At 73.5% G+C, this 55,519-nt stretch carries 53 protein-coding genes and 1 pseudogene; 31 read left to right on the top strand and 23 right to left on the bottom strand.

The window, feature by feature from the left end; genetic code table 11:
* Positions 1 to 190 precede the first annotated feature (190 nt).
* On the top strand, positions 191 to 853 hold the full coding sequence (locus GCU69_RS10995; protein WP_156205798.1) for a class I SAM-dependent methyltransferase: 663 nt from the start codon (positions 191 to 193) through the stop codon (positions 851 to 853).
* Between the two features lie 245 nt (positions 854 to 1,098).
* On the opposite strand, the gene GCU69_RS10990 is transcribed toward GCU69_RS10995, so the two are convergent.
* The 3 genes from GCU69_RS10990 to GCU69_RS10980 all read right to left on the bottom strand — a co-directional run bounded on the left by GCU69_RS10990 (position 1,099) and on the right by GCU69_RS10980 (position 3,363).
* Entirely contained in the window at positions 1,099 to 1,848 is a 750-nt protein-coding gene (locus tag GCU69_RS10990; RefSeq protein WP_156205797.1) for a DinB family protein, read from the bottom strand.
* 200 nt (positions 1,849 to 2,048) lie between these two features.
* On the bottom strand, positions 2,049 to 2,231 hold the full coding sequence (locus tag GCU69_RS34710) for a DUF664 domain-containing protein (RefSeq protein WP_098750210.1): 183 nt from the start codon (positions 2,229 to 2,231) through the stop codon (positions 2,049 to 2,051).
* Positions 2,232 to 2,358: 127 nt separating this feature from the next.
* Positions 2,359 to 3,363: a dipeptidase gene (locus tag GCU69_RS10980; RefSeq protein ID WP_156205824.1), complete on the bottom strand. Its 1,005-nt coding sequence runs from the start codon at positions 3,361 to 3,363 to the stop codon at positions 2,359 to 2,361.
* A gap of 450 nt (positions 3,364 to 3,813) precedes the next feature.
* Between GCU69_RS10980 and GCU69_RS10975 the strand changes: the two genes are divergently transcribed.
* Complete coding sequence (locus GCU69_RS10975; RefSeq protein ID WP_098750208.1) at positions 3,814 to 5,031, top strand: MFS transporter; 1,218 nt, start codon at positions 3,814 to 3,816, stop codon at positions 5,029 to 5,031.
* Here the strand turns inward: GCU69_RS10975 and GCU69_RS10970 are convergent.
* A complete protein-coding gene (locus tag GCU69_RS10970; protein WP_098750207.1) occupies positions 5,018 to 5,635 on the bottom strand; it encodes a TOPRIM nucleotidyl transferase/hydrolase domain-containing protein in 618 nt (205 codons plus the stop codon). The two genes, GCU69_RS10975 and GCU69_RS10970, sit on opposite strands and share 14 nt — an antisense overlap.
* A gap of 502 nt (positions 5,636 to 6,137) precedes the next feature.
* On the bottom strand, positions 6,138 to 7,154 hold the full coding sequence (locus tag GCU69_RS10965) for an NAD(P)/FAD-dependent oxidoreductase (protein ID WP_098750206.1): 1,017 nt from the start codon (positions 7,152 to 7,154) through the stop codon (positions 6,138 to 6,140).
* An 85-nt stretch (positions 7,155 to 7,239) separates the two neighbouring features.
* On the opposite strand from GCU69_RS10965, the gene GCU69_RS10960 reads away from it, so the two are divergent.
* Together GCU69_RS10960 and GCU69_RS10955 are read left to right on the top strand one after the other, a co-directional pair.
* A complete protein-coding gene (locus GCU69_RS10960) occupies positions 7,240 to 7,842 on the top strand; it encodes a helix-turn-helix domain-containing protein (RefSeq protein ID WP_098750205.1) in 603 nt (200 codons plus the stop codon).
* A gap of 156 nt (positions 7,843 to 7,998) precedes the next feature.
* Positions 7,999 to 8,877, top strand: coding sequence for a class I SAM-dependent methyltransferase (locus GCU69_RS10955; protein WP_156205796.1), 879 nt, complete (start codon positions 7,999 to 8,001; stop codon positions 8,875 to 8,877).
* Between the two features lie 142 nt (positions 8,878 to 9,019).
* Here GCU69_RS10955 and GCU69_RS10950 read toward each other — a convergent pair whose 3' ends face one another.
* Positions 9,020 to 10,123: a fatty acid desaturase family protein gene (locus GCU69_RS10950; protein WP_218037911.1), complete on the bottom strand. Its 1,104-nt coding sequence runs from the start codon at positions 10,121 to 10,123 to the stop codon at positions 9,020 to 9,022.
* Between the two features lie 593 nt (positions 10,124 to 10,716).
* Between GCU69_RS10950 and GCU69_RS10945 the strand changes: the two genes are divergently transcribed.
* A complete protein-coding gene (locus GCU69_RS10945) occupies positions 10,717 to 10,989 on the top strand; it encodes a hypothetical protein (protein WP_098750204.1) in 273 nt (90 codons plus the stop codon).
* 126 nt (positions 10,990 to 11,115) lie between these two features.
* On the opposite strand, the gene GCU69_RS10940 is transcribed toward GCU69_RS10945, so the two are convergent.
* Both GCU69_RS10940 and GCU69_RS10935 read right to left on the bottom strand, forming a co-directional pair.
* The gene (locus GCU69_RS10940) at positions 11,116 to 11,319 is read right to left on the bottom strand and encodes a cold-shock protein (protein ID WP_098750203.1); all 204 of its coding nucleotides are present in this window, start codon (positions 11,317 to 11,319) and stop codon (positions 11,116 to 11,118) included.
* 303 nt (positions 11,320 to 11,622) lie between these two features.
* A complete protein-coding gene (locus GCU69_RS10935; protein ID WP_098750202.1) occupies positions 11,623 to 12,135 on the bottom strand; it encodes a MarR family winged helix-turn-helix transcriptional regulator in 513 nt (170 codons plus the stop codon).
* Positions 12,136 to 12,305: 170 nt separating this feature from the next.
* Here GCU69_RS10935 and GCU69_RS10930 point away from each other — a divergent pair, with 170 nt between their 5' ends.
* The 5 genes and pseudogenes from GCU69_RS10930 to GCU69_RS10915 all read left to right on the top strand — a co-directional run bounded on the left by GCU69_RS10930 (position 12,306) and on the right by GCU69_RS10915 (position 17,245).
* On the top strand, positions 12,306 to 13,529 hold the full coding sequence (locus tag GCU69_RS10930) for an FAD-dependent monooxygenase (RefSeq protein ID WP_098750201.1): 1,224 nt from the start codon (positions 12,306 to 12,308) through the stop codon (positions 13,527 to 13,529).
* Positions 13,530 to 13,774: 245 nt separating this feature from the next.
* Positions 13,775 to 14,716: an ABC transporter ATP-binding protein gene (locus GCU69_RS10925; protein ID WP_156205795.1), complete on the top strand. Its 942-nt coding sequence runs from the start codon at positions 13,775 to 13,777 to the stop codon at positions 14,714 to 14,716.
* Positions 14,717 to 15,009: 293 nt separating this feature from the next.
* On the top strand, positions 15,010 to 15,822 hold the full coding sequence (locus GCU69_RS10920; RefSeq protein ID WP_156205822.1) for an ABC transporter permease: 813 nt from the start codon (positions 15,010 to 15,012) through the stop codon (positions 15,820 to 15,822).
* Between the two features lie 39 nt (positions 15,823 to 15,861).
* Positions 15,862 to 16,202: pseudogene (locus GCU69_RS33570) on the top strand (hypothetical protein); the annotation flags it as partial.
* Between the two features lie 137 nt (positions 16,203 to 16,339).
* A complete protein-coding gene (locus GCU69_RS10915) occupies positions 16,340 to 17,245 on the top strand; it encodes a MerR family transcriptional regulator (RefSeq protein WP_156205794.1) in 906 nt (301 codons plus the stop codon).
* A gap of 220 nt (positions 17,246 to 17,465) precedes the next feature.
* Here GCU69_RS10915 and GCU69_RS10910 read toward each other — a convergent pair whose 3' ends face one another.
* Complete coding sequence (locus tag GCU69_RS10910; protein ID WP_098750198.1) at positions 17,466 to 18,251, bottom strand: DUF5995 family protein; 786 nt, start codon at positions 18,249 to 18,251, stop codon at positions 17,466 to 17,468.
* A 553-nt stretch (positions 18,252 to 18,804) separates the two neighbouring features.
* On the opposite strand from GCU69_RS10910, the gene GCU69_RS10905 reads away from it, so the two are divergent.
* Together GCU69_RS10905 and GCU69_RS10900 are read left to right on the top strand one after the other, a co-directional pair.
* Positions 18,805 to 19,140, top strand: coding sequence for a hypothetical protein (locus GCU69_RS10905; RefSeq protein ID WP_156205793.1), 336 nt, complete (start codon positions 18,805 to 18,807; stop codon positions 19,138 to 19,140).
* 445 nt (positions 19,141 to 19,585) lie between these two features.
* A complete protein-coding gene (locus tag GCU69_RS10900; RefSeq protein ID WP_235978394.1) occupies positions 19,586 to 21,217 on the top strand; it encodes a GMC family oxidoreductase N-terminal domain-containing protein in 1,632 nt (543 codons plus the stop codon).
* Between the two features lie 317 nt (positions 21,218 to 21,534).
* Here the strand turns inward: GCU69_RS10900 and GCU69_RS10895 are convergent, their stop codons facing one another.
* The gene (locus GCU69_RS10895) at positions 21,535 to 22,191 is read right to left on the bottom strand and encodes a TetR/AcrR family transcriptional regulator (protein WP_235978393.1); all 657 of its coding nucleotides are present in this window, start codon (positions 22,189 to 22,191) and stop codon (positions 21,535 to 21,537) included.
* Between the two features lie 47 nt (positions 22,192 to 22,238).
* On the opposite strand from GCU69_RS10895, the gene GCU69_RS10890 reads away from it, so the two are divergent.
* A complete protein-coding gene (locus GCU69_RS10890) occupies positions 22,239 to 22,700 on the top strand; it encodes an SRPBCC family protein (protein WP_156205791.1) in 462 nt (153 codons plus the stop codon).
* A gap of 332 nt (positions 22,701 to 23,032) precedes the next feature.
* Here the strand turns inward: GCU69_RS10890 and GCU69_RS10885 are convergent, their stop codons facing one another.
* Positions 23,033 to 23,764 carry an SDR family NAD(P)-dependent oxidoreductase gene (locus GCU69_RS10885; protein ID WP_156205790.1) on the bottom strand — a complete coding sequence of 244 codons (732 nt, stop codon included), beginning with the start codon at positions 23,762 to 23,764 and terminating at the stop codon, positions 23,033 to 23,035.
* Between the two features lie 456 nt (positions 23,765 to 24,220).
* Between GCU69_RS10885 and GCU69_RS10880 the strand changes: the two genes are divergently transcribed.
* On the top strand, positions 24,221 to 24,571 hold the full coding sequence (locus GCU69_RS10880; protein WP_170315820.1) for a thioredoxin family protein: 351 nt from the start codon (positions 24,221 to 24,223) through the stop codon (positions 24,569 to 24,571).
* Positions 24,572 to 24,581: 10 nt separating this feature from the next.
* On the opposite strand, the gene GCU69_RS10875 is transcribed toward GCU69_RS10880, so the two are convergent.
* Positions 24,582 to 24,917, bottom strand: a complete 336-nt coding sequence (locus tag GCU69_RS10875) for a peptidoglycan-binding domain-containing protein (RefSeq protein ID WP_098750194.1) — start codon at positions 24,915 to 24,917, stop codon at positions 24,582 to 24,584.
* Between the two features lie 70 nt (positions 24,918 to 24,987).
* On the opposite strand from GCU69_RS10875, the gene GCU69_RS10870 reads away from it, so the two are divergent.
* On the top strand, positions 24,988 to 25,344 hold the full coding sequence (locus GCU69_RS10870) for a YbbN family protein (protein WP_098750193.1): 357 nt from the start codon (positions 24,988 to 24,990) through the stop codon (positions 25,342 to 25,344).
* Between the two features lie 8 nt (positions 25,345 to 25,352).
* Here GCU69_RS10870 and GCU69_RS10865 read toward each other — a convergent pair whose 3' ends face one another.
* Genes GCU69_RS10865 through GCU69_RS10855 form a run of 3 tightly spaced genes read right to left on the bottom strand, consistent with a single transcriptional unit; the run spans position 25,353 to position 29,611 of the window.
* A complete protein-coding gene (locus GCU69_RS10865) occupies positions 25,353 to 26,387 on the bottom strand; it encodes a hypothetical protein (protein WP_143671078.1) in 1,035 nt (344 codons plus the stop codon).
* Positions 26,384 to 26,719, bottom strand: a complete 336-nt coding sequence (locus tag GCU69_RS10860; protein ID WP_143671077.1) for a protease inhibitor I42 family protein — start codon at positions 26,717 to 26,719, stop codon at positions 26,384 to 26,386. Before GCU69_RS10860 ends, GCU69_RS10865 begins: the two co-directional genes overlap by 4 nt.
* Before the next feature lie 36 nt (positions 26,720 to 26,755).
* Positions 26,756 to 29,611 carry a C1 family peptidase gene (locus GCU69_RS10855; RefSeq protein ID WP_143671076.1) on the bottom strand — a complete coding sequence of 952 codons (2,856 nt, stop codon included), beginning with the start codon at positions 29,609 to 29,611 and terminating at the stop codon, positions 26,756 to 26,758.
* A gap of 521 nt (positions 29,612 to 30,132) precedes the next feature.
* On the opposite strand from GCU69_RS10855, the gene GCU69_RS10850 reads away from it, so the two are divergent.
* From GCU69_RS10850 to GCU69_RS10795, 12 genes are all read left to right on the top strand, one after another.
* Complete coding sequence (locus tag GCU69_RS10850; protein ID WP_156205787.1) at positions 30,133 to 30,681, top strand: GNAT family N-acetyltransferase; 549 nt, start codon at positions 30,133 to 30,135, stop codon at positions 30,679 to 30,681.
* 236 nt (positions 30,682 to 30,917) lie between these two features.
* A complete protein-coding gene (locus GCU69_RS10845; RefSeq protein ID WP_156205786.1) occupies positions 30,918 to 32,399 on the top strand; it encodes an aldehyde dehydrogenase in 1,482 nt (493 codons plus the stop codon).
* 46 nt (positions 32,400 to 32,445) lie between these two features.
* Positions 32,446 to 33,546, top strand: coding sequence for a VOC family protein (locus tag GCU69_RS10840; RefSeq protein WP_156205785.1), 1,101 nt, complete (start codon positions 32,446 to 32,448; stop codon positions 33,544 to 33,546).
* Positions 33,543 to 34,337, top strand: a complete 795-nt coding sequence (locus GCU69_RS10835) for an aspartate dehydrogenase domain-containing protein (protein ID WP_235978392.1) — start codon at positions 33,543 to 33,545, stop codon at positions 34,335 to 34,337. The genes GCU69_RS10840 and GCU69_RS10835 overlap by 4 nt, the downstream gene beginning before the upstream one ends.
* A complete protein-coding gene (locus tag GCU69_RS10830; protein WP_156205784.1) occupies positions 34,334 to 35,143 on the top strand; it encodes an alpha/beta fold hydrolase in 810 nt (269 codons plus the stop codon). Before GCU69_RS10835 ends, GCU69_RS10830 begins: the two co-directional genes overlap by 4 nt.
* A gap of 53 nt (positions 35,144 to 35,196) precedes the next feature.
* Positions 35,197 to 35,718, top strand: coding sequence for a cupin domain-containing protein (locus tag GCU69_RS10825; protein ID WP_156205783.1), 522 nt, complete (start codon positions 35,197 to 35,199; stop codon positions 35,716 to 35,718).
* The gene (locus tag GCU69_RS10820) at positions 35,711 to 36,463 is read left to right on the top strand and encodes a 3-oxoacyl-ACP reductase family protein (protein ID WP_098750185.1); all 753 of its coding nucleotides are present in this window, start codon (positions 35,711 to 35,713) and stop codon (positions 36,461 to 36,463) included. Before GCU69_RS10825 ends, GCU69_RS10820 begins: the two co-directional genes overlap by 8 nt.
* A 65-nt stretch (positions 36,464 to 36,528) precedes the next feature.
* Positions 36,529 to 37,302, top strand: coding sequence for an SDR family oxidoreductase (locus GCU69_RS10815; protein ID WP_098750184.1), 774 nt, complete (start codon positions 36,529 to 36,531; stop codon positions 37,300 to 37,302).
* 31 nt (positions 37,303 to 37,333) lie between these two features.
* Positions 37,334 to 38,986, top strand: coding sequence for a thiamine pyrophosphate-binding protein (locus GCU69_RS10810; protein ID WP_156205782.1), 1,653 nt, complete (start codon positions 37,334 to 37,336; stop codon positions 38,984 to 38,986).
* A gap of 58 nt (positions 38,987 to 39,044) precedes the next feature.
* Entirely contained in the window at positions 39,045 to 39,977 is a 933-nt protein-coding gene (locus GCU69_RS10805; protein WP_156205820.1) for a PDR/VanB family oxidoreductase, read from the top strand.
* A 56-nt stretch (positions 39,978 to 40,033) separates the two neighbouring features.
* On the top strand, positions 40,034 to 40,252 hold the full coding sequence (locus GCU69_RS10800) for a recombinase-like helix-turn-helix domain-containing protein (RefSeq protein WP_098750182.1): 219 nt from the start codon (positions 40,034 to 40,036) through the stop codon (positions 40,250 to 40,252).
* 4 nt (positions 40,253 to 40,256) lie between these two features.
* Positions 40,257 to 41,279 carry a Rieske 2Fe-2S domain-containing protein gene (locus GCU69_RS10795; RefSeq protein WP_156205781.1) on the top strand — a complete coding sequence of 341 codons (1,023 nt, stop codon included), beginning with the start codon at positions 40,257 to 40,259 and terminating at the stop codon, positions 41,277 to 41,279.
* Positions 41,280 to 41,439: 160 nt separating this feature from the next.
* On the opposite strand, the gene GCU69_RS10790 is transcribed toward GCU69_RS10795, so the two are convergent.
* From GCU69_RS10790 to GCU69_RS10775, 5 genes are all read right to left on the bottom strand, one after another.
* Positions 41,440 to 41,973, bottom strand: a complete 534-nt coding sequence (locus GCU69_RS10790; protein WP_098750180.1) for a MarR family winged helix-turn-helix transcriptional regulator — start codon at positions 41,971 to 41,973, stop codon at positions 41,440 to 41,442.
* A 165-nt stretch (positions 41,974 to 42,138) separates the two neighbouring features.
* A complete protein-coding gene (locus GCU69_RS10785; RefSeq protein WP_156205780.1) occupies positions 42,139 to 43,509 on the bottom strand; it encodes an MFS transporter in 1,371 nt (456 codons plus the stop codon).
* Between the two features lie 281 nt (positions 43,510 to 43,790).
* On the bottom strand, positions 43,791 to 46,103 hold the full coding sequence (locus GCU69_RS10780; protein ID WP_235978391.1) for a xanthine dehydrogenase family protein molybdopterin-binding subunit: 2,313 nt from the start codon (positions 46,101 to 46,103) through the stop codon (positions 43,791 to 43,793).
* Complete coding sequence (locus GCU69_RS33565; protein WP_170315819.1) at positions 46,100 to 46,597, bottom strand: (2Fe-2S)-binding protein; 498 nt, start codon at positions 46,595 to 46,597, stop codon at positions 46,100 to 46,102. Before GCU69_RS33565 ends, GCU69_RS10780 begins: the two co-directional genes overlap by 4 nt.
* Complete coding sequence (locus tag GCU69_RS10775) at positions 46,594 to 47,412, bottom strand: FAD binding domain-containing protein (RefSeq protein ID WP_098750177.1); 819 nt, start codon at positions 47,410 to 47,412, stop codon at positions 46,594 to 46,596. Before GCU69_RS10775 ends, GCU69_RS33565 begins: the two co-directional genes overlap by 4 nt.
* Before the next feature lie 454 nt (positions 47,413 to 47,866).
* Here GCU69_RS10775 and GCU69_RS10770 point away from each other — a divergent pair, with 454 nt between their 5' ends.
* The 4 genes from GCU69_RS10770 to GCU69_RS10755 all read left to right on the top strand — a co-directional run bounded on the left by GCU69_RS10770 (position 47,867) and on the right by GCU69_RS10755 (position 51,561).
* Positions 47,867 to 48,382: a type II toxin-antitoxin system HicB family antitoxin gene (locus GCU69_RS10770; protein ID WP_156205778.1), complete on the top strand. Its 516-nt coding sequence runs from the start codon at positions 47,867 to 47,869 to the stop codon at positions 48,380 to 48,382.
* A 176-nt stretch (positions 48,383 to 48,558) separates the two neighbouring features.
* Positions 48,559 to 49,449, top strand: a complete 891-nt coding sequence (locus GCU69_RS10765) for a DUF4097 family beta strand repeat-containing protein (RefSeq protein ID WP_156205777.1) — start codon at positions 48,559 to 48,561, stop codon at positions 49,447 to 49,449.
* 398 nt (positions 49,450 to 49,847) lie between these two features.
* On the top strand, positions 49,848 to 51,299 hold the full coding sequence (locus tag GCU69_RS10760; protein WP_235978390.1) for a cytochrome P450: 1,452 nt from the start codon (positions 49,848 to 49,850) through the stop codon (positions 51,297 to 51,299).
* Complete coding sequence (locus GCU69_RS10755) at positions 51,292 to 51,561, top strand: ferredoxin (protein ID WP_306474014.1); 270 nt, start codon at positions 51,292 to 51,294, stop codon at positions 51,559 to 51,561. Before GCU69_RS10760 ends, GCU69_RS10755 begins: the two co-directional genes overlap by 8 nt.
* A 467-nt stretch (positions 51,562 to 52,028) precedes the next feature.
* On the opposite strand, the gene GCU69_RS10750 is transcribed toward GCU69_RS10755, so the two are convergent.
* From GCU69_RS10750 to GCU69_RS10740, 3 genes are all read right to left on the bottom strand, one after another.
* The gene (locus tag GCU69_RS10750) at positions 52,029 to 53,204 is read right to left on the bottom strand and encodes an epoxide hydrolase family protein (protein ID WP_098750506.1); all 1,176 of its coding nucleotides are present in this window, start codon (positions 53,202 to 53,204) and stop codon (positions 52,029 to 52,031) included.
* A gap of 313 nt (positions 53,205 to 53,517) precedes the next feature.
* Positions 53,518 to 54,216: a response regulator gene (locus tag GCU69_RS10745; protein ID WP_098750505.1), complete on the bottom strand. Its 699-nt coding sequence runs from the start codon at positions 54,214 to 54,216 to the stop codon at positions 53,518 to 53,520.
* The gene (locus tag GCU69_RS10740; RefSeq protein ID WP_156205776.1) at positions 54,213 to 55,445 is read right to left on the bottom strand and encodes a sensor histidine kinase; all 1,233 of its coding nucleotides are present in this window, start codon (positions 55,443 to 55,445) and stop codon (positions 54,213 to 54,215) included. Before GCU69_RS10740 ends, GCU69_RS10745 begins: the two co-directional genes overlap by 4 nt.
* Positions 55,446 to 55,519 lie beyond the last annotated feature (74 nt).

The raw sequence follows: 55,519 nt of genomic DNA, 5'->3' as shown, positions 1-55,519 counted from the left end.
GTGGAGGCTCATGCCCACGGACATCCGTTCTCCCGGACCTTGGAAGGTCCAAGACTCGGTGCGCCGGGGAACCGGGTCAAGTCCCGGGCGGCGCGGCGGACTTCCGGCAGGCCTCGACCGGTGCGCCGTCGACGGCCGCGGCAGCGACGACAGCACACCCCGGGCGTGTCCGTACGGCTAGGGTCGGGGCATGGACAGCGACGACGATGCGCTCATGAGGGAGCAGATCGCCTACTACCGCGCCCACGCGGGCGAATACGACAGGCCCTATGCCGAGCGGGAGGAGCTGCGGCAGCTGCTCGCCGTGGCCGACGCCCTGCCGATCCTGGGGGACGTGCTGGAACTGGCCTGCGGAACGGGTCAGTGGACCGGGAAACTCGCCGCGCGGGCGCGCTCGGTGACCGCTCTCGACGCGGCGGACGAGACGCTGGCCGTCGCGCGTGCGCGGGTCACCGCCCCCAACGTCCGGTTCGTCCGGGCCGACCTGTTCACCTGGCAGCCGCCGCGCCGCTACGACACCGTGTTCTTCGCCTTCTGGCTCTCCCACATCCCGCCGTCCCGGCTGCCCGGCTTCTGGGACACCGTCGCCGCGGCGCTCGCGCCACACGGCAAGGCGGTCTTCGTCGACGACGGCCCGGGCGCGGCCGCGCGCGAGGAAGTCCTCGACCAGGAGCCCGTTCCCGCCGTGCTGCGCCAACTCGACGACGGCAGCCCGTACCGCGTCGTGAAGGTCTTCCACGACGCCGGTGAACTCGCCGGCCGGCTCGCCGCGCTGGGCTGGTCGGCCGACGTCAGGCCCATGGGCGAGAGCTTCATCGCCGGCGCCGCGGAGCCGCCGGCCGGCGCGGGCTGACACGCCGGGGCGGCAGCACCCGGAACCACGGTGTGCTCCGGCTCGTGGGCCGGCCGGCCCCGCCCGGCGCGCCGCCGACCGGTGATCAGCCGACGCCACGCCGCGCCCCGCCCCGCCGCGCCCCGTACCGTCGGCGCCCCGTACCGGCCCGGCCCCGGCCTCGTCCCGGGCCCCGCGGGCAGCGGCGGTTCCCGGGCCGGCCCATGCCCGTCCGTCAGGTCACCACGCCAAACGCACCGGGACCTTCACCCTTCACGGTCACCCGCGGTACGCACCCGGCCGGGAGCGTTGAAGCGGGTCCGCCACAGGTCGCGGAGCAGCGCGATCTCGGCCATGTGGTGGATGAATTCGAGATTCGCCCCCGCCAGCACGGCGACGTACGGGTCATCGGCGTCGGAGCCGTACGGGTACTGCGAGAAGCCGACCGTGTCGAGCTGCTCGTCGGTGACCGTGGCGACGCTGCCGCGCCAGCGGTCGATCAGCGCCCAGAACCGCTCGAGCGCCAGTGCCGCGGACGGCGTGAAGTCGACCAGCTGATGCGGGTCCTGCCGCCGTTCGCCGAAGGTCCACTCCCATTCGCCCGCGAAGCAGGAGTGCAGGTGCCCCAGCCGCCACGCGATGGTCGTGATCGGCGTGTCGTCGGGCTCCGGCGCACCGGTGTGGGCGAGGACCTCCTCGACCCGCGCGGTACTCACGCTCCAGTCCTCGGCGATCTTGGCGACGGTCATGCCGCCGGCGGCCTGCCGGGCGATCTCGGCGTACTCACTCGCCGGGATGTCCGGGGCTCCCTTGTCGAGCACCCACTCGCCCGGCCCGTACGCCCTGGGCGTCACCGCCTCGCCCCGGCGCCGGACCGACCAGGAACCGGGCACCGGCTCCCAGAGGTACTCCTCGTCGCCGAGCCCCGTCAGCCGTACCTCGGCCATCTCCCTGACCTGGTCGAACTGGTCGAGCAGCAAGCTCAGACGACCCGTCGTCGCACCCTTGGTTTCCATGTCCGGCTCCCCTCACGGCCGGGCCGTCCGCCCGGCTGCGCTCAGGCGGAAGCTAACGGTTCGCCTGGCCGGGCGCGACTGATTTCCCCGCGCGAGCGGCGCGGGGCGGCGCGATCCGGGCCGCGGCCATGAGGACCGGCGGCGCGGCTGCCGCCTCCACGGCACCGTCACCGGCACGTCACCCGGCTCGGGCTCCAGGCTCAGGCTCCGGCTTCGGATCCGACTTCGCCTCCGACTTCGGCTCCGGCTCCGCCCGTGGTGTCCGGCAGGATCGGGCGGCCGGTCGTGCCGTCGAGCATCTCGCGCAGGATGTCCAGGTGGCCGTTGTGGCGTGCCGTGGTGCGCTCGTCCCACGCGGGCGGCGTGTCATCGATTCGTGTCATCGCGCGAAGCGTTCCCGGTCACGCCACCGGTGTCGAGGCGTTTTGCGACGGGCCCGGCCTCGTCCGCCCGCCCCCTTGTCCGGTGGGTCGCCACAGCGGTGCAGCGCCGGTGAACCGCCCGGCACGATCAGCCGGACGGGCCCCGGCGCCACACCAGCGAGGCGACGTGGCGGAAGTTGCCGCCCAGGATCGCGGTGACCGCGTCGTCGGGGTATCCCCGGGCGGTGAGCGCGTCCTCCAGGCTCAGCAGCCCCTCCGGGGGCATGAAGCTGATCGGGCCCCAGCGGGTGTAGCAGTCGGGGAACAACTCCGGACTCTGCGCGAGCATCGCGTTGAAGTCCTCGTGGTCGAACGGATAGTCGGTCGACACACCGACGTGCTCCGGGCCGACGAGGTCCACGGCGTAATCGATGTGCCGCAGCAGAGCTTCGAGGCTCGCGTCGTTGGGGCCGAGGAAGATGCCGACGCCGGTGATCCCGATGACTCCGCCCGTGGCGGCACACGCCGTGGCCTGTTCGTCGCCGATGTTGCGGGGGTGGTCCCACACCGAGCGCATCGAGGAGTGGCTGTAGATCACCGGCTGCTCGGACACCTCGCACAGGTCCAGCCCGGTACGGGCACCGCAGTGCGATCCGTCCACCACCATGCCGACGGCGTTCATCTCCCGGACCAGCGCCCGGCCGTAGGCGGTGAGGCCCTCGTCGACCTCGTCCATGCAGCCGCCGCCGGCCTCGTTGCGGTTGTTGTAGCTCGGCAGCATCGTGCGGACACCGAGATCGTAGAAGTGGCGCACCCGGTCCAGCCGCCCCTCCAGCGGACCGGAATCCTCCAGATCGAAGGCCACGGCCACGTCACCGTCCCGTTCGGCGGCCTCGATGTCGGCGACGGTCACCGCCTGCCGCAAACGGCCGTCCGCGGCGATCCGCTCCCGCCAGCGTGTGACGAGCCCGGTGACGTCGTCGGCACTGTGCGGAACGTAGCCCGCGTTCACCGAGACGAAGCTGCCGCCCGGCCTGCGGTAGCGGGCCAGTTCGCCGACATCGGCTACCGGGTCCAGCGGCAGGCAGCAGTGCTGCTCCCAGAGCAGGGGCGGGCGGCGCGCTTCCGAGGATCCGTTCGACACGGCACGCATTATGCCCGCGCCCCGTCGCCCGCCGGGGGCGCGCACTTCGGCGGTGCGGCTCGCGCGGACGCGGTGCGGCGGGACATCCTCCAACGTGCCGTGATGCCGTGATGCCGTGATGCCGTGATGCCGTGATGCCGTGATGCCGTGGTGCCGTGGTGCTTCCGTGGTGTGGTGCCGCACCGTCGTGGCCGGGCCCGGCTGTTGCGCCGGTGGACCGGGGCCGCGTGCCCGCGTGCCGGGCCCGCGGATCCGCCGCCCGCCGTGGCGCCGTCCGCGGCCACGTGCCCGGTTCACGGACGCCGAACCAGCCCTCGGCTCCCCGACGGTCCCGACGACATCTCACGGAAAGCGGCGGCCCCGGGTAAGGTCCGGTGTGTCAGCTGCTGTCGCACCGCGACGGCAGGTCGTTGGGAGTCCGGCTCCCGGGTGGGTGGGCATGCCCGAAAGGCATGTCCCATGCGGGGCTATCTCGACGTCCTGAGCGTTTCCCGGCTGCGCGTTCCGCTGGCCGCCACGGTGATCGGCGCGTTTCCGGTCGGCATGCTGAGTCTCGGCCTGTTGCTGTACGCGCACGAGCTGACCGGCTCCCTCGCCGTCGGAGGTCTCGCGGCGGCCGGATTCGGACTGGGCAACGCCGCCGGTGTGGTGGTGCAGGGCCGACTCATCGACCGCTACGGGCAGGGCCGCGTCCTCGTGGTCGCGGGCACAACCTGCGCGCTCTGGGGCGTCCTGCTGGTGGCCGCCGCGCCCGTGGTGGCCTGGCCCGGATTCGCCGTCGTGGCCGCGGCCGGGATGGGGCTCGGCATTCCGGCGACCGTCGCCGGCATGAGGGTGCTGCTCGCCGAACTCGTCCCGACCCCCGGGGCCCGGACGGCCGGGTACGCGCTGCTGGCCGTGCTGTTCCATCTGGCGCTGCTGGCCGGGCCGCTGATCACGTCGCTGCTGCTGGTGCCGGCCGGGCCGGGCGGCGCCGTGGTGGCGGGCGGCTTTCTGGCCGGTGGTGCCGGGCTGCTCTTCTCCCGGACCCGGGCCTCCCGGAACTGGCGGCCCCGGGGCGCCTCCGCGAGAGGAGACGGCCTCCGGCGGAACGCGGGTCTGGCGGTCCTGCTGCTGATCGCGGCCACTACGGGCATCTCGGCCGGCGTGGTCGCCGTCGCCGTGCCGGCCTCGGCCCTGGACCTGGGTACCGCGGCCGACAGCGGGGTGCTCATCGCGGCCGTCTCGGCCGGTGAGATCACCGCCGGGCTGGCCTGGGGCGCCCGCCCGTGGCGCTGGTCGGCGGCCCGGCTGCTGCTGGCGGCGCTGGCGGCCTCGGTCGTGGCGGCCGGCATGACGGCGTGGGCCGCGAGCAGCCTCGTCCTCCTCCTCCCGGCCCTGTTCCTGGTCGGCATGTGCAGCGGTCCGTCCGCCATCGCTTCTTCCGCGCTGCTGGACACCCTGGTTTCCCGCTCCACGCTGACCAGGGCGTACACCCTGATGGTGAGCGTCTTCCTGGTCGGCGGAGCGCTGGGCAACGCGGCAGGCGGGGCGCTGACGGAGAGTCTCGGACACCGGCAGACCTTCGCGCTCAACGCCTGCTGGCTCGCTGTCCTGGTGGCCGCGGGAGCACTGCTGCGCCGCACGCTCGAACCCGGTTCCGGCGCGCCGGCCCGCCCAGCGGTCAGAGCCTCGTGAGCAGCTCGTCGAGCGGGGCGGGTATGCCGTCGGGGGTCAGCGCTTCGACGAGGACGCGGCCGTAGCGGATCTTGCGCCCCTTCTTCGTGCCGAGGAAGCGCCGCAGCTGCTGCTGTGAGGTGCGGCCCTGCTGCGCGGGCTGGCGCAGGAAGGTCTGCAGGGCGCGCAGGTCGCCCTCCGCCCGGACGAGTTCCTCCACCCGTGGCACGCCCAGCGCGCGGATGAGTTCGTCCTCCAGGTCGGCCGCGCAGACGAAGAACTCCTGCCCGGCCGCGCCGGCCCGCTCCCAGCCGCGGGCGTAGTAGCGGCGCTCCGCCTCGTCGCACAGCCCCGTGATGCGCAGGTCCAGGCCGGGCGGCCCGAGGAGGTGGGTGAAGCGGCCGACGCTCATCGCTCCGCCCATCGGCAGCACGCAGATTCCCTCCGCAGCCAGGTCCCGGCCGCGGCTCCCGGCCAGCGCGTCGACCGCCGCGGCGTCGCTGGGCCCTTCGAGCAGCACCACGGCCCGTACGGGCAGTCGCGCTGCCAGCTCGCGTGCGGGGCCGCCGGGACCCCCGGCGGCCCACGCGGTAACCGCATCCCGGAACGACGCCATATCAGCCATGGGACGAGTCTCCGTCCTCACCGGCCACCGCGGTAGGGATTTTCCGCCCGCGAGCCGGTCCGCGGCGAGCGGCCGTCACCGGCGGGCCCGGCGCGCCCGCCGGAAGGGAGCGGGCCGGTGCCGCGTGCGTCCCGACCTGCGCGACCGAAGTGAGGCCGCGCGCCGGGACGGACGCGCGCTCGCGGAGTCGGGCAGGAGGCGCGCCGCCCTCCGTTCCGTGCCGCGCGGCCGGGGAACGCCGGCGCGGGTGTGCTTGACGGGGCGCCCCGGCACCGGTCGCCCCGTCAGACGGCAGGGCGGGAACGGGAACGAGGGCGCAGGGAACTCCTCCGGGCGCCCCTGCGCGGGGCCGGCGGTGGTGTTCTCCGTCCGCCGCGGGACGTGCGTACGCCGGTCTCGCGTCGCCCCGGGCCGGGCGGCCGGTGAACCGGCCCCGCACGCGAGGTCCGGCCGGCGGCCGCCGGGCTCCGCGGCGGGGGCGCCGGGAGAGCGTACCCAGCGCCTATGCGCCGACCGTGGCGCGCTGTGCGGCGGCGAGCGCCGCGTCGGTGTCGGCGGCGGCCAGGTCGGCGTTCATGTGGGCACCGGCCAGGGCGCCGGCCGCGGCCGAGGCGCCGACCTGGGCCGACAGGTCGGCGGCGTTGCCCGCCACCCACACACCGGGCACCTCCGTGCTGCCGGCCGTACCGGCGGCGAAGTGGCGGCCCATGCCGCCCGGCAGGTCCCGCGTCGGCAGGTTGAGGCCGTCCAGGCCGTCGGAGCGGGCCTGCATGGTGGTCGCGACGGCGAGGACGCGGCGGGCCACGGTCCGACCGTCCTCCAGGCGCACACCGGCGACACCGCCGGCCGCGGTGGACTCGACCGAGGCCACCGGCCCGTCGACGACCCGGATGCCGCGGGCGGCGAACCGTGCCCGGGTCTCCTCGTCCAGGGCCGTCCCGCGGGCGAAGTAGACCAGGTCGTCGGTCAGCTGGCGGAACAGCAGCGCGTGGTGGACGGAGGCGGGGCCCACGGCCAGGACGCCGATGGGTTCGTCGCGCACCTCCCAGCCGTGGCAGTACGGGCAGTGGACCACGCCGTGTCCCCAGTGCCGGGCCAGGCCGGGGATGCCGGGCAGCTCGTCCCGCAGGCCGGTGGCGACCAGCAGCCGTCGCGCGTGCAGGCTGCCGCCGCCGGCCAGGGTGACGGTGAAGCGCGGATCCCCCTCGGCGGACGGGGCGGCAGCGACTGCGGCGACGACCTCGCCGGTCACCACCCTCCCTCCGTAGCGGCGTACTTCTTCGCGGCCGGTGCGCAGCAGTTCGGCCGGCGGTGTGCCGTCCAGACCGAGCAGCCCGTGCACGCCCTCGGCCGGGGCGTTGCGCGGGGTGCCGCTGTCGACCACGACGACGGAGCGGCGGGAGCGGGCGAGCATGAGGGCGCCGTTCAGCCCGGCGGCGCCGCCGCCGATCACCACGGCGTCGACCGTCTCGCCGGGCGCGGGCAGGGTGTCGACGGGTTCGGCAGTCGTCACAGTCATGGGATGGACCTCTCTACGCGGCGAGCGGGCCCGGCGGGCCCTTCCGTGCTTTCACCCTAGGCATGCTTTGCGTAGGTGGCATACGATGTTGCTCATGACGCAAGATGATGGCGAGATCGACAGCCTGGTACGCAAACGGATCCGCGCTCTGCGCGTGGCGCAGGGCTGGTCCCTGGACGAGCTGGCCACCCGCGCCAGGCTCAGCCCGTCCACTCTCAGCCGGATCGAGAACGGCCGGCGCCGCCTCGCCCTGGACCAGCTCGTCACCCTGGCGCGCGCCCTGGACACCTCGCTCGACCAGCTGGTCGAGACGGCCGCCGACGACGTCATCACCAGCCCGGTGATCGACGCCGCCCATGATCTGATGCGGTGGCCCGTCCGCGCGGACCCCGGCATGACGGTCGTACGCCAGCGCATGACGAACCCGCCGCCCGACAGCCCCGCGCGCATGCGCGCCCATCCCGGCCGTGAATGGCTCGTCGTGCTCTCCGGCACGGCGGTCCTGATGCTGGGCAACAGCCGCTTCCGGATGGAGGCCAACCAGGCCGCCGAGTTCCCCACGATGCTCCCGCACGCCATCGGCGCCGAAGGCGGGCCCTGCGAGATCCTGGGCATCTTCGACCGCGACGCCCGCCGCGGACACCAGCGGCGCGAGGGCACCGGGGAGGCGGGCCCGCCGTCGCCGTGACCGGGTCCGCGTGGGACCGCGCCGCCTCGCACGGGGCGGACCGCGGCGCGAGGCAGGAGCGAGCCGCTTGCGCCGTCGGCAGGCCGGACCGCCCATGACTTGCCTTTCGCGAAAGGGATCGTGCCGCAAGCGCATGATGCTCCTAGCGTGGGCGCCATGACACACACATCCCCGCACGCGCCCCACGACCACGGCGCGCACGCGGCCCACCGGCACGGACAGGGCCTGGACGCCGACGGCCAGGCCGAGATTCTCGAGCTGGACGCGGAAGTCCTCGCCGGGCACATCGCCTCCATCACCGCCTGGCTGCCCGTCGAAGCCGCGCCCCGGCACATCGTGGATCTCGGCTCGGGAACCGGGACGGGCACCTTCGCCCTGCTCGAGCGCTTCCCCGGGGCCGAGGTGACGGCGGTCGACACCTCGGCCGGCCACCTGCGACGGCTCCGCGAGAAGGCCGCGGCAGCGGGTCTCGCCGACCGGGTGCACACCGTCCTGGCCGACCTCGACACGGCATGGCCCGACCTCGGCACCCCGCAACTGGTGTGGGCCTCGGCCTCCATGCACCACATGGCCGATCCCGGCCACACGCTGCGGCAAGTCCACGACACCCTCGCCCCGGGCGGCCTGTTCGCCGTCGTCGAGCTGGCCGGCTTCCCGCGCTTCCTGCCCGAGGACGCGCCGGAGGACCGTCCCGGTCTCGAGGAGCGCTGCCACGCCGCTCTCGACCGGCACCTCGCCGAGCACATGCCGCACCGGGGCGCCGACTGGGGCCCTCAGCTGACCGCGGCCGGCTTCACCGTCGAGGACGAACGCACGGTGAGCGTGAACATCGGCCCGCCCCACACCGACGCGGTGGGCCGCTACGCGCTCGGCAGCCTGCGCCGGGTGCGCGACGGCGCCGCCCCGGCCCTGGCGGCCGAGGACCTGGCCGTCCTCGACCAGCTGCTCGACACCGACGGACCGCGGAGCATCCTGCGCCGCGGCGACCTGACGGTGCGCACCGAGCGCTCGGTCTGGGCCGCCCGGCGCACCTGACCGCGGCCGCCCCGCGGCGAGCGTGCCCCGCGGCGAGCGGGTCAGCGGGGGCCTCGGTGGGCGCTTCATCCCGGTACCGGGCCCGCCGCCCGGCCGGGGTTCGCGCCGGTCCTCCGGGACGGTGCCGGGAGCGGCGGTGCGGTCAGTACTCCAGCTCGGGGCGCAGGCGCAGCGGGCCGGCCACCGAGTGGAGGTGCCGCAGCACCTGGGCGTACGAGTCGAAGAGCCCGGTCTCGTGGTATGCGATGCCGTGCCGGGCGCAGTAGTCGCGCACGAGTTCCTGGGCATGGCGCAGGCTGGGCCGCGGCATCGACGGGAACAGGTGGTGCTCGATCTGGTAGTTGAGCCCGCCGAGCGCGAAGTCGGTGAGCCGGTGGCCGCGGATGTTGCGTGACGTCAGCACCTGCCGGCGCAGGAAGTCCACCTTGTCGTCCTTGCCGAACATCGCCATGCCCTTGTGGTTCGGGGCGAACGAGCAGCCCATGTACAGGCCGAACAGCCCCTGGTGCACGAGCAGGAACACGACGGCCTGAAGGGGAGTCAGGACCAGGAACAGCGCGGCGAGATAGCCGCCGATGTGCGCCGTGAGCAGGCCGGCCTCGGCCACCTTGGTCCTCCGCGAGGTCGCCGTGCCGGTGCGGTCGAGCAGGGCCCGGACACCGGCGACGTGCAGGGCGAGCCCTTCGAGCAGCAGCATCGGGAAGAACAGCCAGGCCTGGTGGCGGGCCAGCCACGCGTACGCCCCGCTGCGGACGCGGGCATGGTCCTCGGTGAAGGCGATGGCCCCGTCGGCGATGTCGGGGTCGCGGTCGATGTGGTTCGGGTGCGAGTGGTGCCGGTTGTGCTTGGTGATCCACCAGCCGTAGCTGAGGCCGATCAGCAGATCGGCGTGCACGCGGCCGAGCAGGTTGTTGACGCGCTTGGAACCGGCGATCTGGTGGTGTCCCGCGTCGTGCCCGATGAAGCCGGTCTGGGTGAACATCACGGCGAGGAAGGCGGCGGTGAGCAACTGCCACCAGGACTGCCCGATCAGTACGAACGCGGTCCACCCGGCGGCCAGCAGGAGGAGGTTCACGCCCACCTTGGCGGAGTAGTAGCCCGGCCGCCGCTTCAGCAGCCCGCTCCGCTTGACCTCACGGGAGAGCGCGGCGTAGTCGCTGCCCCGGGCCCTCGGAGGGGAGCTGTCGGCCTCCGGGGGCCGGGGCGGCGGCGGACCGGTGTCCAGGTTGACGGTGTCAGTGCTCACGGGTGTCCCTCCGGGATGTGCGGGCCGGCGTCACCGGCGCGAGGCGCCGGGCGCGGGCGGCCCGTACGGCAAAAGCGGATGCAGCACGAACAGGCCCGAAACGACAGAACGCCCGCGACAGAACTCCGCGGGCGCTTCCACGTCTGCAAACTCCAACTACAACCACCTGAACAACGTCCGGTGCGCCGGCATTGTTCCCACCCGGGCGGGAAGGGCGCCGACGGTGCTTCCGGCGGCGGTTCCGGAGGGCGCGCGTGGCACGTGCCGGGGGCCGGAGGGGAGTACGGTTGCGGCACGAGCGCACCCTGCACGCCGTTCCCGTTTCGGCGTCGCCCCCGCAGAACGGCACAGGCCGGCGCAGCGCGGAGAACCCGGCCGGAAAAGAGCCGCACCATGTCTCGTGGCTCGTACGGCCACGCCCCTCCCGTACCCGGTCCCGCTCGCGGCCCGAACGGATGTCCCGGCCGCCGGGATGCCTCCGGGACCCTTCGGCAGCCGGCGTCCGCCCCCGAGCCGATCAGCACGTCAGGCCCGGCCGGTGCGGCTCCGAACCGATGAGCACGGCCCAGAACCGATCAAGAGGATGCGGACGCATGTATTCACAGGAATCGATCTCCGGCCGCCGGCGAGGCCGCTCCGGGCCGACCCCGGAGATGCTCTCCGGGCTGGCCTGCCTCATCTGCGGAACCGACTACCGCGACGCTTCCGGTCAGGAGGTGGCGGTGGTCTCCCACCGCGACGACAAGCAGCTCCTCGCCTGCCACGGCACATGCGCGCGCATGGCGAGCGGCTCGGTCGGCGGTCTGGACGAGACGCCCCTGCCGCTGGCCGAGCGCGTGCGCAGGCACGGGGCCGGCGGCTCCTAGAACCGGGGCACCGGGCGGTTCCCGGCACGTACGGCGCGGCCGGGACGGCGCCCGCGGCGGGCCCCGGCCCGGAACGGACGGAGCCCGCCCGGCGAACTCGCCGGGCGGGCTCCGTACGGACGCGGATCAGGCGGGGGTGATGTTCTCCGCCTGCGGGCCCTTCTGGCCCTGGGTGACGTCGAAGTTCACCTTCTGGCCTTCCTGGAGCTCACGGAAGCCCTGCGCGGCGATGTTCGAGTAGTGGGCGAAGACGTCGGCGCCGCCGCCGTCCTGCTCGATGAAGCCGAAGCCCTTTTCCGAGTTGAACCACTTGACGGTTCCGCTGGCCATACTGTCCTCCAAAAGGACTCGAGGTCGGTTTCCCGCACGCGCGGGAAGCCGGAGGTGATCGCCCTGGTCCTCAGAGGCGCTGAACAGCGTAATCGCCCGTGAACTCGCGCTCACGGGCGACGGGTACTTCGGAACCATGACAGCTGCCCCTGACGCTACACCGGTCTTGCCGCCTTCACCACGGCGACGCCCGATCCGGGAGTGCGCCGGTCCCGCGCGGGCCCCGGCCGGAGGCCGTGGGCGCGACGTGTGGCGGGGGCCGCCGGGACGCGCGGGAGCCGGGTGCCGGGTGCGCCCGGAGTGTCAGTCATCCCCGTCCGCGTCCCCCCGTGTCAGCCGGGCCGTCACGTCGTCGGCGAGACGGGCGAGGAGGCGGGCGAGGTCGTCGCGGTCCTGCTGCGGCCAGTCGGCGAGCGTCTCGGCGAACCAGCCGAGCACGAAGGTCGCGTACCGGTTGGCCGCCTCCGTGCCCGCACCGGTCGGTTCGATGAGGCTCACCCGGCGGTCGTGCGGGTCGGCGACGCGTCGTACGAGCCCGCGTTTCTCCAGGATCTGGACCTGACGGGTGACGTGCGGGCCCACCACCTGCATGCGGTCGGCGATCTCACCGATGCGCAGCGGCGCGCCCGCCGTGCGAAGGGACACCAGCACCCCCATGGCGGGGCGCTCGCGGGCCAGCCCGGCGTGCTCGGTGGCGCGTTCGACCAGCCGGCCCTTGGTGATGGCCGCGCTGAGCTGGGTGATCCGGGGGAGCACGGCGAGCAGGCCGGAGTGGGGATCCTCCGGTACGGGCGCCCCGGGGGTCTCGGGCGGCATGACACCTCCGTTTGCATACCTGAGTGAGGTATCTATATCGTGGGAGCGGACGGACGGCGGCAGGGGTGCCGCACGGCCGCCATAAGGATACCTGAGGTACGCATCTTCATCTTGGGCCTGGTGCGTACCGCCTCCTGGCCGGGGCAGGCCCGGCGGAAAGGCGAGCAGCCATGAGGAACACGTCCCGTCCCGCCCGCCGCGTACTGATCTCCGGAGCGAGCATCGCGGGCCCGGCGCTCGCGTACTGGCTCGACCGGTACGGCTTCGAGGTGACCGTCGTCGAGAAGGCGGCCGCCGTGCGCGGTGGCGGATACGCGATCGACATACGCGGCACGGCCCGCGAAGTCGTCGCCCGCATGGGTTTGCTGCCGCGTCTGCGCGAGGCGCATGTCGGCACCCGGCGCATCACCTTCGTCGACCCGGCGGGGGAGACGGTCGGCTCGGTGCAGCCGGAGCAGTTGACCGGGGGAGCGGCTGGCCTCGACCTCGAAGTGCGGCGCGGGGACCTGGCCGACGCCCTGAGCGCGCCGCTGCGGGACCGGGTCGAGTTCCTCTTCGGCGACTCGATCGCGACGCTGGACGACGACGGGGAGGCCGTGCACGTCGTTTTCGGCAGCGGCGCACGCCGCACCTTCGACCTCGTGGTCGGCGCGGACGGACTGCACTCGAACACCCGTCGGCTGGTCTTCGGCCCCGAGGAGCCGTTCCACCGCTACCTGGGGCACGTCTTCGCGGGCTTCACGCTGCCGAACGAGTTCGGGCTCGCACACGAGGGCGTCGTCTGGAACGACCCGGGACGCGGTGCCGTCCTCTACGCCCACGAGCCGTCCGGCCGGGTGCACGGCTTCCTCACCTTCACCCGCGAAACCCCGCCCTTCGAAGCGTTCCGTGACCCGCGGGCGCAGCGCGACCTGGTCGCGGCGCGCTTCCCGGAACGCGTCTGGCACCTGCCGCGCCTGGTCGGCGCGATGCTGGAGGCCGACGATCTCTTCTGTGACATCGTCAGCCAGATCCGGCTGCCCACGTGGTCCCGCGGCCGCGTCGCGCTGGCGGGCGACGCGGCGCACGCGACGTCGTTCCTCTCCGGCCAGGGATCGAGCGTCTCCCTCGTCGGCGCTTACGTCCTGGCCGGTGAACTGGCCACGCACGCGGACCACCGGGACGCCTTCGCGGCGTACGAGCGCCGGGCGCGGCCCTTCGCGGAACGCAACCAGGCGCTGGCCACCGGCGGCGGCACGGTGGTCGCGCCGGCGACGCAGGAGGAACTGCAGGCCCGCAACGCGATGGTGCGCGACCCGCGGGCGGCGGCGAAGGCCATGGCGGCGGCGGGCGCGCGGGAAAGGAGCGCGGCGCACTCGGGACTGGTGCTGCCCGACTACGCCGAGGCCGTCTGAGCGGAACGGCCGGAGCGCGGCTGCCCGTCGGCGCAGATCACCCACCGGCGGGCAGTCGCCGGCTGTCGCCGCCGTCCGCCGCCTGCCCGTCCGCCCGTCCGCTGGACATCCGCCCTGGGTTCCGGCGATTGTCGAGTGCGCCGCGCCCGGCGACGACCCGTCCGGCAGGGGCGGCGGCGGACGGCGCCCCCGTGAACGGCCGCGGACGGGGCGGCACCACGACAGCGGCACGCGGAGGCAGGACGATGACGACGCTCAAGCGGACACCCGCACCACCCCCGCCACCGGCCCCCGCCGCCGGACCGGTCGTCCGGGCCCGCGGTGTGACCATGGCGTACGGCGACCTCGACGTCCTGCACGGCATCGACCTGGACATCCACCGCGGCGAGGTCTTCGCGCTCCTCGGGCCCAACGGCGCCGGGAAGACCACCACCGTCGAGATCCTGGAGGGCTTCCGGCGGCGCTCGGCCGGGGAGGTCGGCGTCCTCGGGGTGGACCCGGAGCGGGGCGACGACGCCTGGCGTGCCCGCATCGGACTGGTCCTGCAGTCCTGGCGCGACCACCGCCGCTGGCGGGTCGCCGAACTGCTGACGCACTTCGCGACGTACTATCCCGACCCGCGCGACCCGGACGAACTGCTGGCGCTGGTCGGCCTCGCCGACCAGGCCGGCCGGCAGGTGGAGCGGCTGTCCGGCGGCCGGCGGCGACGGCTGGACGTCGCACTCGGCATCGTCGGCCGCCCCGAACTCCTCTTCCTGGACGAGCCGACCACCGGCTTCGACCCGGAGGCGCGGCACGAATTCCACCTACTGGTCGAGCGGCTGGCCGAGGACGAGGGCGTCACCGTCCTGCTCACCACGCACGACCTGGTGGAGGCCGAGCGGCTCGCCGACCGGATCGCCATGCTGGTCGGCGGCCGGATCCGGGCCTGCGGCACCCCGGCCGAACTGGCACGGCGGGCCGCCGCCCGGGCCGAGGTCCGCTGGACCGCCGAGGACGGGACACAGCGCCGCGAACGCACCGAGGACCCCTCACGACTGGTCTGGGAACTGCACCGGGACGCGGACGGCCCGATCGCCGGCCTGGAGGTCCGCCGGCCGACGCTGGAGGACACCTATCTGCACATGGTGCACCGGGACAAGGACGGCACGGACGGCGCCGCGGGCGGGGAGGCACGGACCGTATGAGGGGGATACGCGTGACCAACAGGACGGGGCGGGCCGGCCGGGCGGGGCGGGCCGGCCCGCCCCGCCGCGCCCCGACGGCGGACGCGACGGCGGACGCGGCGGGTGGGAGCGACGTGACGGACGGGAGCGACGCGGCAGGCCGGAACGGCGCGGGTGACGGGAACGGCGCGGGTGACGGGAACGGCGCGGGTGACCGGAGCGACACGGCGGGAGGGAACGGCGCGGCGGGCGGGCCGGGAAGGCCGCGGGCCGCCGCCCGCCGCTACTGGCGTGCGGGTTTCCTCCGCGGCGGCATCGAGCTGCGGCACCTCCTGCGCAACCCCAAGGAGATGTCCGGCCACCTGAGCAATGTGGTCGTCGCCGTGCTGATCGTCGCGTACGTCGACGACAACGTGCCGGGCACGCGGACTCCGATGGCCCATCTGGTGCTTGCGGGGTTCGCCGCCTATCTGCTGTTCCAGATCGGGCTGCTCAACCTCCCGCAGATACTGGTGACCGAGCGGGAGGAGGGCGCCCTGCTGCGGCTGCGTGCCACGCCCGGCGGGATACCGGCCTATCTCGTCGCCAAGTGCCTGCTGGTGGTCGTCACGGCGGTCGGCGTCCTCGCCCTGCTCCTGGCGGCCACGGCACTCCTGGTGAACGGGCCACTGCCGCAGGGACCGGCCGGCTGGCTGACGCTGCTGTGGGTCACCACGCTCGGGCTGCTCGCCGTCGTACCGCTGGGCGCGGCCATAGGCGCGGTGCTGCCCAACCCGCGCGAGGCGCTGGCACTGGTCATGCTGCCCGCGATGGGGCTGCTGCTGACCTCCGGAGTGGTGTTCCCGATCACCTCGCTGCCCGGTCCGGTCCAGCAGGTGGCCTCGGTCTTCCCGCTCAAGTGGATGGCGCAGGGCCTGCGCTCGGCGCTGCTGCCGGACTCCGCTCGGGCCGCCGAGGCGGCCGGCTCCTGGGAACTGCCCATGGTCGCCCTGGTGCTGACCGCCTGGGCGGTCCTCGGGTTCCTCCTCGCGGTCCCCCTCCTGCGCCGCGTCACCCGCCGCGAGTCCGGATCCCGCCTGACCGCGCGTCACCGCAAGGCGGCGCGGAGCGGGGCGATGCCTGCGTAGACGGGCGGGCGCGTACGAGGAGTAGGGCCGGTCGTCGCGAAGCCGCTGACCGACCACGCCGCGGTCGGCGCGTTGAACGTCGGCGGGCCGTGTCTGCTCACCCGGGGCGGCAGCGCGTACGTGGTGCACAACACCGGCCAGGAGAGCGGCGGCGACATCCTGACCACCGAGGCGGGTGCCGGCTTCTCACGCCGCGGCCACCTCGGAGTCGTCTGTGCCTCCGGCACCGCGGCTCCGGAGAACGGACGCGCGGCGCCGCCTTCCCGGCCTGCTTCCCGGGTGTCCGCGCGCTGGCCGTCGTCCGGCACCGACGGCGGCGTGCCGCACATGATTCACGAGGCGGGGGAGCGGCCGGCGGCACCGTCGGGCGGGCTCGCGGACGAGCCGCCCGGCGGCCGCCCGGCGGACTTCCCGGCCGGCGCCGCGCGATCCCGGCCGGCGGACCGTACGCCCGCTGTTGCGGATGACGTAACGGCATGTGGTGTCGTGGTGCGGAGAGCGAAAGGCAGCAGATCCGATGACCTCCGAAGCCCCCCTGCCCCACCCGACCGTCAAGATCGGTGACGCGGCCGCCCTGGTCGGCACCACGCCCCGTGCCATCAGGCACTACCACCAGACCGGCCTGCTGTCGGAGCCCCGGCGCGGAGCCGACGACCGACGCCGGTACGGCTACGAGGACATCGTGCGCCTGCTGTGGATCCGGCGGCTGAGGGAGGCCGGGCTGGGCCTGGACGACATCCCGAAGGTGCTCACGCCCGGCGACCACCGCACCCGGCGGACGGTGCTCGAAGACCTCGACCGCGGCCTGGCGGAGAAGGAGGCGGCCGTCCGCGACCAGCGGGAGGTGCTGCGCCGCCTGCTCAGGGCCGACAGCGACGCGGGGCTGCTGTCACCGGCCGTGGGCGATGTGCTGGACCGGCTCGGAGCGGGCCCGCTGCGGCCGGACGAACTCGATGCCCTGCTGGTCACAGAACGAGTCCTCGGCTCCGCCCAGGCCGCCCTCCAGGCCGCCGGCTTCGGCATCCTCTCCACCGACGGGACGCTGCGCGCCGAACAGGACCGCCTGGACCGGGCCGCGGCGGCGCTCACGGACCCCGACGACCCGGAAGTCGTGGAACTCGCCGCTCAGTACCTGGCCCACCACCAGGCGATGGAGGAGGCCGAACGGGCCGCCGGAATCGACCACGACCGTTACGCGCCCCCGGTCGCCGTGGACCGGGAAACCGGCCGGGCGCGCTGGCCCGGCATCGAGGAGGCCGCGCGCCTGCCGTCGGACCTGACGCCGGTACAGCTCCGTATCGCGGAACTGGTCGGCACGATGTACGGCGAACAGCTCGCCCGGGAGAACGGTGACGCCTGCGGAGCGCGCGGCTTGCCGGAACGTCCCGCCGGGTCCTCCACCGGGCGGCGCGAGGCCGGTTGAAACCCTCGCCCGAAGCCGCCGCGCCCGGCTGTCCCACAATCCCGGAGGCGCGCCCGTCCGACTCGGACCGCGCGAGCGCGCCGGTCCCTCGGCCGTGGTGAACGTGTGGGACCACCCGGCCGCCGGCGCCGCACCGGTTCGCGGCGGCCGGGGCGGGGAGCAGTCCGTGCCCCTCAGCCGCGGGGAGGCCGTAACCGTGCCCGGGGGAGCCGGCCGGGCGTCACCCGGGTCCCTGCCGGGCGGAGGGGCGTGCCATGGCGCTGTCCAGATGCGTGATGACGGCCGCCACGTCGTCGCTCTCGGTGGCCCCGATCAGTTGCAGGGCCGGCCGGACGAGGCCGCTCGGTCGCGCGGCCAGCCGTGCGAGCACGGCGGTCCGGATGTCGAGCCGTTCGAGGGTGGCCTCGCGCTCCTCCTCGTCCTGGCCGGCCAGCAGAACGGCGTTGTACCACGCCTCCTCGCGGGACTGCCGGATGCTGAAGTCGAGGATCCGCTCGTCGGTGCGGGCTCCGATCCGGTCCAGCAGCGACATGAAGGGCGAGAGGGCGCCCACCGAGTCCTGTACGGCCAGCACCACCCGCGCGAGGATGTCGTTGATCAGCAGGAAGTCGCGCCGTAACGCGTGGATGGCCTCGCCCGGGCCGGTCCGCGCGGCGGCGACGGCCAGGTCGAGGTTGATGTGCGCGTTCACGCCGAGTATCAGGTGCTGGACGATGACGGTGTCGGCGTCGTCGAGCAGCCCGAACGCCTCGCGCCAGCAACGCGGCCCGCCGCGGTCGCGGCGCCAGGCGTCGTACGCGTCGAAGTAGCGGTTGCCGAAGTGCGTGTCGAACCGGTCCATCCGCGCGCCGTCGTCGAACAGCCCGCGGTGAATGGCCGTGCGGACCTCAACGGTCACCTGCCGGTACAGCGCCGCGAAGTACCCGGCCCGGTCACCGGCGCGGCCGGCCTCCCGCACGATCCCGGCCAGTCCGTCCACGACATCGTCGATGTTCTCCGCCGCCATGCCCGACTCCCCACTCCCGGGCCGTCGCTCGGCCCGCTCTCCGGTCGTTGTCCGCCCTGCTGGTGACAGCCCAGTGCCGCCTGCCCGGTCGCGGGCGGCAGCTGTCGGTCCCCGGACACGGCCATCCCAGCAGGAAACCGGGCGCGCGTCCGCCGTACCGGCAAGCGAATTCCGGCCGCGGGGGCGCGCGGTGCCGGCGGGCGGTTGGTTGCGGGCCCGCGGGACAATCCCGGCTGTCCCGCAGGTGCCCGGTGCGCGCCTCGTCGGCGGGTGACGACGGGCGGTCTCAGCGGCGCGGTGCCGGACCTCCGGGCGCTGTGTCACGGGAGCCGGCCAACGGACCACCTCGGAACGCAGCTGCGTGGCGTTCGGGTCTCGATCGCCTGGACGCGCTGTAGCCGGCAACGGCCGCCCAACCGCTGGGACAGCCGGGTGCCGCCCGCCGAGCAGGACCGGTGCCGGACGGATCCGGCGGTCGTCCGGCAGACCGGCAACCGGCAGACCGGCAACCGGCAGACCGGCGGCAGGGCGCTGCTGAACGGCGTGGGTGTCGGTGCCGGGCTGGGCGTATGCGCTGGAGGAATTCCACTGCCGTACGGGCCGGGATCTCGCGGCGTTGTCCGAGCGGGGGCGGGCCTTCTGCGTGCACCGCGACGCGAAGGGATGCAGCAGCGTCGGCCATGCGCGGCGCGGCGTTGTGGTGACGTCGTTCGAGCCGGGCCTGCCACACCTCACGAAGGGGGTTCCCTCCGAAGTGGCGCTCGGCTTCGTGCACGACGGCGACGAGCCCGGCGATGTCGCGTTCCTGCGGTTCCTGGAGGACGAACTCGGCCTCCACATCCCCTGGGAGGAGACGGAGGCAGAGCTTCCGTCAGCCGCCCTCGCCTGACGGGAAGCCCTCGGACTCCGCCCGGCGGGCCGCCGCGGAGCTGGCACGAGAGGACCGGGCGCGGTCCCCGCGGCCCGGCCGCGCGACGTCGCCAACCCCTGGAGCGGGCCGTGCCGCTGTGGAAGGATGCGGCCGACGGGCCGAATTCCTTCTGCCCGGACGGGAGTTGAACCGGTGGCCGCGAGGTGTCGCTCACGGAGGACGGGACCGCCGGGCGGTCTGTGTCCCTGTCCGAGCAGCAGCGGGCGGAGCGGGAGCCTCGTCCCGGACGCGGATCCACGACCACACCGGGGCTGGCCCTCACGGCGCGCGGAGCCGGTGTCCCGGGACGCGCCTGACAGGAACGCGCGCGACACCGGGCGAGCGAGCCGGTCGCTCCGGCCCCACCACGCGGACCGCCGGGCCCCCTGAGCCGCGGCCCGCCCCATCACCCGGGAGGATGCCCGTGACGACACCCACGACACGACGCCGCTTTCTCACCGCGGCCGCCCTCGGCGCCGCGGCCGGCGGTGGCGTCCTCACCGCCCCCGCGGCCCGAGCCGCCGCTCCCGGCACCGGGGTCCGCCCCGGCCGGGTGCCGCTGACCCGGGAGGAGCACCGTGCCGTCGTGATCGGTTCGGGCTTCGGCGGTGGTGTGACGGCCCTGCGGCTGGCACAGGCCGGCGTGCCGGTCACGGTGCTGGAGCGCGGCCGCCGCTGGGTCACCGGCCCCGGCGTGGACACCTATGCCACCGTCTCCCGCCCCGACCGGAGGCTGCTGTGGTACGGCACCACGCCCGAGGCGGTCCGGCCGGTGCAGCGGCTGGTGGGCGGGCCGCTGGACCTGGACCCGTACGTCGGGGTGGTCGAACCGGTCCTGGGCGACAGTCTGCTCGCGGTGTGCGCGGCCGGGGTCGGGGGCGGCTCGCTGGTGTACCAGGGGATGACGCTGCAGCCCTCGCGGGAGGTCTTCGAGACGTGGATGCCGGGCGAGTGGGACTACGGGCGGCTGGACCGCGAGTACTACCCTCGGGTGGCACGGATGCTGCGGGTTTCCCCGGCCCCCGACGAACTGCTGGCCACGCCGACGTACCGGGCGGCCAGGATCTTCCGGGACCGGGCCGAGCGACGCGGATTCCCGGTGGAGAAGGTCCCGCTGCCCGTCGACTGGGACTATCCGCTGGCCGAGACGCGCGGGGAGATGAAGCCCGCGTACACCAGCGGTGACACCACGTTCGGCATCAACAACGGCGGCAAGCACACCGTGGACGTCACCTATCTCGCACAGGCCGAGGCCACCGGCCGGTGCCGGGTCCTGCCCCAGCACCGGGTCACCTCCGTCGCGCGCGGCACGGGCGGCCGCTGGACCGTGCACGTGGACCGCATCGACGAGGCGGGCCGCGTCCTGGAGCAGAAGATCCTGACAACGAACGCCCTGGTGATGGCGGCCGGCAGCATCAACACCACGCGGCTGCTGGTGCGCGCGGCCGCCCTCGGCGGCATTCCCGGGCTGCCCGACGACGTGGGCCGCGGCTTCGGCACCAACGGCGACCGCCTCTATCTGTGGACGGACCTGGTGGACGACTTCGGCGCCCGGCAGGGCAGTCCCGTCACCTACGTCGCCAAGACCTGGGACGAGCCGCGCACGGCCACCACGGTCTGCCAGTTCTCCGTGCCGCCCCTGTACGGCATCAACACCCGTTCCACGCTCGTCCTGGCCATGGCCGTGAGCCCCGACCGGGGCAGGTGGACGTACAACGGCCTGACCGACACGGTGAACATGCACTTCCCGGTGACCGGCGACCGCGCGATCAGCCTGACGTCGGCGCGGCGCGTGCAGGCGATAGCCGCGGGCCTGGGCACCGTCGCCAACATCAACCTCGCTGTGAACTTCACCGTCCACCCGCTCGGCGGCGCCTGCACCGGCCCGGTCGCCGACCCGTACGGACGGGTGCACGGCCAGCCGGGTCTGTACGTTCTGGACGGGGCGCTGATCCCGGGCACCACCGCGGCCTGCAACCCCTCGATGACCATCGCGGCCGTGGCGGAACAGGCGTTGGACGACATCGTGGCGAAGGACGTGGGCACGACCATCTGAGGGGGCCCGGGGCCGGCCCCGGCCGGCCCGGCCCGCTCCTCGGCGGTGCGCATGGACGGTCTCCCGCCGTCGTTCCGGGGCGTCGCGGCACTTGGGCACTCCGGGCGGGACGCGGGTCTGGCGACGACAGGAGCGCGGCCCGGCGTTCGCCTCCGGAGTGGTGAAGCCGGCCGGGGGACTGCCCGACCACTCCTGGGCAGGCCCCGCCCCGGATGGGGGCGGCGCCGGTGCCCGGTGTTCGGTGCCGGGCGTACGGTCAGGGCCGGCCCGGGGGCCCGTTCGATCGCGCCCGTCACAGCCCGCGGCCGCACAGGGCGTCACCCGCCCGGGTGGCGTCGGCCCGTACCGTCGTCGCCGGGATGGGCGAGCCGGAGGAACTCCTCCATGGCGGCGTCCACTTCGGCACGTTCGCCGGTGGCCAGCAGGTCCAGCAGCAGCCCGCGGACCGTGGCGATTCCCAGCCGGGCCCGGGCGCGCGCGGTGGCGGGGTCCGCGCCGCCCGCGACCTCGGCCGCCACGAGCGGGTCCAGCCAGTGCGTGACGAGACCGTCCAGCACCGGGGCGGCCTCCGGGCGGCCCTGGAGGGCCTGCCCGCAGAGTTCGAAGAAGAGCCGCTCCTGAGCCGCCAGCCGGGGATGCGCCAACTGGCGCCACAGGCTGCGGGCGGCATCGGCGGGCGAGAGCCCGGGCTCGTGCAGCAGGCCGGTGAGGAGATCGCGCTGGCGGATCTCGGAGGTGCGGACGATCTCGGCGAACAGCCGCTCCTTGGAACCGAAGTGGTGGATCAGCATGCGATGGCTGGTGCCGATCGCGGCGCCGAGCCGGCGCAGGCTCAGGTCCGCGATGCCGTGCTCGGCCACGTATCCGATGGCCGCGTCGAGCAGACGGGCCCGCCGGTCGGTGCCCCCGCCCGGGCCGGTGTCCGCGCCCCGCTCGGTCCTGTCGCCGGCCCGCCGGTCGTCGGAGTTCGTCACTCCGCGAGTGTACCGATCGGTACAGGCTCTGATGTACCATGTGGTACATGAGGCCCGTCACCGTGTCCACCGACGTACGGCAGCCACCCGAGCAGGTCTACGACTTCCTCGATGTCATGGCCAACCACGAGCTGTTCACCCGCCATTACCTGACCGACTGGCGCTACAGCGGCGCGCCCCGCGGTGTCGGTTCGTGCGCCACGGTCACCGCCGTCCTGGGCGGCAGGAAGACCGACGTCGTCGAAGTCGTCGAGGCAGAGGCGCCGCGCCGCATCGTCGAGGGCAACACCGGCGTGGACGGCCGCCGCCGGGGCCGGGGCGTGTACGTCGTCGAACCGCTGCCCGGCGGCGGGAGCCGTGTCTCGTTCACGTACTCCTGGCTGGCCGCCCCGCTCGCCGACCGGCTGATGGCCCCCTTGGTGCGGACCGTGATGCGGCGTGCCAACCGACAGGCCATGCGGCTTCTCGCCGCCGAACTGGCCGGCCGAGCGGCCCCGGCCGATTCCTGACCACCGGCGGCGCGGGCGTCCCGCTCACTGCCCGCGCCCGGCCGCAGGCCAGGCGCGGCGGCGGCACCCGGCCGGCCGCTCCCGCAGGGCAGTGCCGCCCGTGCGGCGGCGTCCGAGGCCCGCTCCCGGCCGCCCGGGTGCGTATCCGCTACGTGTTTCCGGTCGCCGGAGCGAAGGCGCCTCGGGACGGCGGCGGCCGTCACGATGCGCTCCGGCGCGAACGGCGGCCGGGGGAGGGCCGCGCAGCTGAGCCGACCGGGCGATGACAGCCGGACCGGCGGGCTTCCGCGGGCCCGTGGTGCCGTGGGACGGGGACAGCCCGGCGCGCGCGCTCAGTCGACGACGGCGCCGCCGGTGACATTGACCTCGGTGGCGGTCATGGTCGGCGCGCGGTCGGAGGCGAGGAAGGCCGCGGCGTGGGCGACGTCCTCCAGACGCGGCCGGCGGTGGAGCAGAGTCACGGACGCCTCGGGGTCGTCCCCGGGCGGGGTGGACGGACCGGGCGAGCCGGGGGAGAGCAGCCAGGCCGACCGGATGCCGTACGGGCCGAGTTCGCCGGCGAGCTGGCGGCACAGACCGGAGAGGGCGGACCAGGCGACATGGGAGCCGCCGAGGCCGGGGATGGCCTCCCGGCCGCCGCCCGTGGCCAGGATCACCCCGGTGCGGCGGGGAATCATGTGACGGGCGACGGCGGTGGCCAGGGTCAGATGGGTGGTGACCGCCTTGACGACGGGGCGCAGCACGTCTTCGCCGGCCATGTCGACCAGCGGGGTGCCGTGCAGGTCGTCGTTGGACGTGGCGTTGAAGGCGATGTCGATCCCGGGGGAGTGCCGGTCGACGGCGTCGGCGTGCCGCCCGACCGCGGCGCGGTCCGTCGCGTCGAGCGTGGCGACCTCGACGCGGCCCCCGGATGCGGCGATGGCCCCGGCCAGCTCCTCCAGGGGGGCCCGGGTGCGTCCGGCCAAATGGACCGTTGCGCCTTCGCGGGCGAAGACGCGGGCGACCGCGGAGCCGATCGCCCCGGCGCCGCCGTAGACGATGGCGGTCTTGTTCTCCAGCAGCATGGCATTCCCCACTTCGTCGAAGCCCGGTCACCGGGATCCCGCAGCCGCACCGCGCGGGCCGCACCGCGTTCGCACGCCAGTACCCGTCAAGGGCCGGAACAGCCTTCCGGCCCGTTCACCCGTCCCGGCCTGTTCATCCGTCCCGGCCTGTTCATCCGTCCCGGCCCGTTCAACCCGGCCCGTCCCGTCCCCTCTCCCTCCGCTCGTGGGGCGGCGCGCCCGCCCCGGTGCCGGCACACGGCCGCCCGGCACCGATACACGGCCACCCAGAGCCGACACGGCCGCCCGGCCCGGAGCGCGGTGCCGGTCACGCCGATAGGCGCCATGCGCCCTCGGAGGCGGGCACGGCGGGGGAACAGGACCCGATCCCGGGAATGCCGGACGCCTCCCCGGCCGGACCGCACGAACGGCCCAGGCCGCGAGGTGCGGCCGCCTCCATCGGGCGATCATGGAGCCGTGAAGAGTTCCGCTGCGCCGACGATGGCCCCCGTCACCGATCTGGACACCTTCTACGCGGTCACGCAGATGGAACGCCTGAGCATCTGGTTCTTCGATGCCGACTGGTGCGGTCCGTGCCGGATCGTCCGGGCCCGGTATCTGGAGCTCGTCGCCCACTACGGTGAACAGGTGCTGTTCCACCGGGTCGACGTGGACGACGAGCCCGGGATCTCCTCCGCCCTCCATGTGCTGCGCATCCCGGCCACCCACGCCTACCGGGCGGGGACCGCGCTCGACTGGCCCTGGCCGGGACCTCCGGCGGCCACGGCCCAGGAGGAGTACCGCGCCTGGATCGACCGCCATCTGTGACGGCACGGGCTCACTTCCCCCCGGGACCGTCATAGCGGAGCCGTTCGTCCCCCCACGTTCCCGCGTGGAGCATCGCGTCCCGCGTGTACGGCCCGTAGACGCCGTCCACGGTGGTGCCCGCCGCGGCTTGTGCGCGCTTCAGCGCCCTCTCGGTGACCGGCCCGAAGTCCCCGTCCTCCAAGATGCCCTGGCCGTAGCACTGGTTGAGGCTCACCTGCAGGGCGAGCACCCCGGGACTCCTGTGGCCCCTGCGGAGTTCGCAGCTGGTGTCCGTGCCGGAGCAGACGGGCAGCCAGGCCGTGCCGGCCGTCGTCGCGACCGCCGAGTAGTCGTCACAGGGATTCATGCGCTCTCCTTCGCGTCGCGGCGCCGCGACTGGGCGTGCAGGGGCGGCGGGCTGCCGTCACCATGGACGTATGAGCACGGCAACGCGGCCGACGGGCCTGTACGACGTGGCGGACCTGGAGACGTTCTACGGAATCGTCCAGATGGACCGGCTGAGCCTGTGGCTGGCGGACTCCCGGTCCTGCTGGTCGTGCAAGCGGCTGCGTGAGCGTTACCGCCGGCTGGCAACGGTCTACGAGGGGCGGGCGGAGTTCTGCCGGATCACGCGGGAGTCCGCTCCGGCCGTCTGTGACGTGCTGAACGTCGGGGAGGCTCCGGCCACCTTCGCCTTCCGTTCCGGCGAGGCGCTCGACTGGCCCTGGCCCGTGGGCGTACCCGCGAAGAGCGAGGCGCAGCACCGCGCGTGGCTGGACAGGCATGCCGCGTGACCGCCTGTTCAGAAGGCTTCGAGGCGGTAGCGGGGCCCTGAGCCCTGCTTGCGGAACCGGAAGGCGAGCGCAGAGGCCGGCAGGGAGACGCGCTGCTTGAACTGGACCAGTTCCGCGGCCTGGTAGACCCCGTCGACGGTCAGGTCGACGGCGGCCGCCGTGGAGGCGTCCGGCGGGAAGGCGATCTCGTGCTGGGCGACATTCCCCTGCAGGTCCGGGCCGGTCAGGGTCTTCTGGCTCCCGCCACCGGCGGAGGCGCCGGACCGGTACACCCAGCGCAGGAGCAGATAGTCCTGCGCCCCGGCCGGCGGCGTGAGGCCGAAGACGAGCTTGACCCTACGGATCTCCTGGTTGGGTTCGTACAGCATGGACACACCGGCCGCCCCGACCTCGGGGGCGAAGTGTTCGACCACGCCTTGCAGCCCTGTCCCGGGCTGGAAGTCGACGGCGACGACCACCCGCGCCGTCGCCGGGAAACCGCCCCACGCGTCGGAGATCCTGTCCTCGACGACTCCGCCGTCCGCACCGAACTCACCACGGCCGCACGGGTGCATCGAACCGTCCGGGCTCTCGTACGCGCAGTCCACCACGTACCGGGAGACGAGCCAGGGGGGTGCGCTGCCGACCACCACTTTCAAACCTTTGAACCGGGGCGGCGGCGGGCAGCCCTGCCAGCGGATCCGCAGATCGTGTCCGTACGTCTGGACCTGCATTTTCGCCAGCTGCCCGGAGCGGGTGCGGACCGCGATCACACTGCCGGACGCGAGGTTGTTCTCACCCCGGGGATGCCCGGGGAGGCTTTCACCGTGGTAGGTGAGTGCGGCCAGTTCCCGGTGGCCCAGGGCCTCGTAACCGACCGGGCCCAACGCGCACAGCCGCGCGCCGAGCAGCGGGACGAGTTCGCGTCCGCCGCCCGGCAGATGGCGCCACCACACGTCGGCCCGCCCCATCCCGGAGGCCTCGATGCCGGTCTCCAGGTCGAAGCGGCGGTTGCCGCGGAGCGTGCCGACGCCTGTCGAGGCCGTGACCATCGCGATTCTCATGCCCTGATGTCCAGCAGCAGCCCGTACTGCTGCACGTCTTCGTCGGGCCCGGCGCCCCGGCGCAGGCCGAGGACCAGCCTCGAAGGCGCCGGGGCCGGGGCGTCGGTCCGGAAACGGAAGACCGCCACCGTCCCACCGGCTCCCAGGGCGCCTCCCGGCGGCGGGGGCGCCACGGTTTCCCCGACGAGAGCGAGGCTGCGCCGGTCGTACGAGTCGACGACCCAGCGCAGGCCCGTCAGCATGTTGACCGGCAGAGTGACGACGAGCACGTCACCGACGTGGAGTTCCACGGTGCGGCCCTCATCGGTGTGGTCCACCGCTACTTCAGCCACGCCTGGTCCTTTCCGGTGGGAGGGGAGGCGAGGGGCTCAGCCGGTGTAGGCGCCGAACATCTGGTAGTCGATGCCCACTTCTCCGTAACCGATCTTGAAGAAGCCGGCGGCCGCCCAGTGGGGTCCCCAGCTGTTCTTGCAGATCCAGGCCTGCTCGTAGTCGCTGTAACCGATCACGCAGACGCAGTGGCCGCCCCAGTTCGTTCCCGGCGAGCTGCTCTTCCGGTACACCGCCGACGGCTGGGTGTTGACCTGGAAGAAGTCGAAGAAGTCCTGGTAGACGGTGTAGCCGGCGACCAGGGGCCCGTACCCCGTCGCCATCCACGACTTCATCGCGTCCACGCTGTTGAGCTCGTAGAACGCCTGGATTTTGGTGACCCGGCTGGACACGTCCCAGCAGGGCGTGCAGCCGGGTGTCGGATGGGACGTGGTGACCGGCCCGGCGTAGGGAAAGCACCCCTCGTCCGCCACACCTTTGTCACGCCATGCCGTCAGGGCCCGCTCCGGCCACCATCCCGCGTTCGTTTCCCCGAGGTTCCCGCAGGTCCGGCCGTCGTTGCGCCCGTGGCAGAAGAACAGATGGGCCTCTGAGAAGTCCGGGTTCAGCTCGGGGTGGTAGACCTTCTGAGACGCCTCCACCGCGGCCGCCACGCCGAACGCGACACAGCTACCGCAGTTTCCCTGGCTCTTGACCGGGCTGATGTAGTCATACCCGTTCACGTTGCGGTAGTCGTAGGCGCCCGGCGCCGCCCTGGGGGCGTCGGCGGCCGCGCCGGCGCTCTGCGCGCGGGCGTAGTTGGCCCGGGCCACCAGCTCGCGGCCGTAGAGGCTCAGCTCTCCGTTCTGCACGTCCGGCTTGAAACCCAGCGGATACGGCGGCTTGGGCCTCGCGTCCTCCAGGGGCTGCCCGGGGAGCGCCGGCTGTCCGGGCTGGCCCGGTCGGCCCGGGGCGATGAAGCCGGCACCGGACGCCTGCCCGGGGCCGCCGCTCCGCGCCGGGGACGGCCCGTCCGGCTGCGGCGGCGGTCCGAACATGGCCGTCAGCCGCCGCCGGTAACCCGGGCCCTGCAGTTCCTTCTCGACCAGGGCGGCCGGGATGGACGGCTCACCCAGCGACGTGGCCCCGTCCCAGCTCACGGCCAGGACCGTTTCGCCGATCGGGATCTTGCCGGAGGCGTTCATGCCCCGCCAGTCGCCGGTCAGGCCCTGGAACTTGTACAGGATGTCCGGGGTGCCGGCGCCCGTCCAGTCGTCCGGGTGGAAGGGAAACACGATGTCGTGTGTCGGCAGGTTGCTCGGGTTGCCCTCCGGGTCGACGGTCACCAGGAAGTGCCCGGCCACCTTGGGGCGCGGTGGCATGCCCTCGCGAACCGGCGGTGTCCATTCCCACTTCAGCAGCGCCTTGGAGGTGACATCGGCGACGTACGCGGCGTCGGCGAAGATCAGCTCGGTTCGCTGCACGTACTGGGTCGGGTAGAACGCGAAGGCCGCGCCGGTGTCGGAGACCGGCAGCGTCTGCCGGTACTTGTAGCCGATGTGCGGCTCCTTGAAGTCGACCAGCAGCTCCAGCTGGGCCGACGAGGGCTGATGCGGCCAGGTGAACTGGATGACGCCCGTGCTCTCCCCGCCCTCGTCCCCCGTGACGGCGGCGCACTGCACGACCCGCGGTCCGGTGGGGGTGGTGTAGCTGGCCGAGGGGACGATGCGCCTGATCAGCGAGCTGTTGGAGAGCAGCACATTGAACGGCAGCTTGATGTCGTCCTCTTCGACGAAGAGATGCTTGCGCGGATCGAACGCGCCGAGCTGCTGCTCGAAGTTGAAGGACACCTGGTGAATGTTTTCGCCGATACCGGTGAAATGCAGCGTCTGGTCGAACTGGGCGGTGTCGGAGAGGGAGACGCTTTTCATCGCCACCGAGACGCCGCCGAAGAATCCCCCGGGTGCCGAGGCTTCCGCCGGTTTCGGGTCCGGCTGGATCCACTGCCCCACTTCCAGCTTGACGAACTGGTCGAAGATCGCGTCGAGCAGTTTGGCGAGGTCCACTCCGGTCGGTGTCTGGCCGATGATGCTGACATTGAGCGCCTGCTGCTGGCGCAGGTCCGCCCGCACCGACTGGTAGTCGAACGAGCCGTTGACCAGACCGAAATAGCTCGCCCGCGCTTTGGCGTTCCACGAGAAGTAGTCGTACGCCTTCTTCTTGTAGCCGCCGGCCTTGATCTGGCACTGCGGGATCAGATACTGGTAGCGGTAGGTGAACATGATGGACACCTGCGGCGGATACGGCGACGGGCTGGCGCCGAGCATCGCCGCGAAGTGGTCGGCCCCGTCCGGCGTCAACTCGATCGCGAAGGCGATCGACGAGGAGGAGCCCACCTCCACCCCCTTGAGCTGCTGGCCCGGCTTGGCATACGTGTCCAGACCGAAGACGTCCATCTTCCCCGGGCTGAGCCGCAGCGGCTGGAAGTTGAAGGCTCCGGCGGTGGGGTTGATGTTGTACAGCGTTTTGATCAGGTTGGCCCACTGCTGGCGCTGCCCCTCACTGGGCAGTTCCACGACCAGTTCGACCATGAAGCTCAGGATGCCGCCGAGCGTGGTCTTGCTGCCGTCCGGGTTGTTCCTCACCTTCTTGGTCACCATGAAAGCCGGCTCGCCGTCCGGGTTCTTGGCGAGCCGGCCCCAGCGCGGCGCGTAGAACCAGGTGTTGGGATTGTGCCCCTTGAACAGGACGAAAGGCATCTGGGGGTCGGTGGCGATGGCGACCGTGCCGTCCACCAGATTGAAGTTCGGTACCGCGGCCGCGCCCAGGTCGATCATCGTCGACGGGTCGAAGGGATCCGGCACCAGCGCGGGCATCGACTGGGCAGGCGCGGCTTGCAGGTGTTCCGGTGTCAATTGCGGATAGCTGATCGCACGCCCGACCGCCAGCGAGGCCGGCGGTTCGCCGCGATGGGCCCATTCGGGAGGAAGCGCAAAACTGCCTGCCGGCTCCGGCTGTGACGGCTGGTCATTCCCGGTCCCCCGTGGAGGGCCGTCATGGCTGAACGTTTCACCGTGGGACGAGTGAGCCTCCGGCTCTTCGTCGGGTGACGCTGAATTATCCGGTTCCGGGCGGTCGGCCATGAATTTCTCTTCTCTGGGGGAAGCGGGTATGCGTCTCGTATCAATCAATTGATCCGCGCACCAGCGGGCGCCACTGGCGCACCCCTCGAACGGGGCCGCTGCGTCCTCCGTATGGGGGCGCTCGCGCACCGCCCCGGCCGCGGCGCTGCCGGTCCCTGCCCGGGACGCGCGCGGGCCGGCTCGGAGCGTTGCCGTGCCCGCCCGCCGGAATCCCGGCGGGCGGGGCCCGGAGGCGGCGGGTTGGCCGGTTCGCGCGTCTTGATCGCTGCCGGGTCCGCTGGTTCGGTGGCCGCATGACCGGACTCGGATCCGTACCCTGGCCGCCCGCACCGATCAGGACCGAGCGGCTCGTGCTCCGCGAGTCCGAGGCCCGGGACCGTGCCGCGTTCGTCGAGCTGTTCGCCTCGCCGGAGGTGCGCACCCACCTCGGTGGCCCCCGGCCGCGCGATGAGCTGGAGCGCGCGGTGCCCGAGGTGCCCGGGCGGCGCCCGGGCCTGTTCGTGATCGACCTCCACGGAGCGATGATCGGCACGGTCTCGCTCGGCCGGCGGGACGCGGAGCGGCCGGGGCACGTGCGTCCGGAGGCGGGGGAGGCCGAGCTGGGATACATGCTCCTGCCCGGGGCATGGGGACGCGGGTACGCCGCCGAGGCGTGCGCGGCGGCACTCGGCTGGTTCGCCGGAGCACTCCCCGGTGAGCCCGTGGTGCTCTGCACGCAGACCGCCAACGACCGGTCGGTGCGCCTCGCGGTGAAGCTGGGGTTCACCGAGGTGGACCGGTTCGAGGAGTACGGCGCCGAGCAGTGGTTCGGCGTGTGGTCCTCGGTCATGCCGTCCGGTTGAGTTCCCGTCCTGCGGCGCGCATCCACGGGTCACCGGCCGGGGGCCGGCCCCGGCGCGGCGGCGCCCGGCTTCGTGGCCTGGGGGAAGGCTCCACGGCGGTCTGAGCGGCGGCGCCGGAGCCGCTGACGGCACCGGCCTCTTGCGCGAAGATATTTAAGGGGTTAGCTTTTCAGGGCCAAGTGAACCGGGCCGCCGGGGCCGGCCGCCCCGTGGTGAAACGCCTGAAGGAGAAGCCCATGACCGAGTTGGTCCTGCCGCCGGACAAGGTGCTGATCGCCGGGCGCTGGACGACCGGATCGGGCAGGGCGGCCGAGGTCGTCGACCCCGCGACCGGCGAGGTCCTGGCCACGGTGCACGGCGCGTCCGCCGAGGACGTGGACGCCGCGGCCCGGGGAGCGTCCCGGGCGGCCGCCGATCCCGCCTGGCGGGACCTGGCACCGCACCTGCGGGCGCGTTACCTGCACCGGATCGCGGAGCTGATCGACGCCGACGCGGACCACCTGTCCGCCGTGCAGACCGCCGACACCGGCAAGACGCGCGCGGAGACCCGTGCGCTGGCGGCCAGCGCCGCCGGCACGTTCCGGTACGCGGCCGCGCTGCTGGAGACCGCCGAGGACGCCGTCACCCCGTCGCGCGGCCGCTACGTCACCGTCGCCACCCACGAGCCCATCGGTGTCGTCGGCGCGATCGCCCCGTGGAACTCGCCGATAGCCTCCGACGCGCAGAAGATCGCCCCGGCCCTCGCCGCCGGCAACGGCGTCCTGCTGAAGCCCGCCGCGTGGACCCCGTTGACCTCGCTGGCCCTGGGCCGGCTGATCACCGCCGGCGGTCTGCCCGAGGGGCTCGTCTCGGTCCTGCCCGGCCCGGGAAGCGTCACCGGTGACGCCATCATCAGGCACCCGCTGGTCGGCAAGGTGACCTTCACGGGCGGCACGAGCACCGGACGGACCGTCGCGCACGCGGCGGCGGAGAAGCTCATCCCCGTCTCGCTGGAGCTCGGCGGGAAGTCGCCGACGGTCGTGCTGGAGGACGCGGACGTCGAACAGGCCCTGGCAGGGGTGATGTTCGGGATCTTCTCGTCCAGCGGACAGTCCTGCATCGCGGGCTCGCGGCTCTTCGTCGCGCGGAGGCTCTACGACGACTTCGTCGGCGAACTCGTCGCCAGGACACGGAAACTGCGGATCGGGCCGGGCACCGACCCGGCGACGCAGGTCGCGCCCCTGGTGCACCACCGCCACCGCGACGCGGTGGCCGCGTATGTGGACCTGGCCCGCGCGGAGGGCGCCCGCGTGCTCTGCGGCGGCGCGGCGCCCGAGGGCGAGGAGTTCGCCGGCGGCGCGTACTACCTGCCGACCGTCCTCGACGGACTGGACGCCGGCTCCCGGACCTGCCAGGAGGAGATCTTCGGGCCCGTTCTGGTCTGCCTCCCGTTCGACGACGAGGAGGACCTGGTCCGGCAGGCCAACGCCACGGTCTACGGACTGGCCTGCGGCATCTGGACCCGCGACCTGACCCGGGCCTGGAGGCTGGCCCGCCGGATCGAGGCGGGCACGGTCTGGATCAACACCTACAAGCAGTTCAGCTCCAGCACTCCGTTCACCGGGTGGAAGGAGAGCGGGCTCGGCAGCGAGAAGGGCCGCGACTGGCTCCGCGGCTACCAGCGGCAGAAGTCCCTGTACTTCGGCACCGACCCCGCCCCGCTGCCCTGGGCGGGCTAGCCCGCCCCGTATCCGCCACCCCAGTACGACGATCAGGAGAGACGGTATGTCCGACACGGTCCAGCCGGTACGCCCGCCGATCGCGCGGCTGCGCAAGCTGCGCGCCGTGGAGCTCTTCGTCCCGGCGCTCGCCGAGTCCGCCGACTTCTACTCGGAGGTCTGGGGGCTGGAGACGGTCGACGCCGACAAGAACGCGGCGTGGCTGCGCGGCACCGGCGAGGAGCACCACATCCTGCGGCTGACCCGCGCCGGCCGGGTGGGCCTGGGCCGGATCGCGTTCGCCGTCGGCACCCGCGCGGAGGTTGACGAGGCGGCCCGCCGCCTGGCCGGCCGCGGCATCGCCCCGGTGCACGGCCCGGGTCCGCTGGAGCAGGCCGGCGGCGGGTACGGGCTGCGGTTCACCGACCCCGAGGGCCGGCTGGTCGAGATCAGCGCCCTGGTCGAGGCCGTGCCGGAGCGCGGGCGGGACGCCGCGGTGCCGGTCGGGGTCACCCACACCGTGCTGAACACGGTGGACATCGACGCGGCCGTCGCCTTCTACTGCGATGTGCTGGGCCTGCGGGTCTCCGACTGGTCCGAGCACCAGATGGCGTTCCTGCGGGTCAACACCGACCACCACTGCATCGCCTTCAACCAGGCCGAGTGGACCTCGCTCAACCACGTCGCCTACGAGATGCACTCGGTCGACCACTTCATGCGGGGCCTGGGCCGGCTGCGGCACCACGGCATCACGCCGAAGTGGGGCCCGGGCCGCCACGGCCCGGGCAACAACACCTTCTCCTACTTCACCGACCCCTCCGGCCTGGTGTGCGAGTACACCTCCGAGGTCGAGCAGATCGTCGAGGACAAGTGGATCGCCCGGGTGTGGCGCCGGGTGCCCGAACTGTCCGACCTCTGGGGCACCGCGGGCCCGCCCGGCGAGGAGATCCGCTCGCACATGGCGGGCGTGCCGGACCCGGGCCCGCTGGCAGCGCCGGTCGACGCCGCCGTGAGCGACGAGAACCCCTCCGGGCACGAGACCCGCTCCGGGCACGAGAACCCCTCCGCGAACGAGAACGCAGCCGGGGACGAAGAGCCCGCCGGGGACGAGAAGGCGGCAAGGCCCGGGAACCCCGGGCACGAGAACTCCGCCGGGGTGACCGCGTGAGCGCCCCGCTGCGGATCGGCATCGTCGGCTGGGGAGCCATCGGCCGCGTGGTCGGCACCGCCCTAGCCGCCGGGGTGGTGCCCGGAGCCGAGCTGACCCGGGTGACGGACAACCGGAGCCGGCCCGACGCCCCCGTACCGCAGTCGGCCATCGCCGAGGCGCTGGAGGTCTGCGACCTGATCGTGGAGGCGGCCGGACACGCCTTCGTCCGCGAGTGGGGCGCCCAGGTCCTCGCGTCCGGCACCGACCTGCTGGTCGCCTCCACCGGCGCGCTCACCGACGACGCCCTCGCCGCCGAGCTGCACGCCACCGGGCCCGGCCGAGTCTACTTCACCGGCGGCGCCGTCGGCGGTCTCGACCTGCTCCAGGCCGTACGGGGCCTCGGCGACCTCACCGAGGTCCGGCTCACCACCTCCAAGCTGCCCGGCACACTCGAGCAGCCGTGGATGGACGCCGAACTGCTGGAGCGGCTGCGCACCTGCGAGGAGCCCGTCGAGGTCATGTGCGGCACCGCCCGCGACGTGCCGGCGCGGTTCCCGCGCTCCACCAACGTCGCCGCCTCGGTGGCCCTGGCCGTCGGCAACCCCGACAAGGTGGAGGTGCGGGTGATCGCCGATCCCGGCGCCACGCTCACCCGCCACGTCGTCGAGGCGGCCGGGCCCCACGGCCACTACCGCTTCGAGGTCAACCACGCGCCCGACCCCGCCAACCCGGCCACCAGCCAGGTCGTCCCGCACGCCGTCCTCCGCGGCATCGGCGCGCTCACCGGACGCAAGGGGCAGATCCTGTGACGACACGTACGGTGAACCCCGCGCCCGCGGTGCACGTCCGGGAGGCCGGCGACCAGGGCCCCCTGCTGCTCTGCCTGCACGGCATCGGCTCGTCCTCCGAGTCCTTCGCCGCCCAGCTCGACGGCCTGTCACCGGTGGCCCGGGTGGCCGCCTGGGACGCCCCTGGCTACGGCAGGTCACCGGACCCGGAGCATCCGCTGGACCTGGACGGCTTCGCCGACGCGGCCGCCGCACTGATCCGCGAGCGCGGCGGCCCGGCCCACGTCGTCGGCGCCTCCTGGGGCGGCGTGATCGCCGTGCGGCTCGCCACCCGCCACCCCGGTCTGGTCGCCAGCCTGGTGCTCGCAGACTCCACCCGGGGCTCGGGCACCAGCGCGGAGAAGGCCGCCGCGATGCGCGCCCGCACCGGACAGCTCGCCGAGGACGGGCCGCGGGTGTTCGCCGGGAAACGCGCGCCGCGCCTGCTGTCGCCCCTGGCACCGGCCGAGTTGGTACGCCGGGCGACCGGCATCATGGCCGGCGCCGTCCGCCTCCCCGGCTACGGCTGCGCCGCCGAGTCGATGGCGGCCACCGACCTCACCCGCGAACTGGGCCGGATCACCGTACCCGCCCTGGTGCTGTGCGGTGAGCACGACGTGATCACCGGGGTCGAGGAGAGCCAGATCATCGCCGGCGCCATGCCGGAGGGCGTCTTCGTGATCATGTCCGGGGCGGGCCACCTGGCCCACCAGGAACAGCCCGCCGCCTTCAACGACTGGGTCCGCGCCCACCTGCGCATCGCCGCCCGCGTGCCCTGGTCCGACTGACCGTCCGCCCCTGTCCCGACCCCCGCAACACACCCAGGAAACAGGAGACATCCATGCCGCTCACCACCGACGCGTACGACAACGGCGGGGACCTCGCCCAGTACACCGACCGGCTCATCGCCACCAAGGACTCGCGCGAGCCCGACTGGGGCACCCTCTCCTTCCAGGAGAAGGCCGGCCCGCAGTACAAGCGCGCCCAGATCCGTTACGTCGGCTCCGGCGCGACCGGCAACCACGAGGACGACAACCGGATCCTCCCGTCCGGCGGCTTCACCTTCTCCAACATGCTGCTGCCCCCGGACGCGGAGGGCCCCGCCCACACCCACCACGACGTCGAGGAGGCCTTCTTCGTCCTCGAGGGCCGGGTCCGCGTGGGCATCCACCGCGGCCCGGACGAGGCCGAGTACCGCACCCTCGGCTACCGCGACATGATCGTCGTCCCGGCCGGTGTGACCCGCTCGCTGAAGAACGAGGGCGACACCGACGCGCTCTTCTGCGTGATCATCGGCACCCGGAAGCCGCAGGTGCCGACCTACCCGGAATACTCCCCGCTCCACGGCATCACCCGTGACTGAGCGACGCACCGTCGTCGTCACCGGCGCAGGCCGTGGCCTCGGACTGGCCACGGCCCGCCGGGCGGGCGCCGACGGATTCCGCATCGTGGTCGCCGAACTCCGGGAGGAGTGGGGCGAGAAGGCCGTCGCCGCACTCCGCTCGGAGTCCGTCGACGCCGAGTTCGTACGCTGCGACGTGGGCGACCCCGCGTCCGTCGCCGAAATGGCGGCGCGGGTCGGGGAGTCGGCCGGCGGGCGGCTGTACGGCCTGGTCAACAACGCGGGCCTGGCCGACGCCGTGGGCGGCAAGAACTTCCACGAGATCGACATCGAGGACTGGGACCGCATCATGCGGGTCAACGCCCGCGGACCCTGGCTGGTCGCCAAGGCCCTGCTCCCGCAGATCGTCGCGAACGGCAGCGGCCGGATCGTCAACCTGGTGTCCGACTCCGCGCTCTACGGATCGCCCCGCCTCGCCCACTACATCGCCTCCAAGGGCGCCCTGACGGCGCTGACCAAGAGCATGGCCCGTGAGGTCGGGGACCTGGGCGTCACGGTCAACGCGGTCGCTCCCGGCCTCACCGAGAGCGAGTCGTCGGTGCGGATCCCCGCCGAGCGGCACGAGCTGTACCGGCTCAACCGGGCCATCAGCCGCCCGCAGCAGCCGGACGACCTCACCGGGCTCATCGCCTTCCTGCTGTCCGAGGAGTCCCGCTACCTCACCGGCCAGACCGTCGCCGTCAACGGCGGCTTCACGATGCACTGACCGCCCCCGGCCCTCCCGCATTCCGCCGGTCCCGCCACCGGGCCGGCCCTTCCCCTGGAGTACCCATGGATCTCGGATTCGCCGGCCGCACGGTGCTGGTCACCGGAGGCAGCTCCGGCGTCGGCCTCGCCACGGTCCGGATGCTGCTCGACGAGGGCGCCCGGGTCGCCACGTGCGGCCGCCGCGCCGGGGCACTGCAGGAGATCGGCCCCCACGAGCGGCTGCACACCGCGGTGTGCGACGTCCGCGACCCCGGCGCCGTCGCCCGCCTGGTCGACGGCGTGCGGGAGCGGTTCGGCGGCCTCGACGGCCTGGTCAACAACGCGGGACAGTCCCGGATGAAGGGCTTCGCCGCATGCACCGGCGAGGACTGGCGGGACGAACTGGAGCTGAAGTTCGCCGGCGTACTCAACCCGCTCCAGGCCGCGCTGCCGCTGCTGCGCGCCTCGGGGAACGCCTCGGTGGTCAACGTCAACGCCGTCCTCGCCAAGGAGCCGTCCCCGCGGCTGATCACCACCAGCGCCGCCCGCGCCGGCATCCTCAACCTCTCCAAGTCGCTGTCCACGGAACTCGCCGCCGATGGCATCCGGGTCAACTCGGTCTGCCTGGGCCTGGTCGACACCGGCCAGTGGACGCGCCGCCACGCCGCCGCGGCGACCGGTGAGAGCTACCAGGAGTGGCAGGCCGCCCTCGCCGCCGACCGGGGCATCGCGCTCGGCCGCCTCGGCCGCGCCGAGGAGGTCGCCTACGCGATCACCGGACTGCTCTCCCCGCGGGCGTCCTACATCACCGGCACCACCGTCGACGTCTGCGGCGGCATCAGCCGCGCCATCGCCTGACGCCACTCTCACCGAGTCCCAAGGAGCCCCCATGCCCACCCCCAACGGCGGCGATCTGCTCGTCGGCACGCTGCGCGCCCTGGGCGTCGACACCGTGTTCGGCGTGGTCAGCGTCCACAACCTGCCGCTGGTCGAGGCCGTGGACCGAGACCTGCGCTTCGTGCCCGTCCGCCACGAGGCGAGCGCCGTCAACGCCGCCGACGGCTACGGCCGCGCCCGCGGCACCATCGGCTGCGCCCTCACCTCCACCGGCACCGGCGCCGGCAACGCCGCCGGCTCGCTCGTCGAAGCGCTGTCCGCCGGCACCTCCGTGCTCCACGTCACCGGTCAGATCGACAGCCCGTACCTGGGCCGGGGGCGCGGCTTCATCCACGAGACCAAGGACCAGCTGGGCATGCTGACCGCGGTCTCCGCCTACGCGGCAACGGTCACCGACGCCGCCGACGCCGCACGGATCCTGCGCGAGGCGGCCGCCGCCGCGCTCGCCGCCCCCGGCGGACCGGCCAGCGTCGAATGGCCGATCGACCTGCAGTACGCGCCCCAGGACCCGGCGGTCCCGGCCGGGACCTTCCCCGGCGCCCCCGAAGCGCCGGCCCCGTCCCCCGCCGCTCTCGACGCCGCCGCCGCACTCCTGGCCGGCGCGCGCCGGCCGCTGGTCTGGGCCGGGGGCGGAGCGGCCCGCGCGGGGGACGGGCTCTCCGCGCTCCTCGACGCGTGGGGGGCGGGTCTGATCACCTCCAACTCCGGCCGCGGGGCCGTTCCCGAGGACGACGCGCGCGTCGTCGGGAACTTCGCGTCCGGTCCCGCCGGGCGTGCCCTGCTCGCCGAGGCGGACGCGCTCCTGACCGTCGGCAGCCACCTCCGGTCGAACGAGACCGGCGACTACACCCTTCAACTGCCCGCGGCACACGTCCAGATCGACGTCGACGCCGCCGCCCTCGGCCGGGTCCACCCCGCCACCCACGCCCTCCACGGCGACGCCGCCCCGGTGCTCGCCGCGCTCACCGAGCGGATCACCGCGCTCGGCGCCCGCACCGAGGACGGCTGGGGCGAGCGGATACGCACCGCCCGCACACAGGCCCGGGAGGCCCTCCGCGACGGGATCGGACCACAGGCCGCCGTCCTCGACGCTCTCACCGCCGTCCTCCCGCGCCGCGCCGTGATCGCCCGCGACGTCACCATCCCCTCGTCCAGCTGGGGCAACCGCCTGCTCCCCGTCCACGACCCGCGGGACAACGTCTTCCCGCGCGGCGGCGGCATCGGCCAGGGCCTGGGCATGGGCATCGGCGCCGCGCTCGCCCACCCCGAGCGGCCCTCGGTGGTCATGGCCGGCGACGGCGGGCTCGCCGTCCACCTCGGCGAACTCCTCACCCTCGCCCAGGAACGGCCCCGCCTCACCCTGATCGTCTTCAACGACGGCGGCTACGGCGTCCTGCGCAACATGCAGGACCAGTACTTCGACCGCCGCTCCGGAGTCGACCTCGCCACCCCCGACTTCGAGACCCTGGCCCGCGCCGTCGGCCTGCCCTACGCCCGGATCGCCGCCGAGGACGAGGCGGGACCCGTGCTCGGGGCCGCCCTGCACCACGACGGCCCGACCCTGGTCGAGGTCGACCTCGGCGCACTCGGCCCCATGAAGAACCCGTTCACCCCGCCGGTCTCCGTCCCCGGCCGGAACCAGTAGAAGGAGGACGGTCGTGAACAACACCGACGAGACGCGGCTCGACCTTCTGGTGCACCGCATGACCTGGGAGGCGGACGACGTCGTCTCGGTGGAACTGGTCCACCCCGACGGCAAGCCGCTGCCGCCCTGGACTCCGGGCGGCCACATCGACGTACACCTGGGCGGCCTGGTCCGCCAGTACAGTCTGTGCGGCGACCCCGCCGATACCGGCCGCTACCGGATCGGCGTGCTCAAGGAGCCCGCCTCCCGCGGCGGTTCGGCTCAGGTGCACGGCACGCTGCGCCCCGGGCAGACCGTCACCGTCAAGGGCCCGCGCAACCACTTCGCCCTGGAGACGGCCGAGCGGTACCTCTTCGTGGCCGGCGGCATCGGCATCACACCGGTCCTCGCCCAGGCCCGTGAGGCGAGCGCGCTCGGCAGGCCGTGGAAGCTGTGGCACGGCGGACGCCGGCGCGCGTCGATGGCGTTCGGCGGGGAACTCACCTCGCTGGCCGCCCGCTCCGGCAACACCGTGGTGTTCCACCCGCAGGACGAGCACGGCCATCTCGACCTGGCCGCGATCCTCGACGAGGCCGCGTCCGACGAGCAGGCACTGGTGTACGGCTGCGGGCCCGAGCCCCTCCTGGCCGCGCTGGAGACGGTCTGCGACGAGCGCGGACTGCGCGGGCGGCTGAGGCTGGAGCGGTTCGCGGCGGTCAGGGCGCCCGCGCCGGAGGGGGGCGAGCAGGGCTTCGAGGTCGAATGCGCGCGCTCCGGCGCCACGGTCACGGTGGCCCCCGACCAGTCCGTCGCCGACGCTCTGGAGAACGCGGGCGTCGCCGTGGAGACCTCCTGCCGCGAGGGCATCTGCGGCACCTGCGAGACCCGCGTGCTGGACGGCACGCCCGACCACCGCGACATGCTGCTGTCCACCGACGAGCAGACCGCGGGCGCCACGATGATGATCTGCGTGTCGCGCTGCGCCTCGGCCCGGCTGGTGCTGGACCTGTGAGAACCCCGCGAGTCCTGAAGATCCATCCGTCTTCGTCCCGTTCACCGGAGTAACCCATGACTTCCCGCTATGTCGTGGTGCACCAGACGCGCACCCACGAACCCACGGACTACGAGCTGAAGCTGGCCGGCGTCCTCGAAGAGGTCTACAGCACGTTCGGCCACGAACTCGCCGACGTCGTCCGGGGCCTGAACCGGAGCAGTGTGTACCCGCCGGACGGAAACGCCTGGACCGAGCAGTCCTTCCGGGCCGAGATCAAGCGACTGGGAGCGTGACGGCATGACCGCTGTGACCGCCGAGGAACTCACGGAGCGCATCCACGCCACGGGGCTGCGCAACCAGTGGTACCCCGTGCTGCCGTCCGGCCACGTCGGCAACGGGGAGATGAAGCGGGTGACCCGCTGGAACGAGACGTGGCTGCTCTTCCGCCGCCCCTCCGGGCAACTGCACATGATCGCCGACCGGTGCCCGCACCGCAGCGCGCCGCTGTCCCTGGGGCAGCACCTGGGCGACCGGGTGGCCTGCCAGTACCACGGCGTCCAGGTCGACGGCACCGGCACGGTCGTCTCCGTGCCCGGCCTGCCCGGCTGCAATCTGGAGGGCAAGCAGCTGGTGCGCTCGCTGCCCGTCCAGGAGCACTGCGGCGCGGTCTTCGCCTACTGGGGCGACGAGCGGCACCCCGAACCGCCGGAGCTGGTCCTGCCGGACCGCCTCGCCGACGAGGGGACCGCGCACTTCCTCAACTACGCGGAGTGGGGCGCCCCGTGGCGCTTCTACATCGACAATGTGCTGGACCCGATGCACGGGGCGTTCCTGCACGGACACTCGCACTCGATGGCGGGCGGCGCGAAGTCGGCGCGGTTCCGGATCCGGGAGACGGAGCGGGGCTTCTTCTTCGAGAAGACCGACCAGGTCGGCGTGAACTTCGACTGGGTCGAGTTCGCGCGCACCGGCGTGGACTGGGTGGACCTGGAGATCCCGTACCAGCCCTTCGCGGGGCCGGGCGGCGCGTTCGGCATCGTCGGCATGGTCGTGCCCGTCACCGACACGGAGTGCGCGGTCTTCCACTGGCGCACCCGCAAGGTGCAGGGCTGGGAGCGGGACTCCTGGCGGTTCCTGTACCGGATGACCCTGGAGGAGCGGCACCACGAGGTGCTGGAACAGGACCGGGTCATGCTGGAGGGCATGCCGGCGGACGGCGACGTGGGGGAGAACCTGTACCAGCACGATCTGGGCGTGGTGCGGATCCGACGCTTCTACCGTGCGGAGGCCGCCCGGCAGGCGGCGGCGCTGCTCGGCTGACCTCCGGGGGGAAGACCCCGTCGCGGTGGCACGGTGTGCACCCGGCGGGGTCTTCGCCGTGCTGCCGCCGGGCAGGGGCCGTCGGCGGGACATGCGCTGCCGGCCCGCGTCCGCCGTGCCGGGCGGCGGCGGATCCGCCCGGCGGCCGCTCCGGGGCCGGTTACTCCCCGGGGGTCGTCGCCGATTTCAGGCTGCGCTCCAGTTTCTGGAGCAGGGCGGCCAGTTGAACCCGTTCCTTGGGCTTCAGCCCCGCTAGCATGGACCGTTCGTTCTCCAGGTGCTCCGCGAACAGCGTGTCGATCAGGTGCAGCCCGGCCGGGGTGAGCCGGCAGTGCACCACCCGGCGGTCCTGCCCGTCGCGTTCCCGGACGATCAGCCCGTCGCCCTCCAGCCGGTCCAGCCGCAGGGTCACACCGGCCGAGGAGACCAGACTTGTCGCCGCCAGCTCGCCCGCCGTGAGCCGGTACGGCTCCCCGGCCCGCCGCAGCGCGGCCAGGACGTCGAACCCCGCCAGCGACAGCCCCGCCGCGGCCACCGGTTTGCTGGTCTGTGACTGGTACAGCAGGAAGGAGCGGTGCAGGCGCCCGAGCACCTCGATCGGCGACGGGTCGAGGTCCGGCCGCTGCCGGTGCCACTGCTCGATGATGCGCGACACCGCGTCGGTATCGGTGCTGCTCTGAACCCTGGCGGCCACAGATTCTCCTCCTAGTAATTCCTTACCGATGAAAAGCTACCTCCTTAACGGCCCGGTGCGGCACTCGAGCCGAAGAAGGGCCGGACGGCCCCGGGTCACGGGGTCGTCCGGCCCTCCTGGCGGACCGGTGGGGAACGGCGGGCCGCGGGGTGTGCGCCGCAGCCGTCAGGCGTTGAGTTCCTCGAGTGTCCTGCCCTTGGTCTCCACCATGAAGCAGGCGACGACGGCGCCCACCGCGGCGACGACCGCCAGCTGGACGAAGACGACGCTCAGGCTCGCGCCGGAGGCGATGACGGCGCCGACCGCGACGGGGCCGAGGATGACGCCGAGGCGGTTCCACACCCCGCCGAACGCGGCGCCCTTGGCGCGGTTGCGCGTCGGGTACAGCTCCGGCGAGTAGAGGTAGAGCGAGGCGTTGATGATGAAGATGAAGAAGGTGGTGCAGGAGGCGAAGGTCGCGACCTGGCCGCCGGAGGTCGCGCCGGCCACGCCGAGCGCGGCCAGCGCGGCCGTGGTGCCGATCAGCGCGGTCAGCAGCAGCGGCCGGCGGCCGATGCGGTCGACCACCAGGGCGGCGATCAGCGTGCCGAGCAGACCGGTGGCGTTGCTGATCAGGGAGTAGACCAGCGCGGTGGTCAGGTCCAGCCCGAACTGCTTGGTGTAGAGCGAGGGCAGCCAGGTGGAGATGCCGTGGTTCATGTAGTAGGCCACGAACCACATGGTCGCCAGGACGGCGGTGCGGCGCAGATAGCGGCCCTGGAAGATCTCCCGGAGCCGGCCGCGGGACTCCTCGGCGGGTATCTCCAGCGAGGGCCGGGGCAGCGGCTGCGCGGTCGCGGTGACGACCTCGCTCTCGATCTTGGACATGACCTCCTCGGCCTCCGCGACGCGGCCCTGGGAGGCCAGCCAGCGCGGCGACTCGGGGACCTTGCGGACGAGGAGCACCGCCAGCACGACGGGCAGCCCGCCGATGAGGAACATGGCCCGCCAGCCGAGGTTCGGGACGACCCAGACCGCGGTCAGGGAGGCCGCCGAGAGGCCGGCCGGGAAGATCAGTTCGTACAGCAGCACCAGTTTGCCGCGGCTGTCCGAGCGTGCGATCTCGTTGATGTAGGTGGCGGCGATGGGGACGACGCCGCCGATGCCGACGCCCTGGACGAAGCGGAAGGCGGCGAACATCTCGATGTTGGCGGCGAGGGCCACCGCGATGCTGGCGAGTCCGGTGACCAGGACGCCGAGGGCGACGGTGCGCACCCGGCCGATCTTGTCGCCCAGCCAGCCGGCGCCGAACGCGCCCAGCAGCATGCCGACCGAGGCGGCGGTGACGGCGAAGGTCGCCTGGCCGGTGGAGAGGTTCCACTGCTCGGTGAGGACGGGCAGCGCCGAGGCGGCGAGCAGTTGGTCGAACGCCTCGAAGAAGGTGACGGCGCCGATCATGAAACGGACCTTGACGTGCCACCGCGAGTGCGGCAGCCGTTCGAGGCGCGCGGCGACGGAGCCGGAGTTCAGGGCTTTGTCTGGGGCCACGGTGGACATGGGGTTCCTTCCGCGCGGAGCGGGAGCCGGCAGGGTTGCCGCGACACTAGGCGGCATTTATCTAAGTGGTCAATAACTAAGTGCTAAATTTATTCGCCTCGACCGCGACGCCTGCTCATCGCCGTCCCCCTCCCTCCGGCCGCCCCGGGGCAGGCCGGAGCCGCCCCCGGCCCGGCAGCAGAAGGGCCTGGTGCGGCGGCAGAAGGGCCGGGTCCGGCGGCAGAAGGGCCCGGTCCGGCGGCGGCGGGGTACGGGTGCGTCCGGCCGGGTGGCGAGGGATATCAGGACGACTGGCCGGGGAGCTCCCGCAGGGCGCGGTGGACCCGCTCCGGGGTCAGCGGGAGCGTGGTGATCCTGGCGCCGGTGGCATCGTGCACGGCGTTCGCGATGGCGGCGGCGACCGGCACCAGGGTGCCCTCGCCGGCGCCCTTGGAGCCGAACGGGCCGGGCCCGTGCCGCTGCTCCTGGGAGACGCTGACGAAGGAGGCGGGCAGATCCTCGGCCATCGGCACCCGGTAGTCCAGCGCCTCACCGTTGACCAGCACGCCGTCCTCGAACCGCATCTCCTCGAACAGCGCCTGGCCGTAGCCCATGACGGCGGCTCCCTCCTCCTGTCCGCGTACGACCAGCCGGTTGGCGGCCCGGCCCACGTCGCCGCTGGCGACCAGCTTGAGCACGGTCACCGCGCCGGTGTCCGGGTCGACCTCGACCTCGGCGCCGGCCCAGCCGATCTCCCAGAACACGCAGGGCGCGTCGAGCGGTGCCTCGGGGGAGTTGGGCGCCTTGAAGAAGCCGTCGCCGCTGAATTCGTAGCCGGTACCGCCGAACACCTGCGCGATCATCGGCGGCAGCGGGTGCACGGTACGTCCCTGCCGTACGCCCCAGTCGACCAGTTCCAGGTCGGCGGGCTCGCAGCCGAGCCGGCCGGCGGCGAACTCCAGGATGCGGTCGCGGGCCTGCTCGGCGGCGAGCTGCACGGCGCGGCCGGTCACCGTCATGCCGGAGGAGGCGTTGGTGCCCTGGTCGAACGGAGAGGTGTCGGTGTCGACCGCCGCGTAGGAGACCCGCTCGGGCGGCAGGCCCAGCACCTCGGCGGCGACCAGGCACAGCGCGGTCGAGATGCCCTGCCCGATCTCCACCGAACCGGCGGAGACGAAGACGTGCCCGGTGGCGTTGATCTTCACCCGGGCCTGCGCGGGCTTGTTGACCCCGCCGCCGTCCTTGAACCCGATGGCCAGTCCCATGCCCCGGTTGGGCCTGGTTCCGCGCTCGTGGTAGCCGAGTTCGGCGGCCACCAGGTCGAGCCCCTCGACCAGGTCGCTGTCGATGCCGCTCTCGCCCGGCATGAACGGCTCGCCGAGCGCCTTGAGGTTCCTCACCCGCAGCTCGTACGGGTCCATGCCGAGCCGCCGGGCGATCATGTCGATCTGGCTCTCGCTCGCCCAGGTCGCCTGGGTGGCGCCGAAGCCGCGGAACGGCCCGGCCGGCGTCGTCGACGTCATCACGCAGGCGCACGAGGAGCGGACGTGCTCCCAGCGGTACGGGCCGGGGATCCGGTATCCGGCCTTCTCCGCGACCAGCGGACTGCCGTCGGTGTAGCCGCCCGCGTCGAGGAGCACCGTGCTCTCCCGCGCGACGAAGGTGCCGTCGGCCCGCAGTCCGGTCTTCACCGTCATCACCGCGGAGTGCTGGCTGAGGGTCAGGAAACCCTCCTCGGTGGTCAGGCAGTAGCGCACCGGGCGCCCCGCGAGCTGCGACAGCAGGATCGCCACCGGCTCGGTCTTGCAGTTGTGCTTGGCGCCGAAACCACCGCCCACGAAGGGCACGTTGACCCGGACCGCGGACTCCTCGGTCCGGAACACCCGGGCGATCTCCTTGCGCAGCGGAAACGGGTTCTGGGTGGAGGTCCACACCTCGATCCGGCCGCCGCGCGCGTCGGCGACGGTGACGAACGGCTCCAGATGGAAGTGATTCATCCGGGAGAAGACGAAGGTGTCCTCGAAGACGTGGTCGCACCCGGCCCACACGGCGTCGGGCCCGGTCTCGTAGCGGAACTCGTAGCAGACGTTGGGACGCGGCCACAGCTCGGCGGAGGCACCGGTGCCGTACGGCGGGACGACGCCGCGCGGCTTGCGGCCGGAGAAGAGTTCCGGGGCACCCGCGGCCAGCGCCGACTCCACGTCCGGCACGGCCGCCAGCACCTCGTACTCGACCTCGATCAGCGCCAGTGCGGCCAGGGCCGTCGCCTCGTCCTCGGCGGCCACCGCGGCCACCGGGTCGCCGATGTGACGGACCTTGTCGGTGGCGACGATCGGCTGGTCCTTGATGAAGTAGCCGAAGACCGCGTCGAGCCCGCCGAGGTCGTCCCGGGTGATCACCGCGTGGACGCCGGGCAGCTGCCGGGCCCGGGTGGCGTCGACGGTCAGCAGCCGGGCGTGCGGGTGCGGGCTGCGCAGCACCTTGGCGTGCAGCATCCCGGGCAGCGCGACATCGGTGGTGTACCGCGCGGCGCCGGTGACCTTCAGCCGGGCGTCCTTGCGGGGTGCGGCCTGGCCGAAGGCGGCGGGGCGGCCGCTCGCCGAGGGGGCGGTCACGCTTCCTCCCGGATCAGCTCGGCGGCACGGCGGACCGAGTCGAGGATCATCCCGTAGCCGGTGCACCGGCAGATGTTGGAGGAGATCCACTCGCGTATCTGCTGGTCGGTGGGCGCGGGGTGCTCGCGCAGCAGCGCGGTGGCCAGCATCACCATGCCGGGCGTGCAGTAGCCGCACTGGAAGCCGCCGCACTCGGCGAAGGCGCGCTGGACCGGTCCGGGCTCGCCGCTCCCGGACTGCCCGGCCACGGTCTCCACCGAGCAGCCGTCGGCGCTGAAGGCGAAGAGGCTGCAGGAGGCGGTCGGCACGCCGTCGATCAGCGTGGTGCAGGCGCCGCAGACGCCGCGTTCGCAGGACGCCTTGACGCCGGTGTTGCCCATCCGGTCGCGCAGCAGGTCGAGCAGGACGGTGTGCGGCGGGATCTCCTCCGAGCGGTGGCGGCCGTCGAGCTCCATGCTGACGGTGATCCGGCCGGCGCCGTGGTCCGTGTTCATCGGCCCTCCTTCCGGGCGGCGCGGGTCTCCAGCAGGCGGCGCAGCAGCACGCCGGCCAGGTGGCGGCGGTATCCGGCGCTCGCGGCGGCGTCGCCGACGGAGTCCGGCAGGCGTTCGGCGGCTTTCACCGGGTCGTCGTCCGGGGCCAGCCGTACGGTGTGCGGGCGGGTGTACTCCGAGCCGACGGTCAGCGTCACCCGGTCGCCGCGGACCGCCACGGCTGCCGTGGCCAGCGGGCGCATCGAGCGCTCGTAGCCGAACCACAGCCCGTGCACGCCGGGGAGGACTATGGAGGTCAGCAACGCGCCGTGCGGCTCCTCGCGGTCCCACAGCGCGGCGGGGTCCAGCTCCAGCGGGCCGTCGGCGGTCAGGAAACGCAGCCGGGCACCCGCGGCCTGAAGCATGACGGACATCTCGTAGCGGGTCCGGCGGGCCATCAGGTTGCCGCCGATGGTGGCGCGCTGCCGGATCCGGTGGTTGGCGATCCGGCCCCACGCCTCGGCGAAGGAGGGGAGGGCGCCACGGACCGTGTCGTCGTGGGCGCCGTCGTGATGGGCGACACCGGAGCCGATCTCCAGGCCGCCGTCGGTCATCGCGACCCGGCCGAGTTCCGGTACGCGGTCCAGCGCGACCAGGCTCTCGCAGCGCAGACCCTCCCGGAACTGGGCGAACAGGTCGCTGCAGCCCTGCGCGTAGACGGCGCCGGGCGCCGCGCCGGCGGCCACCGCCTCGCCGAGCGAGCCGGGGCGGTGCAGGGCGAAGGCCGGGATGGTGCGCTGGGTGGGCGCCACCAGGCCCGTGGGGAGCAGGAGCATGGGCAGAGGCCTCCTGGCGGGGTGACGACCCGGGAGGCTGTCACCGCTACGCAGAGTTATCTAATGACTGAACATTCCATTGCGGAGATGTCTAACACCCTTTACCTGCTGGCCACAAGGGGTGTCCTCGGAGGCGCTTAAGCGTTAAGGGATCTCCCGTGATCGGCCCACCGGGGCGGCCGGATCGTGGCGCGGGGGCCGCGGAGGTTTCAGCGGCCGGCTCCGCGGCTGTGGCCCTGTCCGGCGTATCGCCGTGGTCGTCGGGGGTGGCGCCGAAGATGGGGGCTGATGGCGCCATGATGGCGCTGCGGAGGCGCCCCAGGGGCTACGCCTCCCTGTGGACGGGCCTCGGTCCGGTCTGGTCGGCGGCGATAATTCCCAGCTCAGAGTGCGTTGCTTTGGAGATGGTCCCTGGAGGGTCGCCATGGCGCCATGGATGTGCCAAGATGGCGCCATGGATCTCACGCCTTACGTCAGCCGTCTCCGGGACGAACTCGCTGTCGCGGCGGGTGCTGGTGGTGACGAAGCCCGGGCCCTGGCCGAGCGGCTGACCGCGCCCCTGGAGTCCGCTGTCCGGCTGACGTTGCTCGACGCGCTGTCGACGGCCATGGAGGAGGTGACCCGGGAGCTGGCACCGGGAGGGGTCGACGTGCGGCTGCGGGGTGTCGACCCGGAGTTCGTGGTGACGCCGCCGCTCCGGCCGGAGGCGTTCCAGGAGGAACCGGCCCCCGCACCGGCCGCACCCGCACCGGCCGCGGACGCGGAGGACGGGACCATGGCGCGGATCAACTTCCGTCTCCCGGCACATCTCAAGGCCCGGACCGAGAGTGCCGCGGCGGCGGAGGGACTGTCGGTCAACGCCTGGCTGGTGCGGGCCGTGTCGGGTGCCCTGGACGGCGGGGAGCGCGTGAGCGCGCCGGGCCGCGGCAGGCACTCGGGCGGCCAAGGTTTCACCGGCTGGGTCCGCTGAGGATCCCGGCGGGGGCTCCGCGGCGGCACCGGGCCCGGCGCGCGGGCTCGCGGCGCTGCCGTACCGCCCTGCCGCCGCGGTGGCGGGGCGGTGGGCCCGCCGATCCCGCGGGCGTCACGCATCACCCGCCTCACCGGCGGGATCACTCATCCGAGCCAAGAGGACGGGACACAGCCATGCCCGCATTTCAGACCCCCGAGCCGATTTCCGTCGTCCTCGAATTGGAGGCCGGCAGCGCCCGTATCACCGCGGGCGAGCGCACCGACACGGTCGTCGAGGTGCTGCCGCGCGACGGCTCGGACGACAACGACGTACGTGCCGTGCGGCAGACCAGGGTCGCCTGCTCCGGTGGCCGTCTCACGGTCACCACGCCGAGGAAGCGGTCGCTGTTGGGCAGGCCGGGCGCCGTGGAGGTGAGCATCGAACTGCCCGCGGGGTCGGATGTGCGGGGCACCACGGCCCTGGGCGGCTTCTCGTGCGAGGGCCGTCTCGGGGAAGTCACGCTGAGGACCGCGCTGGGTGACCTCCAGGTCGGTGAGGTGGCCGGCGCGGGCCTCAGGACCGGCCACGGCGACGTCCGGCTGGCCCGCTCGTCGGGGGACGTGGAGGTCGTCGGCTCGGGCCGGATCGAGGTCGGCACGGTCGCCGGCGCGGCGACCGTGAAGAACGGCAACGGCCGAACGGAGATCGGCGAGGTCGCCGGTGGCCTGAAGGTGAGAGTGGCCAACGGGGACGTCGGTGTGGGCGTCGCGCACGGGAATGCGGAGGTGAGGTGCGCGAACGGCCGGATCGAGATCGGTGTGGCCCGCGCCGGGGTCGAGGCGATGGCGTCCACCGGCGGCATCCGTGTCGGGGAGGCCGGCGGTGGCCGGATCGACCTGCGCACCTCGGTGGGGGGTCTCGAGGTGGGGGTCCGTGCGGGCACCGCGGTCTGGCTGGACGTGAACACCAAATACGGCGCGGTACGCAACGCGCTCGGTGTGTCGGACGGGCCCGAGGAGGGGGAGGAGAGCGTCGAGGTGCGCGCGCGGACCGGGACCGGCGACATCGTCGTCCACCGCGTCTGACCCCCGTGCCCGGGCTTCCCGGCCCGTACGTTGCCGTCCCCCGGCCCGTATGTCCCGGTCTCCCCGGCCCCGGGCGTGCCCGTCTTCCCGGCCTCGGGCGTGTCCGGCCACCCGCCCCGCGCGTCCCCGTCTCCCGTCGCTCGCAGCCGGGCGGCACGACCGGCCCGGGCTCCTGTGCCCGCCGCCGCGCACGCGGGCCGGCCGGCTCCGTACCGCTGCCTGCGGCTCATGGCGCGGAACCGCCGCCGGCACGGCGCGACCATCACCCCTCGTCGGAGGGCGCGCCGCTCGCCGGGCGGGCCGCGTCGTCTCCACCGGCGCCACCCGGTGCCCGCCGCCCCGGGCCCGCTCCACCGATCCGCACGACCTGCACCTGCCCGACGACCGAAGGAGGACCCATGCCGTACGAACCGACGACGACCGACGACACCGCTGACACCCCCGACCCTGCCGCCACCGGCAGCCCCGACCCTGCCGCCACCGGCACCGTCCCCGCCGATACCGGCACCCCGGGCCGTGTCGGCACCGGCACTCCCGGCCCCGGCACCTCCGCCGCCGCGGGCACCGTTGCCGACACCACCGTCGGCGGCGCCGCGGACGGCACGGCCGCGGACGGCACGGCCGCCGGCACCGCCCGCGCCACCGCCGCGGACCCGCCGTCCCTGCCGACCGACCGGCGCTCCGGCTGCCCCTTCGACCCGCCCGCCGAACTCACCGCGCCGGACGACGAGCCGGTGCGCCGGATGCGCTACGCCGACGGGCATCTGGGCTGGCTGGTCACCGGGCACGCAGCCGCCCGCGCGGTCCTCGCCGACCCGCGTTTCAGCTCACGCTACGAACTCCTGCACCTGCCGATACCGATGGAGGGCGCTCCGGAGCAGATACCGCCGGCGCCGGTGGGCGACATGACCGGCCTCGACGCTCCCGAGCACACCCGCTACCGGCGTCTGCTCACGGGGAAGTTCACCGTCCGCCGCATGCGCGCGCTCACCCGGCGCATCGAGGAGTTCACCGCCGGCTGCCTGGAGGCCATGGAACAGGCCGGGCCTCCGGCCGATCTGGTGGAGGTGTTCGCGCGGCCGGTGCCCGCGCTGGTGATCTGCGAACTGCTCGGCGTGCCGTACGCGGACCGCGAGCGCTTCCAGAGCGACGTCGCGGTCCTCTTCGACCAGAGGGCGGACGCGGCGGCGAAGGGCGCGGCCCAGGAGGCACTGCTGCGGTATGTGGGCGCATTGGTGGCGGCCAAGCGGGCCGAGCCCACCGACGACCTGCTCAGCGACCTGACCTCCACCGACCTCACCGATGAGGAGCTGGCCGGGATCGGCGGGCTGCTGCTCGCCGCCGGGCTGGACACCACCGCGAACATGCTGGGCCTGGGCACCTTCGCCCTGCTCAGCCATCCCGGCCAGCTGGCGGCCCTGCGCGCCGACCCCGGCCTGGCGGGGCAGGCGGTGGAGGAACTGCTGCGCTATCTCAGCGTGGCGGACCCGCTGCCGCGCTCGGCCCTGGAGGACGTCGAGGTGGAGGGCCGGCTCATCAGGGCGGGGGAGACGGTGACCGTATCCGTGCAGGCCGTCAACCGGGACCCGCACCGGTTCCCCGACCCGGACCGGTTCGACATCGGCCGCGGGGCCGCCGGGCACCTGGCCTTCGGCCACGGCGCCCACCAGTGCCTGGGCCAGCAGCTCGCCCGGGTGGAGATGACCGTCGCGTTCCCGGCGCTCTTCGCCCGCTTCCCCACGCTGCGCCTCGCGGTGCCGCCGGGCGAGGTGCCGCTGCGGGACCGCGCCAACATCTACGGCGTGACGGCCCTGCCCGTCACCTGGGGGAAGGAGGGGACCGGTGAGTGACGCACACCAGGTGCTGCGGGTGAGGGCCGACCGGGACCGCTGCGCCGGCGCCGGCATGTGCGTCCTGACGGCTCCCGAGGTCTTCGACCAGGACGAGGAGGACGGCCTGGTGGTGCTCCTGCGCTCCGAACCGGCCCCCGGGCACCGGGCCGCCGCGCGGAGGGCCGCGGGCCTGTGCCCGGCCGGGGCCATCACCCTCGGCCCCCGGGACGCCGAGGGCCGCCGGGCCGTGTCCCCGGAGTCAGGGCAGCCGGAGTCGTAGGCAGGCGAGGGTGACCAGGGCTTCATGGTGGCGGGCGTGTCGGCCGTGGCTGGACAGGGCCTTCGAGGGCGCGGTCGCGGATGTACTCGCGCTCCGTGTCGGACATGGCCGCCGGCACGGTGAACACGAATTCGGAGGGGACGTGCGTGCCCTTCGGCTCCCCGGTGAGGAACTCCAGGCCGACGCCGCTCGCTTCAGCTGCTCGGTGGCCATCAGTCCAGGCATCCGCATCCACTCGTGATCCACTCGGGAAACACGTCGCCGCGGGTGGACCGCCGGGCGGCCGCCTGTCTCACGAGCGAGCACCTGTGAGACGCGTTCGTCGGCGCGAACCGGGGTTCGCGCCGGTCAACGGCCGCACCCGGACCAGCGCTCGGGTGGTCCGGACGCAACGGCCCAGCGACACCCGGCCCTTGCCAAGGCCGGGTGTCGTGCGCCGCGCCGCGCGCCGGTGCGCGGGTGTGCCCTCAGCCACTCGCCGCGGCGCGGTAGGGGCGGAAGAACGTGCGCAGTTGCTCGGCGTAAAGTTCGGGTTCCTCGAAGGGGGCGAAGTGCCCGCCCCGCTCGGGTTCGTCAAAATGCACGACGTTCGCCACGCGTTCGAGCCACTGCCGCGGCGGACGCACGATGTCGCCGCGGAAGAGGGAGAAGCCGGAGGGCACCTCGACGCGGCGGGCGAGCTGCTCGGGCGGGATCGCGGCGTTCGCGTGGTACATGCGCATGGACGAGCCGATCGTTCCCGTGAGCCAGTAGAGCGTGACGTTCGTGAGGATCTCGTCCTTGGTGAAGCTGCGTTCGATGTCGCCGTCGCAGTCGCTCCAGGACCGGAGCTTCTCGACGATCCAGGCGGCGAGTCCGGCCGGTGAGTCGGTGAGTCCGGCGGCGGCGGTCTGCGGCTTCGTGCGGTGGACGGCGCCGTAGGCGCCCTCGCTCGCGCCCCAGGCCGCGACGTGTTCGAACCAGGCGCGCTCCTCGGGCGTGAGGTGGGCCCGGTCACCGGTGAGGACGGGCAGGCCCGCGTCCGTGCGGTGGACGGCCACGACCCGGTCCGGGTGGTCGAGCGCGAGGTAGCGGCTCACATGGCTGCCCATGTCCCCGCCGGCCGCTCCGAACCGCGCGTAGCCGAGGACGTCCATGAGTTCGGACCACAGGCCGGCGACGGCGACGGAGTCGAGCGGCGGGCCGGCGGGGCGGTCGGAGTAGCCGTAGCCCGGCATGTCGGGCACGACGACGTCGAACGCGTCGGCCGGGTCGGCGCCGTGCGCGCCGGGATCGGTCAGCAGCGGGACGACCTTGGAGTAGCGCCAGAACGAGTCCGGCCAGCCGTGGCTGAGGACCAGCGGCAGCACGGGGCCGGCGGGCGCGACAGCCCGGGCGTGCACGAAGTGGATCCCCAGGCCGCCGATCCGGACGCGGAACCGGGGCAGCCGGGCGAGCTGCGCCTCCTGCGCGGGCCAGTCGAACCGGTCCGCCCAGTACGTGACCAGCTCACGCAGGTAGGCGATGTCGGTCCCGAGCGACCACCCGGCGTCCTCGGGCACGTCCGGCCAGCGTGTCGCGCGCAGTCGCGCGCGGAGGTCTTCGAGCGCCGCGGGCTCGGCCCGGGCGGTGAACGGCTGCGGGGAGGAGGGAGCTTCCGGCATGGCCGCATGCTAGCGCTGTCCGTCGCCGGATCCGTGATCCGTTGAGACGCCCGGCGCCCGGGCGCGGTGGGCCCGCGGCCTGCGGCCCCAGCAGATGGGGACGCCGCGGCAGCCCCCGGCGGAGGAGCGGCGGACCCGCCCTCCGCCGGGCGTGGACCCGGGCGTGGACCCGGGCGTGGACCCGGGCGTGGACCCGGGCGTGGACCCGGGCGTGGACCCGGGCGTGGACCCGGGCGTGGACCCGGGCGTGGACCCGGGCGTGGACCCGGGCGTGGACCCGGGAGAGCGGGGCGGGCCCGGGGAAGGGGCCGCCCTATTCGCCCGGGGTCACCAGCCGCGATTCGTACGCGAAGACCACCGCCTGCGCGCGGTCGCGCAGGTCGAGCTTGGTCAGGACGCGGCTCACATGTGTCTTCACCGTCTGCTCGGCCAGCACCAGCGTCTCCGCGATCTCCGCGTTGGACCGGCCGCGGGCCATCAGGGTGAGGACTTCCGTCTCACGTTCCGTCAGGCCCTTGAGCCGCAGCGCGGGCTTGCCCCGGGCGGCCGGACGCTGCCGGGCGAAGTCCGCGATGAGGCGGCGCGTCACGGAAGGGGCGAGCAGCGCGTCGCCCGAGGCCACGACGCGTACCGCCGCGATGAGGTCGGCCGGCGGCGCGTCCTTCAGCAGGAAGCCGCTCGCACCCGCCCGCAGTGCCTCGTAGACGTAGTCGTCGACGTCGAAGGTGGTGAGCATCAGGACGCGCGGACGGTGTTCCGCCACTGCCTGACGGGCCTGTCCACCGCCCCCCGGGGGCGCGAGGAGGCGGCGAGCGGCCTCGAGCCCGTCCATCTCGGGCATGCGGACGTCCATCAGCACGACATCGGGATGGGTGCGCCTGCTCAGCTCGACGCCCTGCGCACCGTCGGGTGCCTCGCCCACGACGTCGATGTCGCTCTGGGCGGCGAGCAGCGCGGCGAAGCCGGCCCGCACCATGGCCTGGTCGTCGACGATGATGACGCGGGTCGTCACGTGGAGTCTCTTTCCGTCAGGGGTAGTTGGGCCGCGACCCGGAAGCCGCCGTCCGGCAGCGGCCCCGAGTCGAGGGTGCCGCCGGCGAGCCGCACCCGCTCGCGCATGCCGACGAGGCCGTGCCCGGTGCCGCCCTCCTCGAGCGGCGCGGCGGGCGGCACGGGCGGCGGCCCGTTGACGACGAGGACGGTGAGCCACGAGCTGTCCTCCGACACGGACTCCGACACCGACACCTGCGTGGGAGCGCCGGGCGCGTGCCGCACGACGTTCGCGAGGGCCTCCTGGACGATGCGGTACGCGGAGAGGCCCACCGCCTCGGACACGTCGGCGTCGCAGGGGGAGTACTCCACCGGCACGCCCGCCCTGGTCGTCGCCTCCGCCAGCTGCCCGATCCGCGTCAGGCCCGGCTGGGGCGCGAGTTCGCCGTGCGACTCCTCGTTCCGCAGCACGCCGAGGAGCCGCCGCATCTCGCCGAGCGACTCGCGTGCGGTCGCCGCGATGGACGTGAACTCCTCCTGCACGTCCGGCGGCAGCCTGTCGAGGCGGTACGCGGCGGTGTCCGCCTGCACCGTGATGACGGACATGTGGTGCGCGACCACGTCGTGCAGCTCGCGGGCGATGCGGGCGCGTTCCTCCAGCAGCGTCCGCCGGCCGCGTTCGGCCTCGCTGATCGTCTCCTGCTCGGCCAGCCTGCGCTGCGCCTCGTACCGCTCGCGGAGCGCACCGCCGAGCACCAGCGCGACGCCGCTGAGCACGGTGAGCAGTGCGTCCCTGGCGCCCGTGCCGGTGGGCGCGACGAACCCCAGGCCGACGCTCGCGCCCGCCGTCGCCAGCCACACCAGCAGCAGCGTCCGGCGTGGTTCGCGCAGGCCGAGGGCGAGGCAGAGGCCGATGTACCCGACGATCTCCATGGGCGGGAACGGCCACAGGCGCTGCGCGTCGAAGTCGATGGTGAGCAGCGCGAGCGCCCCGGCCACGTCCGCGGTGAAGATCACGTACCAGGCGCGCAGCGGGCGGACGACGGCGAGCAGCAGCGGTGCCGTCTGCGCGACGGCCAGGGCGCTCGCGACGCCGCCGTTGAGGCCGTAGTCGACGCTGAGCACATGGATGGTGGTGGGGAGCAGGGCGGCGAACAGGATGAACGCCACGGCCCACGGCAGCAGTCGCACCCACCGGCGCGACGCCCCCGCGAGCAGCGCGCCCGTGGGTTCCTCCTGCACTGAGATCATGGGCACCAGCTTATGTGTGGCGGGACGGTGTCAGGAGACGCGCAGCCGCGGGGCGGGCCCGGCGGGGCCGCGGC

It is taken from the genome of Streptomyces lycii (genome assembly GCF_009735685.1).
Classification (GTDB): Bacteria; Actinomycetota; Actinomycetes; order Streptomycetales; family Streptomycetaceae; genus Streptomyces; species Streptomyces lycii.
Note: the sequence above shows the minus strand (reverse complement) of the source record. Positions and strands in the feature narration are given on the sequence as shown.

Excerpts from the sequence above, each read along its gene's own strand:
- GCU69_RS10865 (WP_143671078.1), bottom strand. The coding sequence starts at position 26,387 with ATGAGAATCGCGATGGTCACGGCCTCGACAGGCGTCGGCACGCTCCGC.
- GCU69_RS10930 (WP_098750201.1), top strand. The coding sequence starts at position 12,306 with ATGAGGAACACGTCCCGTCCCGCCCGCCGCGTACTGATCTCCGGAGCG.
- GCU69_RS34710 (WP_098750210.1), bottom strand. The coding sequence starts at position 2,231 with ATGACACGAATCGATGACACGCCGCCCGCGTGGGACGAGCGCACCACG.
- GCU69_RS10870 (WP_098750193.1), top strand. The coding sequence starts at position 24,988 with ATGAGCACGGCAACGCGGCCGACGGGCCTGTACGACGTGGCGGACCTG.
- GCU69_RS10785 (WP_156205780.1), bottom strand. The coding sequence starts at position 43,509 with ATGTCCACCGTGGCCCCAGACAAAGCCCTGAACTCCGGCTCCGTCGCC.
- GCU69_RS10760 (WP_235978390.1), top strand. The coding sequence starts at position 49,848 with ATGCCGTACGAACCGACGACGACCGACGACACCGCTGACACCCCCGAC.
- GCU69_RS10945 (WP_098750204.1), top strand. The coding sequence starts at position 10,717 with ATGTATTCACAGGAATCGATCTCCGGCCGCCGGCGAGGCCGCTCCGGG.
- GCU69_RS10850 (WP_156205787.1), top strand. The coding sequence starts at position 30,133 with ATGACCGGACTCGGATCCGTACCCTGGCCGCCCGCACCGATCAGGACC.
- GCU69_RS10875 (WP_098750194.1), bottom strand. The coding sequence starts at position 24,917 with ATGAATCCCTGTGACGACTACTCGGCGGTCGCGACGACGGCCGGCACG.
- GCU69_RS10740 (WP_156205776.1), bottom strand. The coding sequence starts at position 55,445 with ATGATCTCAGTGCAGGAGGAACCCACGGGCGCGCTGCTCGCGGGGGCG.
- GCU69_RS10885 (WP_156205790.1), bottom strand. The coding sequence starts at position 23,764 with ATGCTGCTGGAGAACAAGACCGCCATCGTCTACGGCGGCGCCGGGGCG.
- GCU69_RS10990 (WP_156205797.1), bottom strand. The coding sequence starts at position 1,848 with ATGGAAACCAAGGGTGCGACGACGGGTCGTCTGAGCTTGCTGCTCGAC.
- GCU69_RS10960 (WP_098750205.1), top strand. The coding sequence starts at position 7,240 with ATGTTGCTCATGACGCAAGATGATGGCGAGATCGACAGCCTGGTACGC.
- GCU69_RS10955 (WP_156205796.1), top strand. The coding sequence starts at position 7,999 with ATGACACACACATCCCCGCACGCGCCCCACGACCACGGCGCGCACGCG.
- GCU69_RS10750 (WP_098750506.1), bottom strand. The coding sequence starts at position 53,204 with ATGCCGGAAGCTCCCTCCTCCCCGCAGCCGTTCACCGCCCGGGCCGAG.
- GCU69_RS10940 (WP_098750203.1), bottom strand. The coding sequence starts at position 11,319 with ATGGCCAGCGGAACCGTCAAGTGGTTCAACTCGGAAAAGGGCTTCGGC.
- GCU69_RS33565 (WP_170315819.1), bottom strand. The coding sequence starts at position 46,597 with ATGAACACGGACCACGGCGCCGGCCGGATCACCGTCAGCATGGAGCTC.
- GCU69_RS10935 (WP_098750202.1), bottom strand. The coding sequence starts at position 12,135 with ATGCCGCCCGAGACCCCCGGGGCGCCCGTACCGGAGGATCCCCACTCC.
- GCU69_RS10970 (WP_098750207.1), bottom strand. The coding sequence starts at position 5,635 with ATGGCTGATATGGCGTCGTTCCGGGATGCGGTTACCGCGTGGGCCGCC.
- GCU69_RS10975 (WP_098750208.1), top strand. The coding sequence starts at position 3,814 with ATGCGGGGCTATCTCGACGTCCTGAGCGTTTCCCGGCTGCGCGTTCCG.
- GCU69_RS10925 (WP_156205795.1), top strand. The coding sequence starts at position 13,775 with ATGACGACGCTCAAGCGGACACCCGCACCACCCCCGCCACCGGCCCCC.
- GCU69_RS10910 (WP_098750198.1), bottom strand. The coding sequence starts at position 18,251 with ATGGCGGCGGAGAACATCGACGATGTCGTGGACGGACTGGCCGGGATC.
- GCU69_RS10995 (WP_156205798.1), top strand. The coding sequence starts at position 191 with ATGGACAGCGACGACGATGCGCTCATGAGGGAGCAGATCGCCTACTAC.
- GCU69_RS10805 (WP_156205820.1), top strand. The coding sequence starts at position 39,045 with ATGACCTGGGAGGCGGACGACGTCGTCTCGGTGGAACTGGTCCACCCC.
- GCU69_RS10765 (WP_156205777.1), top strand. The coding sequence starts at position 48,559 with ATGCCCGCATTTCAGACCCCCGAGCCGATTTCCGTCGTCCTCGAATTG.
- GCU69_RS10770 (WP_156205778.1), top strand. The coding sequence starts at position 47,867 with ATGGATCTCACGCCTTACGTCAGCCGTCTCCGGGACGAACTCGCTGTC.
- GCU69_RS10840 (WP_156205785.1), top strand. The coding sequence starts at position 32,446 with ATGTCCGACACGGTCCAGCCGGTACGCCCGCCGATCGCGCGGCTGCGC.
- GCU69_RS10965 (WP_098750206.1), bottom strand. The coding sequence starts at position 7,154 with ATGACTGTGACGACTGCCGAACCCGTCGACACCCTGCCCGCGCCCGGC.
- GCU69_RS10915 (WP_156205794.1), top strand. The coding sequence starts at position 16,340 with ATGACCTCCGAAGCCCCCCTGCCCCACCCGACCGTCAAGATCGGTGAC.
- GCU69_RS10845 (WP_156205786.1), top strand. The coding sequence starts at position 30,918 with ATGACCGAGTTGGTCCTGCCGCCGGACAAGGTGCTGATCGCCGGGCGC.
- GCU69_RS10795 (WP_156205781.1), top strand. The coding sequence starts at position 40,257 with ATGACCGCTGTGACCGCCGAGGAACTCACGGAGCGCATCCACGCCACG.
- GCU69_RS10800 (WP_098750182.1), top strand. The coding sequence starts at position 40,034 with ATGACTTCCCGCTATGTCGTGGTGCACCAGACGCGCACCCACGAACCC.
- GCU69_RS10815 (WP_098750184.1), top strand. The coding sequence starts at position 36,529 with ATGGATCTCGGATTCGCCGGCCGCACGGTGCTGGTCACCGGAGGCAGC.
- GCU69_RS10810 (WP_156205782.1), top strand. The coding sequence starts at position 37,334 with ATGCCCACCCCCAACGGCGGCGATCTGCTCGTCGGCACGCTGCGCGCC.
- GCU69_RS10980 (WP_156205824.1), bottom strand. The coding sequence starts at position 3,363 with ATGCGTGCCGTGTCGAACGGATCCTCGGAAGCGCGCCGCCCGCCCCTG.
- GCU69_RS10825 (WP_156205783.1), top strand. The coding sequence starts at position 35,197 with ATGCCGCTCACCACCGACGCGTACGACAACGGCGGGGACCTCGCCCAG.
- GCU69_RS10775 (WP_098750177.1), bottom strand. The coding sequence starts at position 47,412 with ATGCTCCTGCTCCCCACGGGCCTGGTGGCGCCCACCCAGCGCACCATC.
- GCU69_RS10890 (WP_156205791.1), top strand. The coding sequence starts at position 22,239 with ATGAGGCCCGTCACCGTGTCCACCGACGTACGGCAGCCACCCGAGCAG.